The sequence below is a fragment of the Paraburkholderia sp. BGA-UO-ETr-F12 genome (assembly GCF_059567945.1).
This window is the reverse complement of sequence record NZ_JCAQOZ010000027.1, coordinates 224,711-281,893: the sequence shown is the minus strand read 5'-3', so window position 1 is coordinate 281,893 and position 57,183 is coordinate 224,711. Positions and strand designations below refer to the sequence as shown.

50 protein-coding genes, 1 pseudogene and 2 riboswitches (1 of these 53 running past the window's edge) are annotated in these 57,183 nt (G+C 61.1%); of the genes and pseudogenes, 19 read left to right on the top strand and 32 right to left on the bottom strand.

All coding sequences use genetic code 11. The annotated features are described in order from the left end of the window. Positions 1 to 479, top strand: a 479-nt coding sequence (locus AC57B6_RS12300) for an electron transfer flavoprotein subunit alpha/FixB family protein (protein ID WP_496421430.1), incomplete at its 5' end; no start/stop codon positions are given. Between the two features lie 103 nt (positions 480 to 582). Then, positions 583 to 2,010, top strand: coding sequence for a purine-cytosine permease family protein (locus AC57B6_RS12295; protein WP_030099512.1), 1,428 nt, complete (start codon positions 583 to 585; stop codon positions 2,008 to 2,010). A gap of 60 nt (positions 2,011 to 2,070) precedes the next feature. Here the strand turns inward: AC57B6_RS12295 and AC57B6_RS12290 are convergent, their stop codons facing one another. From AC57B6_RS12290 to AC57B6_RS12265, 6 genes are all read right to left on the bottom strand, one after another. Beyond that, positions 2,071 to 2,505, bottom strand: a complete 435-nt coding sequence (locus tag AC57B6_RS12290; protein ID WP_046572261.1) for a RidA family protein — start codon at positions 2,503 to 2,505, stop codon at positions 2,071 to 2,073. Beyond that, positions 2,492 to 3,226 (bottom strand): DUF3726 domain-containing protein, encoded by a 735-nt coding sequence (locus AC57B6_RS12285; RefSeq protein WP_406869774.1) that lies wholly within the window; start codon positions 3,224 to 3,226, stop codon positions 2,492 to 2,494. Before AC57B6_RS12285 ends, AC57B6_RS12290 begins: the two co-directional genes overlap by 14 nt. Positions 3,227 to 3,233: 7 nt before the next feature. After that, on the bottom strand, positions 3,234 to 5,006 hold the full coding sequence (locus AC57B6_RS12280) for a hypothetical protein (RefSeq protein WP_496421429.1): 1,773 nt from the start codon (positions 5,004 to 5,006) through the stop codon (positions 3,234 to 3,236). Beyond that, positions 5,003 to 6,559 (bottom strand): BCCT family transporter, encoded by a 1,557-nt coding sequence (locus AC57B6_RS12275; RefSeq protein ID WP_028195729.1) that lies wholly within the window; start codon positions 6,557 to 6,559, stop codon positions 5,003 to 5,005. The genes AC57B6_RS12280 and AC57B6_RS12275 overlap by 4 nt, the downstream gene beginning before the upstream one ends. A 92-nt stretch (positions 6,560 to 6,651) precedes the next feature. After that, positions 6,652 to 7,698, bottom strand: coding sequence for a dipeptidase (locus AC57B6_RS12270; protein WP_496421428.1), 1,047 nt, complete (start codon positions 7,696 to 7,698; stop codon positions 6,652 to 6,654). Between the two features lie 17 nt (positions 7,699 to 7,715). After that, positions 7,716 to 9,158 (bottom strand): aldehyde dehydrogenase family protein, encoded by a 1,443-nt coding sequence (locus tag AC57B6_RS12265; RefSeq protein ID WP_496421427.1) that lies wholly within the window; start codon positions 9,156 to 9,158, stop codon positions 7,716 to 7,718. 103 nt (positions 9,159 to 9,261) lie between these two features. Between AC57B6_RS12265 and AC57B6_RS12260 the strand changes: the two genes are divergently transcribed. After that, the gene (locus tag AC57B6_RS12260) at positions 9,262 to 10,182 is read left to right on the top strand and encodes a LysR family transcriptional regulator (RefSeq protein WP_046572257.1); all 921 of its coding nucleotides are present in this window, start codon (positions 9,262 to 9,264) and stop codon (positions 10,180 to 10,182) included. Between the two features lie 26 nt (positions 10,183 to 10,208). Here the strand turns inward: AC57B6_RS12260 and arsH are convergent, their stop codons facing one another. From arsH to AC57B6_RS12240, 4 genes are read right to left on the bottom strand one after another with little or no spacing between them, the layout of a single operon-like run. Continuing rightward, the gene (gene arsH / locus AC57B6_RS12255; protein WP_496421426.1) at positions 10,209 to 10,958 is read right to left on the bottom strand and encodes an arsenical resistance protein ArsH; all 750 of its coding nucleotides are present in this window, start codon (positions 10,956 to 10,958) and stop codon (positions 10,209 to 10,211) included. Next, positions 10,955 to 11,380 (bottom strand): arsenate reductase (glutaredoxin), encoded by a 426-nt coding sequence (gene arsC, locus AC57B6_RS12250; RefSeq protein ID WP_252890783.1) that lies wholly within the window; start codon positions 11,378 to 11,380, stop codon positions 10,955 to 10,957. The genes arsH and arsC overlap by 4 nt, the downstream gene beginning before the upstream one ends. Then, positions 11,380 to 12,462 carry an ACR3 family arsenite efflux transporter gene (gene arsB / locus AC57B6_RS12245; RefSeq protein WP_106355860.1) on the bottom strand — a complete coding sequence of 361 codons (1,083 nt, stop codon included), beginning with the start codon at positions 12,460 to 12,462 and terminating at the stop codon, positions 11,380 to 11,382. Before arsB ends, arsC begins: the two co-directional genes overlap by 1 nt. Further along, positions 12,459 to 12,815 carry an ArsR/SmtB family transcription factor gene (locus tag AC57B6_RS12240; RefSeq protein WP_030099502.1) on the bottom strand — a complete coding sequence of 119 codons (357 nt, stop codon included), beginning with the start codon at positions 12,813 to 12,815 and terminating at the stop codon, positions 12,459 to 12,461. The genes arsB and AC57B6_RS12240 overlap by 4 nt, the downstream gene beginning before the upstream one ends. Before the next feature lie 209 nt (positions 12,816 to 13,024). Between AC57B6_RS12240 and AC57B6_RS12235 the strand changes: the two genes are divergently transcribed. Beyond that, complete coding sequence (locus tag AC57B6_RS12235) at positions 13,025 to 13,936, top strand: LysR family transcriptional regulator (protein ID WP_178370693.1); 912 nt, start codon at positions 13,025 to 13,027, stop codon at positions 13,934 to 13,936. A 219-nt stretch (positions 13,937 to 14,155) separates the two neighbouring features. After that, positions 14,156 to 14,923, top strand: a complete 768-nt coding sequence (locus tag AC57B6_RS12230; RefSeq protein ID WP_028195736.1) for an SDR family NAD(P)-dependent oxidoreductase — start codon at positions 14,156 to 14,158, stop codon at positions 14,921 to 14,923. A 325-nt stretch (positions 14,924 to 15,248) separates the two neighbouring features. Here the strand turns inward: AC57B6_RS12230 and AC57B6_RS12225 are convergent. Beyond that, positions 15,249 to 16,553, bottom strand: a pseudogene (locus AC57B6_RS12225) (collagen-like triple helix repeat-containing protein); the annotation flags it as partial. Positions 16,554 to 18,011: 1,458 nt separating this feature from the next. On the opposite strand from AC57B6_RS12225, the gene AC57B6_RS12220 reads away from it, so the two are divergent. Then, the gene (locus tag AC57B6_RS12220) at positions 18,012 to 18,287 is read left to right on the top strand and encodes a metal/formaldehyde-sensitive transcriptional repressor (RefSeq protein WP_046572250.1); all 276 of its coding nucleotides are present in this window, start codon (positions 18,012 to 18,014) and stop codon (positions 18,285 to 18,287) included. A gap of 8 nt (positions 18,288 to 18,295) precedes the next feature. After that, a complete protein-coding gene (gene dmeF / locus AC57B6_RS12215; protein ID WP_496421425.1) occupies positions 18,296 to 19,591 on the top strand; it encodes a CDF family Co(II)/Ni(II) efflux transporter DmeF in 1,296 nt (431 codons plus the stop codon). Between the two features lie 172 nt (positions 19,592 to 19,763). On the opposite strand, the gene AC57B6_RS12210 is transcribed toward dmeF, so the two are convergent. Then, on the bottom strand, positions 19,764 to 20,234 hold the full coding sequence (locus AC57B6_RS12210; protein WP_183797239.1) for a hypothetical protein: 471 nt from the start codon (positions 20,232 to 20,234) through the stop codon (positions 19,764 to 19,766). A 375-nt stretch (positions 20,235 to 20,609) separates the two neighbouring features. Further along, positions 20,610 to 21,365 (bottom strand): SDR family oxidoreductase, encoded by a 756-nt coding sequence (locus AC57B6_RS12205; RefSeq protein WP_046572248.1) that lies wholly within the window; start codon positions 21,363 to 21,365, stop codon positions 20,610 to 20,612. A gap of 302 nt (positions 21,366 to 21,667) precedes the next feature. On the opposite strand from AC57B6_RS12205, the gene AC57B6_RS12200 reads away from it, so the two are divergent. Next, positions 21,668 to 22,333, top strand: coding sequence for a TetR/AcrR family transcriptional regulator (locus AC57B6_RS12200; protein WP_496421436.1), 666 nt, complete (start codon positions 21,668 to 21,670; stop codon positions 22,331 to 22,333). Between the two features lie 6 nt (positions 22,334 to 22,339). Here AC57B6_RS12200 and AC57B6_RS12195 read toward each other — a convergent pair whose 3' ends face one another. Continuing rightward, the gene (locus tag AC57B6_RS12195; protein WP_106355850.1) at positions 22,340 to 22,930 is read right to left on the bottom strand and encodes a TMEM165/GDT1 family protein; all 591 of its coding nucleotides are present in this window, start codon (positions 22,928 to 22,930) and stop codon (positions 22,340 to 22,342) included. 14 nt (positions 22,931 to 22,944) lie between these two features. Beyond that, positions 22,945 to 23,127, bottom strand: a riboswitch (yybP-ykoY riboswitch). Between the two features lie 92 nt (positions 23,128 to 23,219). Further along, positions 23,220 to 23,388, top strand: a riboswitch (yybP-ykoY riboswitch). Positions 23,389 to 23,396: 8 nt separating this feature from the next. Between AC57B6_RS12195 and mntP the strand changes: the two genes are divergently transcribed. Continuing rightward, positions 23,397 to 23,963 carry a manganese efflux pump MntP gene (gene mntP, locus AC57B6_RS12190; protein WP_496421424.1) on the top strand — a complete coding sequence of 189 codons (567 nt, stop codon included), beginning with the start codon at positions 23,397 to 23,399 and terminating at the stop codon, positions 23,961 to 23,963. Between the two features lie 235 nt (positions 23,964 to 24,198). On the opposite strand, the gene ilvD is transcribed toward mntP, so the two are convergent. Both ilvD and AC57B6_RS12180 read right to left on the bottom strand, forming a co-directional pair. Further along, positions 24,199 to 26,061 carry a dihydroxy-acid dehydratase gene (gene ilvD, locus AC57B6_RS12185; RefSeq protein WP_178370686.1) on the bottom strand — a complete coding sequence of 621 codons (1,863 nt, stop codon included), beginning with the start codon at positions 26,059 to 26,061 and terminating at the stop codon, positions 24,199 to 24,201. Positions 26,062 to 26,464: 403 nt separating this feature from the next. Beyond that, positions 26,465 to 27,823 (bottom strand): DUF1214 domain-containing protein, encoded by a 1,359-nt coding sequence (locus tag AC57B6_RS12180; RefSeq protein ID WP_082094564.1) that lies wholly within the window; start codon positions 27,821 to 27,823, stop codon positions 26,465 to 26,467. 403 nt (positions 27,824 to 28,226) lie between these two features. On the opposite strand from AC57B6_RS12180, the gene AC57B6_RS12175 reads away from it, so the two are divergent. Next, the gene (locus AC57B6_RS12175) at positions 28,227 to 29,684 is read left to right on the top strand and encodes a DUF1254 domain-containing protein (protein WP_235430022.1); all 1,458 of its coding nucleotides are present in this window, start codon (positions 28,227 to 28,229) and stop codon (positions 29,682 to 29,684) included. Positions 29,685 to 30,121: 437 nt separating this feature from the next. On the opposite strand, the gene AC57B6_RS12170 is transcribed toward AC57B6_RS12175, so the two are convergent. Then, the gene (locus tag AC57B6_RS12170; RefSeq protein WP_496421423.1) at positions 30,122 to 31,687 is read right to left on the bottom strand and encodes an MFS transporter; all 1,566 of its coding nucleotides are present in this window, start codon (positions 31,685 to 31,687) and stop codon (positions 30,122 to 30,124) included. Between the two features lie 166 nt (positions 31,688 to 31,853). Between AC57B6_RS12170 and AC57B6_RS12165 the strand changes: the two genes are divergently transcribed. Continuing rightward, positions 31,854 to 32,750, top strand: coding sequence for a LysR family transcriptional regulator (locus AC57B6_RS12165; protein WP_030099489.1), 897 nt, complete (start codon positions 31,854 to 31,856; stop codon positions 32,748 to 32,750). 54 nt (positions 32,751 to 32,804) lie between these two features. Here the strand turns inward: AC57B6_RS12165 and AC57B6_RS12160 are convergent, their stop codons facing one another. After that, a complete protein-coding gene (locus AC57B6_RS12160; RefSeq protein WP_496421422.1) occupies positions 32,805 to 34,106 on the bottom strand; it encodes an aspartate aminotransferase family protein in 1,302 nt (433 codons plus the stop codon). Between the two features lie 79 nt (positions 34,107 to 34,185). On the opposite strand from AC57B6_RS12160, the gene AC57B6_RS12155 reads away from it, so the two are divergent. Both AC57B6_RS12155 and AC57B6_RS12150 read left to right on the top strand, forming a co-directional pair. Continuing rightward, a complete protein-coding gene (locus tag AC57B6_RS12155; protein WP_496421421.1) occupies positions 34,186 to 35,070 on the top strand; it encodes a LysR substrate-binding domain-containing protein in 885 nt (294 codons plus the stop codon). Between the two features lie 87 nt (positions 35,071 to 35,157). After that, complete coding sequence (locus AC57B6_RS12150) at positions 35,158 to 36,357, top strand: cache domain-containing protein (RefSeq protein WP_496421420.1); 1,200 nt, start codon at positions 35,158 to 35,160, stop codon at positions 36,355 to 36,357. 190 nt (positions 36,358 to 36,547) lie between these two features. Here the strand turns inward: AC57B6_RS12150 and AC57B6_RS12145 are convergent, their stop codons facing one another. Next, entirely contained in the window at positions 36,548 to 36,991 is a 444-nt protein-coding gene (locus AC57B6_RS12145; RefSeq protein WP_496421419.1) for a GNAT family N-acetyltransferase, read from the bottom strand. 278 nt (positions 36,992 to 37,269) lie between these two features. On the opposite strand from AC57B6_RS12145, the gene cqsA reads away from it, so the two are divergent. Then, a complete protein-coding gene (gene cqsA / locus AC57B6_RS12140) occupies positions 37,270 to 38,559 on the top strand; it encodes an alpha-hydroxyketone-type quorum-sensing autoinducer synthase (protein WP_028195751.1) in 1,290 nt (429 codons plus the stop codon). A gap of 19 nt (positions 38,560 to 38,578) precedes the next feature. On the opposite strand, the gene AC57B6_RS12135 is transcribed toward cqsA, so the two are convergent. The 3 genes from AC57B6_RS12135 to AC57B6_RS12125 form a co-directional block, all read right to left on the bottom strand. Beyond that, on the bottom strand, positions 38,579 to 39,607 hold the full coding sequence (locus AC57B6_RS12135; RefSeq protein WP_244143990.1) for a response regulator: 1,029 nt from the start codon (positions 39,605 to 39,607) through the stop codon (positions 38,579 to 38,581). Then, positions 39,604 to 40,848 carry a sensor histidine kinase gene (locus AC57B6_RS12130; protein WP_235430020.1) on the bottom strand — a complete coding sequence of 415 codons (1,245 nt, stop codon included), beginning with the start codon at positions 40,846 to 40,848 and terminating at the stop codon, positions 39,604 to 39,606. Before AC57B6_RS12130 ends, AC57B6_RS12135 begins: the two co-directional genes overlap by 4 nt. A 550-nt stretch (positions 40,849 to 41,398) precedes the next feature. After that, positions 41,399 to 42,319 carry a LysR family transcriptional regulator gene (locus AC57B6_RS12125; protein ID WP_496421418.1) on the bottom strand — a complete coding sequence of 307 codons (921 nt, stop codon included), beginning with the start codon at positions 42,317 to 42,319 and terminating at the stop codon, positions 41,399 to 41,401. Between the two features lie 132 nt (positions 42,320 to 42,451). On the opposite strand from AC57B6_RS12125, the gene AC57B6_RS12120 reads away from it, so the two are divergent. Next, on the top strand, positions 42,452 to 43,225 hold the full coding sequence (locus AC57B6_RS12120; RefSeq protein ID WP_106355831.1) for an SDR family oxidoreductase: 774 nt from the start codon (positions 42,452 to 42,454) through the stop codon (positions 43,223 to 43,225). A gap of 223 nt (positions 43,226 to 43,448) precedes the next feature. Here the strand turns inward: AC57B6_RS12120 and AC57B6_RS12115 are convergent, their stop codons facing one another. The 3 genes from AC57B6_RS12115 to AC57B6_RS12105 form a co-directional block, all read right to left on the bottom strand. After that, positions 43,449 to 44,453 (bottom strand): helix-turn-helix domain-containing protein, encoded by a 1,005-nt coding sequence (locus AC57B6_RS12115; protein ID WP_496421417.1) that lies wholly within the window; start codon positions 44,451 to 44,453, stop codon positions 43,449 to 43,451. A 91-nt stretch (positions 44,454 to 44,544) separates the two neighbouring features. Then, a complete protein-coding gene (locus AC57B6_RS12110) occupies positions 44,545 to 45,315 on the bottom strand; it encodes an aldolase (RefSeq protein WP_183797228.1) in 771 nt (256 codons plus the stop codon). 28 nt (positions 45,316 to 45,343) lie between these two features. Then, complete coding sequence (locus AC57B6_RS12105) at positions 45,344 to 46,663, bottom strand: MFS transporter (RefSeq protein ID WP_496421416.1); 1,320 nt, start codon at positions 46,661 to 46,663, stop codon at positions 45,344 to 45,346. 238 nt (positions 46,664 to 46,901) lie between these two features. Between AC57B6_RS12105 and AC57B6_RS12100 the strand changes: the two genes are divergently transcribed. Then, complete coding sequence (locus tag AC57B6_RS12100) at positions 46,902 to 47,303, top strand: hypothetical protein (protein ID WP_028195759.1); 402 nt, start codon at positions 46,902 to 46,904, stop codon at positions 47,301 to 47,303. Positions 47,304 to 47,381: 78 nt separating this feature from the next. Here the strand turns inward: AC57B6_RS12100 and AC57B6_RS12095 are convergent, their stop codons facing one another. The 5 genes from AC57B6_RS12095 to AC57B6_RS12075 all read right to left on the bottom strand — a co-directional run bounded on the left by AC57B6_RS12095 (position 47,382) and on the right by AC57B6_RS12075 (position 53,291). After that, complete coding sequence (locus AC57B6_RS12095) at positions 47,382 to 48,629, bottom strand: MFS transporter (protein WP_178370677.1); 1,248 nt, start codon at positions 48,627 to 48,629, stop codon at positions 47,382 to 47,384. Between the two features lie 223 nt (positions 48,630 to 48,852). Next, on the bottom strand, positions 48,853 to 50,157 hold the full coding sequence (locus AC57B6_RS12090) for a dicarboxylate/amino acid:cation symporter (RefSeq protein WP_496421415.1): 1,305 nt from the start codon (positions 50,155 to 50,157) through the stop codon (positions 48,853 to 48,855). A gap of 174 nt (positions 50,158 to 50,331) precedes the next feature. Beyond that, positions 50,332 to 50,946, bottom strand: coding sequence for a 3-isopropylmalate dehydratase small subunit (gene leuD / locus AC57B6_RS12085; RefSeq protein ID WP_216752487.1), 615 nt, complete (start codon positions 50,944 to 50,946; stop codon positions 50,332 to 50,334). Continuing rightward, positions 50,943 to 52,361, bottom strand: coding sequence for a 3-isopropylmalate dehydratase large subunit (gene leuC, locus AC57B6_RS12080; RefSeq protein ID WP_496421414.1), 1,419 nt, complete (start codon positions 52,359 to 52,361; stop codon positions 50,943 to 50,945). Before leuC ends, leuD begins: the two co-directional genes overlap by 4 nt. 36 nt (positions 52,362 to 52,397) lie before the next feature. Then, positions 52,398 to 53,291 (bottom strand): alpha/beta fold hydrolase, encoded by an 894-nt coding sequence (locus tag AC57B6_RS12075; protein WP_178370673.1) that lies wholly within the window; start codon positions 53,289 to 53,291, stop codon positions 52,398 to 52,400. 116 nt (positions 53,292 to 53,407) lie between these two features. Here AC57B6_RS12075 and AC57B6_RS12070 point away from each other — a divergent pair, with 116 nt between their 5' ends. From AC57B6_RS12070 to AC57B6_RS12060, 3 genes are all read left to right on the top strand, one after another. Further along, positions 53,408 to 54,298, top strand: a complete 891-nt coding sequence (locus tag AC57B6_RS12070) for a LysR family transcriptional regulator (protein WP_496421413.1) — start codon at positions 53,408 to 53,410, stop codon at positions 54,296 to 54,298. A 141-nt stretch (positions 54,299 to 54,439) separates the two neighbouring features. Then, positions 54,440 to 55,399: an MBL fold metallo-hydrolase gene (locus AC57B6_RS12065; protein WP_144193092.1), complete on the top strand. Its 960-nt coding sequence runs from the start codon at positions 54,440 to 54,442 to the stop codon at positions 55,397 to 55,399. An 18-nt stretch (positions 55,400 to 55,417) separates the two neighbouring features. Next, entirely contained in the window at positions 55,418 to 56,515 is a 1,098-nt protein-coding gene (locus tag AC57B6_RS12060; RefSeq protein WP_496421412.1) for a CobW family GTP-binding protein, read from the top strand. Here AC57B6_RS12060 and AC57B6_RS12055 read toward each other — a convergent pair. Both AC57B6_RS12055 and AC57B6_RS12050 read right to left on the bottom strand, forming a co-directional pair. Next, a complete protein-coding gene (locus AC57B6_RS12055) occupies positions 56,500 to 56,961 on the bottom strand; it encodes a cupin domain-containing protein (RefSeq protein WP_046572231.1) in 462 nt (153 codons plus the stop codon). The genes AC57B6_RS12060 and AC57B6_RS12055 overlap by 16 nt on opposite strands. 103 nt (positions 56,962 to 57,064) lie before the next feature. Next, positions 57,065 to 57,183 carry the 3' portion of a DUF6434 domain-containing protein gene (locus AC57B6_RS12050; RefSeq protein ID WP_082094474.1) on the bottom strand. It continues 85 nt past the right edge of the window, so only the last 119 of its 204 coding nucleotides appear in the window; its start codon lies beyond the right edge, outside the window; its stop codon occupies positions 57,065 to 57,067.

Genomic DNA, 57,183 nt, shown 5'->3' with positions numbered 1-57,183 from the left:
TCGATGCGGTTGCAGCCGAAGGCGGCAGCGCAACGGTCGAGAAGATCGAAGCAGCCGCCGATAGCGGCCTGTCGCAATTCGTGAGCCGTGAAGTCACGAAGCTGGACCGTCCTGAGCTGACCTCGGCGAAGATCATCGTCTCGGGTGGCCGCGGTCTGGGTAACGGCGAGAACTACACCAAGGTTCTGGAACCGCTGGCCGACAAGCTGAACGCAGCGCTGGGCGCCTCGCGCGCGGCAGTGGACGCGGGTTTCGTGCCGAACGACTATCAGGTCGGCCAGACTGGCAAGATCGTCGCGCCGCAACTGTACCTGGCCGTCGGCATCTCGGGTGCGATCCAGCATCTGGCCGGGATGAAGGACTCGAAGGTGATCGTGGCGATCAACAAGGACCCGGAAGCGCCGATTTTCAGCGTCGCCGATTATGGTCTGGTGGGCGATCTTCACGACATCGTGCCGTCACTTGCGGCACAGATCTGAACGGCGCAAGCCAGTTTGTTCAACGCCTCGTGCGCCGCACCGCGATTCGCGGCGAGCACGGGCACGATACCTCAGCAGTTCCCTTTCCGAGAGGAGCGCAACAATGGCCCGTACCGCATCACATAGTGGAAGAACCGCTCTGGTAGAGCGGCGTTCAATCGACTACATTCCCGACGCCGAGCGTCACGGCAATTTGTTCAGCCAGTTCACGCTCTGGTTCGGGGCGAACCTGCAGATCACAGCAGTGGTGGTCGGCGCGCTCGCCGTCGTGCTGGGCGGCGACGTATTCTGGTCACTGATCGGACTTCTGATCGGGCAGATTCTTGGTGGCTCGGTCATGGCCTTGCACGGCGCGCAGGGCCCGCAACTCGGCTTGCCACAAATGATTTCGAGCCGCGTGCAGTTTGGCGTCTATGGCGCAATCATCCCACTCGTGCTCGTCTGCGTGATGTATGTGGGTTTCTCCGCGGGCGGCACGGTGCTCGCCGGCCAGGCCATTGGTGAACTACTGGCAGTGAACAATACGGTCGCGATCCTGATCTTTGCCGCCGTGGTAATCCTGCTGACCGGGCTAGGCTACCGAATCATTCACGCAATGGGTCGCGTATCGAGCATCATCGGCACACTGGCCTTCCTGTATCTCTTCGCCACTCTCCTGAGCGGCCACACATGGAGCACGCTCCTCGCTCACCGGCATTTCACCGTCGCCTCTTTCCTGCTCGCAGTTTCGCTTTCGGCGTCCTGGCAGATCGCATACGGTCCCTACGTTGCCGACTATTCGCGCTATCTGCCGAAATCCACCTCGGCGCTCCATACCTTCCTGGCTGTATTCAGCGGAACAGTCATCGGTGCGCAGGTTTCGATGACGTTTGGCGTGCTCGCCGCCTCGCTCGCGGGCGACCGCTTCGCCGGGCACGAAGTCGCGTTTATCGTCGGTCTCGGCGCAACAGGTATGATCGCCTCGATCCTTTACTTCGCGATTGCGCTCGGCAAGCTCACCATCACAACGCTTAATGCCTATGGCAGTGTGATGTCAGTGGCGACGATCGTCACCGGCCTCGGTCAGCGCCGCGAAGTTTCGCAACGGACCCGCCTCGTTTTCGTGATTCTCTCCGTGGGCGTGTCGAGCGCTCTTGCGCTCGCCGGGCAGCATTCATTTCTGAAGGCGTTCTCGTCATTCCTGCTGTTCCTGCTGGTGTTCTTCACACCGTGGAGTGCGATCAACCTCGTCGATTACTACTGGGTGACGCGCGAGCGCTACGACGTGCCCGCGCTCTTCGACGCCAATGGCCGCTACGGGCGCTGGAATCCGGTGGGCATAGCCGTCTACATGGTGGGCGTGTTGGTGCAGATGCCGTTCGTCGCCACGGGTTTTTATACCGGGCAGTGGGTCGGATATCTTGGCGGCGTGGACATATCGTGGATCGTCGGCATTATCGTGCCCGGCACGCTGTACTACGTCGCGACCCGCTTCACGCCTTCACGCCTGCCTGACCAGCTCATCCTGCCGGATACGGTCGGCGACGCCTGAGAACGCGAGCGCCTCAACACACGGGGCGGTGTGCTCAACCGTCAACAGTGAGGCGCGCCGCTAGCGCGCCTGCGGCCTCGCGCAGGCGTACGCCACGATTTCCACCAGCATTTCCTCACGAGCAAGGCCGGCCACGACGAACGATGCGCGGTTTGGAAACGGCGCCGAGAAATGCTCCCGATACACCGCGTTGACGGCCGGCAACCACGCCCGATCCGTCACATAGATGAGAATCTGCGCGACGTCGCGATATGACGCGCCGGCCGCGGCCAGCGTCTGCATCAAATTTTCGAAGACCTGCTGCGCCTGCTTCTCGATACCTCCCGCAACGACAGCACCATCGGCACCCACCGGTATCTGCGCCGTATATAGCGTGCCGTTGCTGAGGACCGCCCATTCGAAAAGCTGCGTGGCGCTTTGCGGCAGACCGGTCCTGATTACGCTGACATCATTGACAATACGATCACGTTCCGCGTGCACCTTAGAATCCGTCATCCGCGCCTCCTGCACCGTGTTCTCGCGACGCCTGCGTGGCTGGAACAAGCACCTTGTCCTTCCACGCAACCAACCGGTCGAGATGCGAAGCATGGACCTCGATACCGCGCCACAAGGCATCGCGATAGCGCGCCTCCAGTTCCGCCTGATCGATTGCTCCGGCGAGCGGCACATCCCCGGCACGCGATGCTTTCGATGCCGCCTCGTCCACCCTGCAACAAACCGTGAGTTCCGGCGCCGTGGTCGCTGCCTCGGCGCTGAAACCCAGGTAGTCTGGATACTCGTCGTGTCCAGATGCGGTGGCAAAATGCCGGCCGGCAGCGTCTGTCCACGAAAGATCGAACCGGCGGCCGCGCCTGCACATGACCTTCAGCCCATACAGAGCCAAACGCGGCGACAACGCATTGGACACCCGCACGGTACCCACGCCAGCCTGCGTCGCCCGCGCCCACGCCAGCTCAAATGCGAGCAGGCAGCCAGCGAGCCCCGCACAGGAGGTAGTTCCCTGTGCGCCTGTGCGCCGCGTGGCCGCAAACGCCGGCTCGACGCAATATGCCTCCTGCCGCGCGGCGCCTAGCAGCGCACCAATTGCATCCATGCCGTCGAAGTCCATCGCCTGCAGCCATACCGCAGCTTGCGCAGCGTCCTCATAGTCGCCTTGCGCCCAGCCGCTGCCTTCCAGCGCGCTACGGCACAGTGAGCTCAATTCGTTGATTGCCATTTTCACGTTAAAGCCCCCCTACGTCGTTGCCGCCCGGCACGCACGGAAACGCCCAATCGTCGACCATCTCCGGCGACAGATCATCGAGCGTCGGGGCGCCCTGAAAGAGCGTGACCCGAACCCAGAGATTCGACTTCGGATCGAACTTGCTCGCACCGAACATGGACAGCTTGGCTCGCATCAGATCGATCGGCAGCATGTCTCGCGCCAGCAGGTTGTGACGGATTTCACCGTAAGCATGCGATGTGAGCGCCTGAATTCGCCGCACTATGGCGCGATGCTCAGGCGCCTCGCCGACAAACTCCGCGACAGTGCGTAAGCCATCCGCTTCCGCTTTCAGCTTCGTGTGCAGCCGCAGCACCTGACGCGCAATGTCCAATGGGACCTCCCGCTCCGCCCCTTTCTCCTCGGCACGCACGCCAAGCCGCGGCTCTTCCTTTTCCGCCGATCTGTACCAGAAGAAATGATCGTCGTCACGTTGCGCTTCGGGCTGCTCGAATACCCATCGGTAGTCCTGTTCGACAATCTTGAGCAATTCTCCAACAGACATGTCTGGATCGAGCGCTTGCGCATCATCCACCGGCGCCGCACATTCAATCGAATCCACCAAGGCCGGATAAAGTTCGAGCAACACAGTGACGAAGACTTCCTGCGTCGCACAGGAAAGCGCCTGAGCCGTCCATGCAAACAACTCGCTCCAGCGGAACGTGTCTTTTCGTTCGTAACGTATCTGCAGCTCACGCTCCAGCCGTGGCAACTCTGCAAGAATCAACGCATTGCGAGCCGCTTCCTGCGGATGATCGGTGTGAACCTGAGAAACGTGGCGTGCCGCACGCGCGATCAATCCCATACAGCGTCCGAATGCAGCGGGTTCGACTGATTCAACGCCGAGCACGCGAGCAAGCGCGGTCTCGCGTGCCCGTATCCACTGATCGACCTGAATCGGATGACGCACGAGAAACGGCGCCATGCCAAGCCCGGTTGCATTGCCCACCCCAAGATAGCGCCGGAAGCTGTGCGCCAGTTTGACCGCTGCGCGCGGATTGCGCCGCGCCGCAACGTGCTCGACAAGCCGCACGCTAAAGTCACGCAGCACGAAGACGGCGCACATCTGCGCAGAGAAGCCGCGATTGAATGCCTGGCTGTCGACGAGCCGTGGATAGTCCGCAATGCCGAATTTTCCGTTGCCGTACACCGCGGTCGTCCGGATCAGATAGCCGACCCGTTCGAACATGGCGGGATCGGGTTGCCTCCCCGCGGCAAGGCATTCCGCCACGTAGCTAAAGTTGCGCACGCTCTTGTTCGCGCGGCACAGGACGAGGTCGTTTGCACGCAGACGCCCCGCTTCCTGCAACGGGACATTCCCGCGCAAGTACTCAATGTCGGCGGCGCTGGGAACTCCGCAGAGCAGCGCTGACGTAACGTCCCACTTCTGGGCGATGACCCGGTCGGTCCGCTCGGCGTCGTCGAGATGCTGCGAGAAAATCACCTGACTGTAGCGCTCGCCATAGGCTTCGATGGTATAGATGCAAACACCATAGCCGTTGTCATCGAGATCCATGTGGGTGACGCGGACCCGCCAGTTGTCGTGCGCCATCCGCCGTACGAGCGAACGCACGAAGCTCAGACGGGTACCGTGCATCGCGCCGAGACGTTCGGTGCGGTTCGTGATGTCGGGACTGCGCAGCGGTGCGCTGGGATACGCTGCGGAGTCCGCAGGTTCGCCGACTCCCGCAAGGCGCTCGCGTTGTTCTTCCATGATCGCGTCGTGCGCCATCATTTCACTCCTTGTTCTGCGGCCATCGTGCGGGCGATACGAACCGCGTCCCACAACGAAGGCAGAATGATGATCGACACAGGCACGGCCGTAATCACAATGAACGACTGCAATGCGCTCACGCCGCCGGCGCCCATCGTAATCAACACGGCGCCCACCAGACCCATGCCGACCGCCCAGAAAATCTTCAACCAGTTGCCAGGCTCGCCGCGATCGCCGGTCACCGCCATCGCGATGGTGTAGGCCATCGAACCGCCGTTCGTCACCACCGAGAAGAAGCTGAGAAACAGGAACAACGCGGAAATCAGGTTACGCAACGGCATCGCCTGAGCAACGCCTAACAGCAGCGCCTCGGGTTGCGTGCCATGGCCGATTACCACGCCGGGCGACTTCAGTTCGAGACCGATTCCGGTGCCACCGACCAGCGTGAACCACAGCATCGTGATCAGCGGCGCCGCGACCGACAACAGCACCACCACTTCGCGGATCGTGCGGCCGCGCGATACTTTCGCGACGTAGATCGCCATGATCGGCGCGTAGCCAATAAACCAGCCCCAGTAGAAGAGCGTCCATGAATTGAGCCACTTGCCATCGCCGCGATACATGGCGGTTTGCGCGAAATCGACAATGTGTGTGGCGAACGCCTTGAAAAAGACCGTAGTCAGAAATTCGGTCGGCCCGAATGCATAAAGGAATGCAGCGAGTCCGAGCATCAGCCACACGTGGATCTTGCAGACGAAGCGCAGCCCTTCGAGGCCGGCAATGCAGGCCGCCGTGAAGATCGCCGTGACCGCAAGAATGACGAGCGCCTGCGTGGTGATCGTGTCGGGTACGTTCCAGACGGAATGGAGCACGTAGGCAATCTGCAGACCGAGAAAGCCGATCGGTCCAATTGTCCCCGCGGCAACCGCAATGATCGACGTTGCATCGGCTATCGCTGCAATCGGCCCTTTGAGAGCCCGTGCGCCGAACAACGGATACAACAAGGTACGCGGCGCAAGCGGCAAGCCCTTGTCATAGTGCAAATGCATCAACACGATACTCAGCAGACTGCCCAGCACGGCCCACGCGAGAAAGCCCCAGTGCAGGAAGGATTGCGCAAGCGCCGCGACACCGCCCGCATAGGTTTTGCCCGGCACGCCGTAAAAGGGCGGCGGATTGACGAAATGCATCAAGGGCTCGGCGGCTGCCCAGAAAGCACCGCCGCCGGCCAGCAGCGCGCACATGATGATCACCACCCAGTTGAACGTCGAATTGGACGGTTTTTGCGCGATGCCACCGAGTTTCACGCGCCCGAGCTTCGAAAACGCGATGCCGAGACTGACCGCGAAGGTGGCGAGCATCAGCACTTGCCAGTAGAGCCCGAACCCTCTTGTGGCCCAGGTGAAAGCCGTGTCCACCGCCGTGGTTAGCCAGGGCAGATTGACCAGCGCTGCGATCAGGAACAGCAGGAAGAAGCCGCCACTGATCCAGAAAATGGGCCAGTCGATGCTTCCTTTGCGATGAGCCACTGCATGACCTTTGGCTGCAATGCTTGCCGTAGTTGGAATTTCCATGTCTCCTCCAGGAGGATAAATCGTTATGGCGCCGGTACGTTGTTGTATGAAGGCGGCACCGTTTGAATTGATGTGACGAGGCAGCGGTGCGGCTAGGACATCGCCACTGCGCAGCCTTGCGCTTCATCTGTCTCGGGCACGCTCGCGTAACGGCTGTTTTCCGCGTCACGCAGAATCCGCATCCAGTTGCCGCCCATGATCCTCGCGATGTCGGCGTCGGCAAAACCTGCGTGCTCCAGCGCGGCCGTCAGGTTTGGAAAGTCCGCGCTCGACCGGAACCAGCTGACCGGCTCGGGCCATGCGGCATTGTTCGCGCTGCCTTCGCCAAAATCCGTCTCCTTGCTCCAGCGGCCATTGCGCATCCACTCGAGCACGCTGTACGGCTGCCCCTGACACAGATCGCTACCGATGCCGACGTGGTCGATACCGATCAGATCGACAGTACGCGCCACCATGTCGGTGAATTCGCCGGCGGTGCAACGGCTACCGTTCTTCAGATGAAAGGGATAAAGGCTGAATCCGACCAGGCCGCCGCGCGACGCGAGCGCACGCAATACGTGGTCCGATTTGTTGCGTTTGGCTTCGTGGAAAAAGCTCGGATTCGCGTGACTGATCACAATCGGCTGCGCGGAAATCTCGATCGCCTCCAGGGTGGAGCGCTCGGCACTGTGCGACATATCGACGATCATGCCGACGCGGTTCATTTCCTCGATCACCACACGGCCAAACCGCGTGACACCGCTATCGGACGACTCATAGCAGCCTGTCGCAAGCAGACTCTGGTTGTTGTACGTCAATTGCATGGTGCGCACGCCGAGGTCGCGGAACACCTCGACGAGACCGATATCGTCCTCGATCGGCGAACAGTTTTGCAATCCGTAGAGAATCGCGATCTTGCCGTCGCGCTTTGCGCGTACCACGTCGTCCATCGTGCGCGCCGGCATCACGAGATCGCCGTGGCGCTCATAAAGTGAATTCCATTCGGCGATACGCGACAGCGTTTCGCGTGCATTCTCCCAGTAGACGATCGTCGCATTGACCGCGGCTACTCCGCCGGCACGCATCTCTTCAAAGATCTGCCGGTTCCAGTTCGAGTACTGCGTGCCGTCGATGACAAGCAAAGCGTTATGGAGGCTCATGGCGTTTCCCCGTCCGTTCAGGCGCGCGTGTAAGAAGTCTTCAGCGTCGTATAGAACTCAGCTGCATTGGGACCCTGCTCGCGCGGGCCGTAGCTCGAAGACTTGCGACCGCCGAATGGCACGTGATAGTCGGTTCCCGCAGTCGGCAGATTCACCATCACACAGCCGGCCTGGGCATTGCGACGAAAATGCGTGGCGTGCTTCAGCGATTGCGTGACGATGCCCGCCGTCAGGCCGAAGGGCGTATCGTTCGAAACCGCCAGCGCCTCGTCGTAGTCGCGCACAGGGATCACGCAGGCAATCGGGCCGAACACTTCGTCGCGATTGAGTTGCATGTCGTTGCGGCCATCGTCGAACAAGGCCGGCGACATGCAATATGCGCGTTCGGGCTGCGCGAGATGTTCACCGCCATGCACGAGCCGCGCGCCTTCGCGCTTGCCGATCTCGATGTACCGAAGATTCTGTTCGAGTTGGCGGGCATCGACCACCGGACCCATCTGCACGCCGTCGTCGAGCGAGCGTCCCACCTTCACGCTGCGCAGTTTTGCGGTGAGCCGCTCGACGAACGGCCGGTGCACCGCGTGTGTCACCACCAGCCGCGACGAGGCTGTGCATTTCTGCCCCGTGCCCGAATAGGCGCCCTGAAACGCGCATTCGACGGCGAGGTCGAGGTCCGCATCGTCGAGCACCACGAGCGCGTTCTTGCTGCCCATCTCCATCTGCAGCTTGATGAGATTCGGCGCGGCGACGCCCGCGAGGCGCCGGCCGGTGTCCACCGAGCCGGTAAAGGAAATACCGTTGACCGATTGGGAAGCAGCAAGCTCGTTGCCAACCGATGCGCCCGCGCCCATCAGCAGGTTGAAGGTGCCGGCAGGCAATGCCTGGCGGCTGATGATTTCCGTGAGCGCCCAGGCACTAGCGGGCGTCAGATTGGCTGGCTTGAACAGCACCGCGTTACCGAATGCGAGCGCGGGTGCGATTTTCCAGCTTGCGGTCGCCATGGGGAAATTCCAGGGCGTGATCACGCCGACGACACCAAGCGCCTCGCGCTGGATATCGATCTCGATGCCCGCGCGGACCGAATCGGCCTTGCCGCCCAACTGACGGAGCACCTCGGCGGCGAAGTAATGGAAGAACTGTCCTGAACGGGTGACTTCGCCGACGCCTTCCGCGAGCGTCTTGCCCTCTTCGCGCGCCAGCAGCCGCCCCAGTTCCTGACTGCGCGCGATCAGCTCGTCGCCGATAGCTCGCAGCACGTCGTGCCGCTTTTCGAGTCCAGTTGCTGCCCAGAGAGGTTGCGCGACGGCCGCCGCTGCAATGGCCGCGTGCACCTGGCCGCTGGTTGCCTGCGTGTAGCAGCCGATCAGGTCGTCCGTGTCGGACGGACTGCGGTTCTCGACAACCGTTTCGCCGGCCACCCAATGGCCGTCGATCCAGTTCAAAAAAGTCTGAGGATTCATTGTCGATCTCTATGCGTTTGACATGAGACCGATTCTAGAAATAGCTGTAAAATAATCAAAACCAATTGTTTTGATAAATTTATTTGCAAAACTTATCTAGGCTATGGACCGGTTCCCGGATGTAAAGATCGCGCAGTTGCGGCACTTCGTTTCCGTCGTCGAGCATGGCGGCTTCAAGGCCGCAGCGAAGGCCGTGTTCCGCAGCCAGCCGGCGCTGTCGCTATCCATCAAGGAACTGGAAACCGCGCTTGGCGCACCGCTCTTTGAAAAGGGCAGCCATGCGACGCCGACACCGTTCGGCGCCATGCTCTATGGCGAAGCGCGGAAACTCGTCGAGCACTACGAACGCACGATCGCCGCCGCCATCGACGTCGCGCGAGTGCGGGGCGGCAGCGTGCGGGTCGCCGCCGTGCCATCGGTCGCTCACGAAATGCTGCCGCGCGCGATCAGCCGGTTCACCGCACGCTATCCGGGCATCCAACTCCATGTCGAAGACGGCACGGCCGCTTACATCCACGACCGCGTGCGCTCCGGTGCGATCGATTTCGGCATCGCCAGTGCCTCGGAGTCCGAATCGGCGTTGAGCTTTACGCCGCTGATCGCGGACGTCATGTGCGTGGTCGTGAATTCCGGGCACGCGCTTTTCAGGCAACGGCGGGTCGAATGGAGCGATCTGTCGGGGTATCTGCTGATCGGCAACGGCACGATGCGCGCGTTGCCTTCCGCCGTGCGTGAAGCAGCGGCCCAGCAGGACGACATTTTCATTGCCAATACGACTACGCTGCTGGCCGCAGTGGAAAGCGGCGTCGGGCTCACCGTGCTGCCTTATCTTGCGAAGCAACGGTATCGGGACACGCTGCGCTTCATCCCGCTCGACGCGCCGCGCATCGAACGGACCGTGGGATTTGTCGAACTTGCGGGACGATCGCTTAGTCCGGCAGCGGATGCGCTGCGGGCGAGTTTTGTTGAGGATATCGACGCGTCCCGGTTTCCGGAGCTTGTGCGGCGCTTGCTTTCTGGTTGAGGGTTCGTTGGGTGGGAATCGAGAACTCAGCCGGTGTCGGTATTGGCAGCGGTGGCTTCATGCTCCATGGCAGCGGCGGCCAGTTGCTCCGCAAGTTCAGGGTGTGCTTCTTTGCGCTCACTGTACCGATCCGTCAGATAGTCCGAGCGGTCACGGACCATCAATGTGAACTTGTACAGCTCTTCCATCACATCGACCACCCGTTCATAGTACGCGGACGGTTTCATCCGACCATCCGGAGTGAATTCCTGCCATGCCTGCGCCACTGAGGACTGGTTCGGAATAGTCACCATGCGCATCCAGCGGCCGAGCACGCGCAGTGCATTCACAGCGTTAAAAGACTGTGACCCGCCACATACCTGCATGACGGCAAGGGTGCGCCCTTGAGTGGGACGAACGCCGCCGCTTTCGAGTGGAAGCCAGTCAATCTGGTTCTTGAACACAGCAGTCAGCGTGCCGTGACGCTCCGGACTGCACCAGACTTGCCCCTCCGACCACTCGGACAATTGGCGCAACTCCACGACCTTGTGATGATCTGCCGGGACACTATCGACGATGGGAAGCCCATGTGGGTCGAACACTCGCGTTTCAGCGCCGAAGTGACGCAGGATACGTTCAGCTTCGAGCGTTAGTTGACGGCTAAAAGACGTAGCGCGCAGCGACCCATAGAGCAACAAGATACGCGGCGGATGCTGTGATACGACGCGAGGCGTGAGCTTTTGCAGATCAGGCGTATCGAGATGCGCGGCACTGATGTTGGGCAGATCTTCAATCACTTGCTGAGTCTCCGGCCTTCACTGTCGACGACTACCTCGCCGTCTTCCTTTGTGAAGGGCTTGTTTCCCGCCTCAGGCAGGATGTCGAGAACGAGTTCGGAGGGCCGGCAGAGGCGCACGCCGTGCAGCGTCACGACGAACGGACGATTGATAAGGATCGGATGAGACAGCATTGCGTCTAGCAATTGCTCATCGCTCAGCGACATGTCGCCCAGTCCGAGCTCTTCATACGGTGTACCTTTCTCGCGCAGCGCGGCGCGGACAGTGAGGCCCGCTTGCGCTATCAGTGCCTTCAATGTCTCGCGGTCTGGCGGTGTTTTCAGATACTCGACGATCCGAGGTTCAATGCCCGCGTTGCGAATCATCGCCAGTGTATTGCGTGACGTGCCGCAATCCGGGTTGTGATAGATCGAGACGCTCATTACATTTGTCCTTTGATGCGATTGCCTGCTTCGTACCAACGCTGCGACCGGTTTACCACGCCGACCACCAGTAGCATGACCGGCACTTCGATCAGCACGCCAACAACCGTCGAGAGTGCAGCACCTGACTGAAAACCGAACAGACTGATTGCAGTCGCTACGGCGAGCTCGAAAAAGTTGCTCGCGCCGATCAGGCTGGATGGTCCCGCAACGCAATGCGCCACCCCCAACCGACGATTGAGCAGGTAAGCGAGGCCGGAATTGAAAAACACCTGAATCAGGATGGGAACTGCCAGCATGCCGATAATCAGCGGCTCCCTAACAATGGCTTGCCCCTGAAACGCGAACAGCAAGACTAGCGTCGCGAGAAGTGCACAGATCGAATACGGGCCGAGATGTGCGACCATCCGCTGGAAATGTGCGTCGCCCCTGGCAAGCAGGCGCTTACGCAACACTTGCGCAAGGATGACGGGAATGACGATGTACAGCCCGACAGAGATGACGAGCGTGTCCCACGGCACCGTGATAGCGGATAGGCCCAACAACAGCGCGACGAGCGGCGCAAACGCAACGATCATGATCGAATCGTTAAGCGCGACCTGTGACAACGTGAAGTACGGATCGCCCTTGCACAGTTGAGACCAGACAAACACCATCGCCGTACACGGAGCAGCGGCGAGCAGAATCAAGCCTGCAATGTAGCTGTCGATCTGGTCGGCAGGCAGCCACGCCGCAAACGCATGCCGGATAAAAATCCAACCGAGCAGGGCCATCGAAAATGGTTTGACGAACCAGTTCACAAAAAGCGTCACGCCGATACCGCGCCATTGGCTTTTCACCTGCTTCATGGCGGCAAAATCGATCTTAACGAGCATCGGAATGATCATCACCCAGATCAGTACGCCGACCGGCAAATTGACCTGCGCGACTTCCATGTGGCCGACCGCGAAGAAGAGTCCGGGAAGTAATTGGCCAAGCATGACGCCGCCAATGATGCACAGCGCGACCCAGACCGTCAGGTAACGCTCGAAAAACCCGATGGCCGGGCGGCTCGCGCGGATTGCTGTGTCAGTGCTGCTCATTTCGTGTTCGCGTTATTGGCGCACGCCGGGTCAATGCAAAAGTTGGGGAGATCGCTTGCTGCGCAGGTTGCACCCGCGCAGCAGTTCTCCGTCAGAAAGCCGATCAGGCCCGTCATCGCGTCGAAATTCGCCGTGTAGATGACGAAACGCCCTTCCTGTCGAGACTTCACCAGGTCTGCGTGGGAAAGGTCTTTCAGGTGAAACGAGAGACTGGACGGGGATAGGCCAAGCTGCTGCGCGATTCCGCCCGCAGCCTGCCCATCGGGGCCGGCAACGACTAGCAGGCGGAAGATTGCGAGACGCGATTCGTGAGCCAACGCGCTCAGGGCGCGTACAACGAGATTTGAGTCCATGGCGCAAACGATAAGCCATTCACTTCTATATTTCAAGTATTGTTGAAATGATGTGGCGTAAGCCCAGGGGGCGACGAATTTCAACACGCGTTCCGCCCGATCTGGCCGCGTCAGGCGATGTCGTTGCCCGACAATGCCCGCGTGTCTGAAAACGTTCGTCGTTTCGCTACACTGCGCACTTTCGCTGACAACCCTGCAGGAGACCGCACATGGACCGCATGGTGGCAATGGAGACTTTCGTAACTGTTGTCGATGCGGGTTCATTTTCCGCCGCGGCACGCCGATTGAAGCTAGGCCAACCGGCCGTTTCGAAGGCAGTTGCACAGTTGGAGGAACGTCTTGGCGCCCGTTTGCTGTTGAGATCGACACGTGGCCTGGCACCGACCGATGCCGGTCAACGGTTTTACGATCATGCACTCAGGGCGATCGATGAGGCAGAGCGGGCCGAACAGGCGGTACGCGAATCGGCGGATGGCTTGTCCGGACGACTGCGCATAGGCGCAGCCGTCACCTTCGCCCGCCTGCATGTCTTGCCGGCACTGAAGTCTTTCCTTGATCGACATCCCAATCTCAGCATCGATATCGTGCTCGACGATCGGTCCGTCGATCTGCTCGAAGAGGGTGTCGATGTCGCGTTGCGTATGGGCGCCCTGGACGATTCGAATATGACTGCGCGTCGCATCGCCACCGGGCGGCGGGTCGTCGTCGGCACACCCTCGTATTTCGCGCAAGCGGGGCTTCCGCAAACGCCTCGCGACCTTCTCCGGCATCAGGCGGTCGTTCACACGGTTCGAGGCGGCGGTGAGTCGTGGTTGTTCAGCCGCAGTGACGGTTCCGACTCGAACGTCACCTTGTCCGGCCGAATCAGCGTGAACGCAGCCGAAGGCATGCGCACGGCGGTATTCGCGCATATGGGCCTGGCTGTCGCGTCGGAATGGATGTTCGCCCCTGAACTTGCGGACGGCACGGTTCAGGCCGTCCTGACTGACTGGATGTTGCCGCCGATCGACCTGTGGGCAGTGTTTCCGTCCGGTCGCATGGCGACCACGAAGGCGCGTGCCTTCGTCAAGTTTGTCGAGCATCTTCTCAATCAGCGCTCCAGCGATAACCTCACCGCATAGCCGCCTAACCGTCCAGCCGCCTCGCACCAGGGTGCCACTGCTCCGGCCTGCCTCTTCGCAGCGGGAATAGGAGCTATTCCTCACCCGCGACTACCGGGCGATGCCGCCCGAGCGGAGGATACGCATCAACCAATGCACGAAACATTGGCTCCGATGCAGCAGTCCCTTCCGGCTGTTCAGCGCGGAGGACCGCTTTCAAACCTATCCGTTGAGGAAAACATGACCCAAGCTCTGAAAGGCAAACTTGCTCTCGTTACGGGCGCTTCGCGTGGAATCGGTGCAGCTATTGCAGCGCGTCTTGCGCAGGACGGCGCATCGGTGATCGTTCACTATGCGTCGAGTGCGGCGCGGGCCGAAGCAGTCGTCAAGGCGATCCGCGATGCCGGCGGCGAGGCTGAAGCCGTCGGCGCCAACCTGTCGCAACCAGAAGGCATCAAGAATCTCATCGATGCGCTGAACGGCGCGTTCGGCGGCCGCTTCGAGGGGCGGCTCGACATTCTCGTCAACAACGCCGGTACGGTGGAGTACGGACCCTTCCTCGATTCTTCGGACACGTCTTACGACACACATTTCAACCTGAATGTTCGTGCACCGATCGAACTGGCAAAAGACGCGGCGGCGCGAATGGTGGCGGCCGGCTGGGGACGCATTATCAACATAGGTTCGGCCTTTGGCGAAGCCGCGCCGCTGCCCGGTGTAACGCTCTACATCGCATCGAAGTTCGCCATCAGAGGCTTCACTCGCGGGCTATCGCGCGAGCTCGGCAAATATGGCGTAACCGTGAACGCCGTGCAACCCGGCCCGATCGATACAGAACTGGCTCCGCAGCCCGGCACGGAAGACCACGCCACGATGACGAAGCTCGCGAGCGTGGGCCGTTTCGGCAAACCGGCGGAAATCGCTGCAGCTGTAGCGTATCTCGCGAGCCCCGAAGCAGGCTACACGACCGGCGAGAGCCTGACGGTCGACGGCGGATGGATCGCCTGACACGCGTTGCCCGGCCAGGTGCTATCCGCTAGCGACACGTGAATTTCGGATAGCACCAATGCGCCGCCTATGCGACCGCTTTCGCCCGACGGCGAACAGTTATTGGTTAATCGCGCGCTCACGTCGCCGAAATGCCACCATTGATCGGCAGATGCCAACGACAACCGATGTTCGCCTCATAGCGATATGTGCCGAAGCTGAAACGCGGTCACTTGCTCGGCGTTACTTAAGTTCGATGGCAAGCAAAGTCATGATGGCCCAGTGCCACACGGACCGGCGGACCGGTTGCCCGGTCCGCCGTTTTCCGCAATGCGTGCTTCCTTCGTTACTTCCTTGATGTCAGCCCACCGGGCACGGCGCCGGACGACCCGGACGTTCCTCCGCTGGCGCCCCCAAGCGCGCTCGTCAGGGCGGTGACGAGGCCCGTCACGGGCGCGAGCAGGTTGGTCGTGCCGGCCGCACCTGAACCGCCTGAGGCGTGTAGCGCGCCCGTCGACGATGATGCTACTGACGTCGCTGGTGCTAGCGGGTTGTTGGCGCTGCCTGTTGCACCGTTCAGCGCGACACCTGCCGAGACGGTCAGGCCGGTGAGCGGCGCCAAAGGACTACCGGGTCCTCCGACCACGCTGGTCAATGAAGAGGTCAGCGAAGTCAGCGTGCCGACCAGAGGTGCGAGTGGATTGGTCGAGCCGCCAATACCGCCGAGTCCGCCCGTCAGCGTGCCGGGCAGCGAAGTGAGGATGCTGGTAAGCGGTGCCAGCGGATTGCCGGACGAACCGCCGCCCGGATTGAGGATGCCGGTCAGGCCGCCGAGCGGATTACCGCTGCCCGAGCCGCCTGCGGTCAGCAGGCCGCCGACCGAGGTAACCGTATTGCCCAACTGTGTCACGACGTTGCCCAGGTTCTTGCCGATCGGATTACCCGTGGTGCTGCCGATCTGGCCGCCCGCAGTGTCGAGGCCGTGACCGATGGTCGACAGCAGTCCATTGAGCGGCTTACCCAAACCGGTCGTGTCGCCGACGGTCTGGGTGGTCTGCGCAAGCGTCGCGGTGATTGGCGTGATGGCAGTGCTTAGGGTCTGCGTGAGCTGCTGCACCGGACCATTGGTGAGCGTCGAGCCGAGTTGCGTGCCCAGGCTGCTGACGGCTGTGCCCACGGTGGAGATCGTGCTACCGAGCGGGTTTGTCAGCGGGCTGAGCGGAGCGGTCGGGCCGCTGCCGAGGCTGGTCACGAGTTGTCCGGCGCTATTGACCGCCTGGCCAGCGTCATAGACCAGGTTGCCGCTGCTGGCGAGGGTGGTACCGAGAGGGTCGGTCGAATTCCCTAGCTGGCCGAGACCGTTGAAAGCGCCCGTGCCGAGTGCTGACACTCCGGCGCCGAGATTCGAAACCACACCGCCGAGCGCTGTGGTGGTCGCAGTGTTGCCGCCGGGGATCGGCGTGAGACCGATCTGGCTGCCGATGGCCGAGACAGTCTGGCCGGTCGCGGTGACGACATTGCCGGTGTTCTGCACCACGACGCCGAGTGGGTTGGCGCTCGTGGGCGTAGGTGTCGGTGTCGGTGTCGGCGTTGGCGTTGGCGTTGGCGTTGGCGTTGGCGTTGGCGTTGGCGTTGGCGTTGGCGTTGGCGTCGGCGTTGGCGTCGGCGTCGGAGTAGGCGTCGGTGTCGGCGTTGGCGTCGGGGTAGGCGTCGGCGTCGGTGTCGGCGTCGGCGTCGGTGTCGGCGTCGGCGTCGGCGTCGGCGTCGGCGTCGGCGTTGGCGTTGGCGTTGGCGTTGGCGTTGGCGTCGGCGTTGGCGTTGGCGTTGGCGTTGGCGTCGGCGTTGGCGTTGGCGTCGGTGTTGGCGTCGGTGTTGGCGTCGGTGTTGGCGTCGGAGTAGGCGTCGGCGTCGGCGTCGGCGTCGGTGTAGGCGTCGGCGTCGGTGTAGGCGTCGGTGTAGGCGTCGGCGTCGGTGTAGGCGTCGGTGTAGGCGTCGGAGTAGGCGTCGGCGTCGGTGTAGGCGTCGGTGTAGGCGTCGGCGTCGGTGTAGGCGTCGGCGTCGGCGTAGGTGTCGGTGTCGGTGTCGGTGTCGGTGTCGGTGTAGGCGTCGGTGTAGGCGTCGGCGTAGGCGTGCCGTTACCTGAGCCGGACCCCGATCCGGAACCTGCACCGGACCCCGACCCTCCTCCCGACCCGCCGCCTCCACCTGTGATGGCGCCGCTTCCCGAACCAGTGCCAAGCGTCGGCGACTTCGTGGTCAATGTCGATCCACAACCTTGAAGAACCATCAGTGACGACACGCACATGGCGATCGTCGTCATTTTGAAATTGCGATTCATACTTGCACCCCCCGGTGATTAAAATCCTGGGGTTGTGACTGCAAGGGTCATACCATGTGGGGCGCGCACCGCGTGGTGCATAGGAAAGGCTTGCAAATCAAGGGCGCGCGGGCGATCGATTCCCGCGCGACGCGATCTTGAAATGCCAGTGTGGCGCGGAACACTGTCTGCCGAACCTCGAACGTAACGTAACGCGCGGAGCGGTTTTCACACACATGCGTTTCCACCGCGGCAGTTGTTCTTCATTAACGAACAGTCGTTTAAGAGCCGATTGCGATCGACGGTTGATAATCGAAGACTTTGCCTGACGACGACCGGCCCAGTTCGTTCTAAATTATTCGACGCCTGCGCGCATGCGTCATGCATACGTTCACGCAGCAACAGACAAAGGCAGGTGTCGAACAAACCCGAACGGGTGCGGACATCCGCCGCCGTAGCGCCCAAGCACCCGATACGGTTGCTTTCGGTCTACTTATCGGTTGGAGCATCGTCTGTAGTCTTATCGTCAAGCGGTTGCGGTCGCTTCGTAGCCGCCATTGCCGACAGCCGACGATAAAGCACTCTCACTCTTCTATCCGACACGCGAAATACCAGCATGACAGACGGGCGTACCGTACGGGCGCATGGCCGTCGTCGATGAATCAGACATCGCTTAAGTGTCGGCTGACGGCCTTTACATGAAAAGTCGCATCTGCAGCCGCACTGGATACCCCCTCCCCCTATGGTAGACTTCGTGCAATTACATACCCCCTAGGGGTATCTGGAGAGCGCATGAGTCACACGATTCAGGAAAAACAGAAGCTACTCAATCGGGTCCGCCGCATCAAGGGACAGGTCGAAGCCATCGAGCGGGCGCTCGAGGAAGAGCATGGCTGCTCGGACGTGCTGCAACGGATCACAAGTTGTCGCGGGGCTATGAACGGTCTTCTCGCGGTCGTGCTGGAAGACCACATCAGGAATCACCTCGTCGACGCGGAAAGCGGCGAGGAGGATGGCGCCAGCGCGACGGAACAACTCATCGAAGTCGTTCACAGCTATTTCAAATAGAGTCAGAAATGAGTGATTTCAAACATGCCGCGTTCGGCGCAGGACATGACCACATCTTTCTGGGCGTCGGTCATGAAAAAAACGAGCGCAAAACGTGGGCCGTGATCGCACTGTGCAGCGCGATGATGCTGATTGAAATTGTTGGCGGCAGTATGTTCGGTTCACTGGCGCTCGTGGCCGACGGTCTGCATATGTCGACGCACGCGGGCGCAATGCTCATTGCAGCCCTTGCGTACACCTACGCGCGCAAACACGCCACCGACTCCCGCTTCGTGTTCGGTACGGGCAAGCTTGGCGATCTCGCGGGCTTTACGAGTGCCATCGTGCTCGCGATGATTGCGCTTCTGATTGGCTACGAGGCGGTATCCCGTTTCCTGTCGCCGGTACCCATCCATTTCGGTGAAGCGATTCCCATCGCGGTGGTCGGGCTTCTTGTCAACCTGGCGAGCGCGTGGCTATTGAGCGGCGACGATCACGGCCATGGGCATGGGCATGGGCATGGGCATAGGCATGGGCATGGGCATGGGCATGGGCATGATGACCACGCTCAAGAAGAGGAAGTGCGGAAGATTTTCGCGCCGTCCGGCGTGCTTGCGGTTTCCATCTTCGAAGACGGCGTGCCACCTGTTTTCCGCATTGCGCCCGAGACGGAAGGTTCACGACTGGACGCTTCTACTGTGTCCGTTACGACGATCCGGCCGGATGGGACTCGACAGGTCTTCGCGCTGGCGGATCGTGGCGGCTATCTGGAATCGAAGGAAGAAATTCCTGAGCCGCACGCCTTCAAGGCCGTCGTGCGGATTGCGGACGGCCAGCACGAAGTGGAATTCGAAGAACATGAACACCACGACCACGCGCATGAAACAGCGACCCGTGACCACAACATCAGGTCGGCGTACATCCACGTGATGGCGGATGCGGCGGTTTCCGTGCTGGCGATCATAGGCCTCGTGTTGGCCCGCGCATTTGGCTGGCTCTGGATGGACCCGCTCGCCGGTGTCATCGGCGCGCTGGTGATTGCAAACTGGTCGTACAGCTTGATGCGCGACACGGCTGCGATCCTGCTCGACATGAACTCCGACCGGCGCATGGCGGAAAGCGTACGTCACGCGATCGAGGATCGCGGAGACAAGGTGGTCGACCTGCATGTATGGCGGGTGGGTCCCGGCCATATGAGCGCCGTGGTGTCAGTGGCAACAGGTGAAACCCTGCGAGACTCGCGCTTCTACCATGCGGTGCTGGGGCGCTTCAGGGGACTGTCTCATGTCACCGTTGAGGTGCAGCCATTACAGGCAGACGCCTAATCCCTGGCAGCTAGATCACTGCGCACCGACGCGCACGCCTTCGATGACAAGATAGGCTCCGGGCACGGCGGCAGGCCGGTGAGTGCATCGAGACTGACGAAACTATCTCCGTACACTCATCCTCGAAGGGTCAGGACGTGCCACCCGCCACTCACCGATTTTTTCGATTTATCTAGCTAACCGCGACAACGGCTTGCTCTGCCGCGCCCTCAGCGCTCAACGCCGCGGCATCTTCTGCCGACCCGTTTTCCCCCAATGGTGCATTTTCAGCCGCAAGCGATTCCCCACCTCGCTGCATTACCTCTTCCGCAAGCAGGGTCGCCGCATGACGTGCGGTGATGCGGCTTTGCGGAACGCCCTTTGCATCGAGCGCAATCACCTGGTATAACTCACGGTCGCACTGGAGTTCCTGTTGATACCGCTCCGACGTATCCACCAGCAATTCAAGGAGTGTCTGACGGCGTCGTCTTTCCTCAAGTGTAATGGGAGGATTCCTACATATTGATGACGCAAGTGTGATCAACGTATTCAGTTGATCCAGGTGCCGGTTACATAAATCGAATGCCGACAGCGCAAGCTTTTCGTACTGGAGTGCGTCGACAGGTGGACGTGAAGCGGGTTGTTTTTTAGTGGACTTGCTCATGGCGCGATCTCCCTGTTACTTCTCGGATCGCCCGGCACTCGCTGGAAACGTGGGTGAGCGGGCACGAAGTAGGGTTGACAGACCGGGTCAGAAACATGCCGGCGAGCCTTGCGGCTCCCCTACCAAGGCCCGCCCATTGGAATATAGACGTGCAGAGGTAGACGCACGCCCCGCCTGAGCGGGTGTGCGGTTTCTGACTACAGGCTGTCAAACCTGATCGCCGGGTGTATCCCGACGACTTGGTAATTATAAGTCACACCAAGTGGATTGCCTTCAACCTTGCAAGCCAAATGTTTGATTTGGCCTAAAGGATAAGGAGCAGTAAGAAGCGAAACCGCAGTCACGCCCCGTCCCCCCTATCCGGCAAGCAGCCCTTCACCCACCGAACACTTCCACCAGCTGCGCATTCAGGCCATTCACGAATGCATGTTCGCCGGGCCCCGGATTCCCACGGAACTGCTTCGCACCTTCAACCAGAACCTCATCCACATCCGTTCCGAGCACAGCGATCGTTTCGTCGATGAAGGGTTCGAGCGGCATCGCCTGTTCGGCTTCGCGGCTGTTCATCAGGTCTGTGCGCACCCATGGCGGGGCGATTTCAAGCACCTTAACTTTCGTATTCCTCAGCATGAAGCGTTGCGAAAGAATGTACGAATGCAGTGCCGCCTTGGTCGACGAATACACTGCAGTCATCGCCAGCGGCACGAATGCCAGAACCGAACTGGTATAGGCAACGACAGCATCGTTTCTGGTCTTCAGATGGTCGATCAGCGCCGACGTCATGCGGATCGGTCCCATGAGGTTCGTCGTGATGGTGGACACCAGCAACGCGTCGTCGATGTGACCGGCCGCCTGGTCCGGCAGCATGATCCCGGCGTTGTTGATCAGCACGTTGAGGTCGGGATAGTCCGCGATCAGTTGCGCCGCTACCTTCTCGATGCTGGCCGGGTCGGTAATGTCGAGTTCGATTGCCGCCATGCCGGGATTCGCCGCCACCACCTCGTCGAGATGGCCGCGCCGCCGACCGCTGATGATGACCTTGTTGCCGCGCTTATGAAGCGCCTCGGCCAATCCGCGGCCAATGCCCGAACCGCCGCCCGTGATGAAGATCGTATTTCCAGTGAGTTTCATGATCGTTTCCTGTGATGTTGCATTCGCAGTTGAAGTTGATGTCGCGGCAGGTAAGGCTGATGCGTTCAGGCAAGGAACCGTTCGCCAAACATCGGCAGGTCGCTCGCGGATCCGGCCTGGGTCGCTTCCCTTGCACCTCACCGGCCTGGACGTTCCGGCAAAGAAGGCTATACTTAAGACAATGGTGAATGACATTGTCATTGCGATGGATTGTGGTCGTCCGCTTCGGCGATGTCAATGGTGATCGACATTGTATTTTTCGATGGATGCGATTAGGCCGAGGTCGGCCGAAGGGAGTGAGAGTGGGTGTTTCCAGACAACAGGCGGCTGAAAACCGGCACGCGATCGTGGCCGCCGCCGAGAAGCTGTTTCGTGAGCGCGGCGTCGATGCGGTCGGGCTCGCCGAGTTGATGAAGGCGGCGGGCTTCACGCAGGGCGGTTTCTACAACCACTTCAAATCAAAAGACGCCCTGGTCGCCGCCGTGATGGAAAAGGCGATTGAGGAAGGGGAAGAGGCTTTTGCCGCCCAGTTTGCAAGCTCCAGATCGGCTGACGCCGACCCGGTAAAGCAAAACATCGAGTGGTATTTGTCCCCCGAGCATCGCGAAAATATCGAAGCCGGGTGCCCGTTATCGGGTTTTGTAGGCGACGCCCGCCGGTTCGGCGACGGAGCACGCGGCTCTTACGCGCAAGGGCTCGCGACGAACCTCGAACTGTTCGCCAAGGTCATCGAAGAGAGAGAGGGCGTGAGCGAAGGCAGTCGCAGAAGGGCAATCGCTGTGTTCAGCCAGATGGTCGGTACGCTGTTGCTTTCGCGTGCTGTCGCGGACACTGACCCGGCACTCGCGGATGAGATTCTCGACGAGGGACGTCAGCACCTGCTTGCCACGCTGGACACGCAACCCGGCACTCAAGCGCAGTCGCAATCGCACGGACGCTCGCGCCGATCGAAGCCGGGTCGCACGTAAGGCGAATCAGAACAGCGGATGTGCCGTCGGATAGAGCGCCGTTCGCAAAGCAAGCCCACCGAGCACGACAAAGATAATGGCGGCAAGAATGTGAACGGCCTTCGTCGGCAAGCGGTCGGCGAACTTGTGTCCGAGATAGATGACCGGCACATTCGCCAGCATCATGCCCAACGTCGTCCCCGCGACAACCCCGAAGAACTCGTGAAAGCGCGCAGCGAGCGCGATGGTCACGATTTGAGTCTTGTCGCCCATTTCGGCAAGAAAGAATGTCACGGCCGTTGTGCCGAAGACGCCCATCGAATTCTTCGTCAATACCGCGTCGGCGTCGTCCAGCTTGTCCGGAACGAGAATCCACACCGCCATGACAGCGAACGACGCGACCACCGCCCAGTTCAGAACCCCCGGACTGAGAACGCTCGCGAGCCATGCCCCGAGCGCGCCCGATGCCGCATGGTTGATGAGCGTTGCAGCAAGTACACCGAGGACGATGGGGATCGGCTTGCGATAGCGCGCAGCCAGTACCAAGGACAGCAGTTGAGTCTTGTCGCCGATTTCAGCGAGACCGACCACACTGGTCGAGACGAGGAAGGATTGCATGGGGTTGTTGTACCCGGGCCGCGCTGAAAGCACGCGATGACGCGCATTCCGGCGACCCGGTTAGGTCGGAATGCGTGTCATCGGTCTTGCCAGGCATTTAGCTGCGCACGCCATAGCGGGTCTTGCGACTCGCCAAGTATGTTGACATGCGCCCTCGAACATCGCGTTCGAGGCGGCTACTCCCCAATGAGCAGGCGCGATTCTATCGTGCCGTGTAGTACATGAGCAAGTCGCCATGCCGAAAAGCTTGCGGCGATTATTACTAAAGCCTTTCTGTCGTGATATGCTCGCCTCTGTCTTTGGGGAGTAGCCGGCTTCTACCCAGAAGCGCCTGCGTCAACATTCTCGGTCGCACAGACCGTGGTGCAGGTAGCCATTTGGTTGGCAAGACCATCGACACACCACGCGACCGGTCGGGCGCGGCGGTGTGTCGCGGTTTTCCGCCCGACCTTGAGCTTCTCCTTCCATGAATCCTGTCGCAACGTTGTTCCTCGCTTTCGCCATGTCTACCGACGCCTTTGCAGCCGCAATCGGCAAAGGCGCCACGCTCAATCGTCCACACTGGCGCGAAGCGCTGAGGACGGGACTTATCTTCGGCGTCATCGAGGCGCTAACCCCGTTGGTCGGATGGTTTCTGGGCAAAGCAGCCGCTCAGTATGTTTCCGCGTGGGATCACTGGATCGCGTTTACGCTGCTGTTCGTGCTCGGCGCGCGCATGATCATGAACGGCTTTGCCGCTCAAGACATCGAGAAGAAACCAGTGGCCCATTCGTTCTGGCTGCTGGCATTGACGGGCTTCGCCACCAGCATCGATGCGATGGCGGTCGGCGCGGGCCTCGCCTTTGTCGACGTCAACATTTATTCGACAGCCGCCGCGATCGGCCTCGCCACCATGGCAATGGTCACGATCGGCGTCATGCTCGGCCGTGTCATTGGCCAAGTCGCGGGCAGGCGCGCGGAGATGGCAGGCGGTGTCGTGCTGATCGGAATCGGCAGCATCATACTGGCCGAACATCTGAAGCTCTTCGCCTGAGCGTCGATCGAGCATCATCCGCCGGCGGCTAGCCTGCGGCCTTGATTGTTCGCAGGAAGCCGCGCAGTCGGTTCGCAAAGGGATCCCGTGCGCCCGCAAGAAACATCGACGGTTGTGCGATGCGCGCGCCGGCAAACGCACCGCCCCCAATCCGTCAACGACACGAGGACATAGAACGGCCCTGACGCCTCGCGGCGGCAGGGCCGTTTCACTTCACTTGCGTCTCACTTGCCCTTTACTTGCGCTTGAGTTGCGAGATGTCCCGCACCGCGCCACGGTCAGCCGAGGTCGCCAGCGCGGCATACGCCTGCAACGCTTGCGACACCACGCGCTCACGATTCGCCGGCAGCCATGCCTTGTCGCCGCGTGCCTCCATGGCTTCGCGACGGCGCGCCAGTTCCGCGTCCGATACCACCAGGTGCATCTTGCGGTTCGGAATGTCGATCTCGATCACATCGCCCTCCTCCACCAGACCGATCGTGCCGCCTTCGGCTGCTTCCGGCGACGCATGCCCGATCACGAGCCCGGACGAACCACCTGAGAAACGGCCATCGGTAAACAACGCGCAGGTCTTGCCCAGGCCCTTGGATTTCAGATACGACGTGGGGTACAGCATTTCCTGCATGCCGGGGCCGCCCTTGGGGCCTTCGTAACGGATCACGACCACGTCGCCCGCCACGACCTTGTCGCCCAGAATGGCTTCGACGGCGTCGTCCTGGCTTTCGAAAACGCGCGCGCGCCCGGAGAAAACCCATTGCGATTCGTCGACACCCGCGGTCTTGACGATACAGCCCTTCTCCGCGAGATTGCCGTACAGCACGGCGAGGCCGCCGTCCTTCGAGTACGCGTTTTCCTTGCTGCGGATACAGCCCGTCTTGCGGTCAGTATCGAGCGATGCAAACGTGGCTTCCTGGCTGAACGCGACCGTGGTCGGAATTCCGCCCGGGGCCGCGCGGAACAGTTTCTGCGCGGCTTCACCCGCGCCGCCGGCGATGTCCCATTTGGCGATCGCGTCGCCCAGCGTGCCGCTATGCACGTTGCTGCACGAGAGGTCGAGCAGATTCGCGCGCGCCAGTTCGCCAAGAATGCCGGGGATGCCGCCCGCACGATGCACGTCTTCGATATGGTACTTGTCGGTGGCAGGCGCCACTTTGCACAGGCACGGTACTTTGCGCGAGATGCGATCGATGTCGGACATCGTGAAATCGACACCGCCTTCCTGCGCGGCTGCCAGCAGGTGCAACACCGTGTTGGTCGAACCGCCCATGGCCACGTCGAGCGCCATGGCGTTCTCGAATGCCTGTTTGTTGGCGATGCTGCGCGGCAGGACCGACGTGTCTTCTTCCTGATAGTAGCGGCGGCACAGATCCACGACCAGACGGCCCGCCTGTTCGAACAGGCTCTTGCGGTAGGCGTGCGTGGCGACGATCGTGCCGTTGCCGGGCAGCGCGAGGCCGATTGCCTCGGTCAGGCAGTTCATCGAGTTCGCCGTGAACATGCCCGAGCAGGAGCCGCACGTCGGGCAGGCGTTGCGCTCGATTTCCGCCACTTCCGCGTCGCTGACCCTGGAGTCACCTGCCTTGATCATCGCGTCGATCAGGTCGATCTTGGCGATCACCTGGCCATCGGTCGGCGACTTGACCTTGCCCGCTTCCATCGGACCGCCGGAAACAAAAACGACCGGGATGTTCAGGCGCATCGCGGCCATCAGCATGCCGGGGGTGATCTTGTCGCAGTTGGAGATGCAGACCATGGCGTCGGCGCAGTGCGCGTTGACCATGTATTCCACCGAGTCGGCGATCAGTTCGCGCGAGGGCAGCGAATACAGCATGCCGCCGTGACCCATGGCGATGCCGTCGTCCACCGCGATGGTGTTGAACTCTTTCGCCACGCCGCCGGCCGCTTCGATTTCGCTCGCCACCAGCGCGCCCAGGTCGCGCAGATGCACATGGCCCGGCACGAACTGCGTGAACGAGTTCACCACCGCAATAATGGGTTTGCCGAAGTCACCGTCCTTCATGCCAGTGGCGCGCCACAAGGCACGGGCGCCGGCCATATTGCGGCCATGGGTCGAGGTTCGTGAACGATAGTCAGGCATCTGTATCCTCAGATATGGGGGGTCGTCAAAATTAGAATTGTGCCCAGCCCGGCCAACGCACCGTCGAAGACGGCGACGGCATGCCGATAGCCCGCAAGCGGTGGCTCGCGATAGCGCGCACGGTGGGAGCTGGGGATAGACGAATAGTGCGAGAAGGCCGGTAAGACGTCCAATATATTTTTGCGGCGCAATTAGGTCGCAAAAGATATTAGTCGACGATCAGCCAAACAGGAAGAGAGCCGGGGACACCGGCTGTGAGACCAGAACTACTGCGATTGGAGCCGAAGCGGCCGGCACACACGGGCCTTACGGGAACCAGGACGCGTTGAACAGTAGCCAGCTCAGTCTGCCCGAAGCAAGCCCGGACAGACTGAACCTTCGATGCCGCTATCTTCGATAACGGTTAATTCACGGCCTTGATCGGCGCCGGGAACCAGTTACCCTGCTGAACCTCGTCCTTCGGAACATAAGTACGGAAGTTCAGCGAGAAGCCCTTGCCTTCCGGCGTAGGCAACCAGTTGCTTTGAGGCGCGTTTTTCGGCTTTACCGGTGCAAGCCAGATGCTCGTGCTGCCATCGGCATTCGCCTTTAGATGGGACACGTTGTTCAGGTTGTAACGATGCAACGCGTTAGGCACAACGCGGTAGTCCGGCACGCTGTACAACGTCACCGACCAGAAGCCCTTGACATGACTGTCCGGCTTTTCACCCTTCGGGAAGCGGATCTCGTAGGTCTTGCTGCCATCAAGCGGTTGCTTGTCGCTGTCGCTCAGCCCCACAAAATAGATGGCCTCGCTGATCACGTTGGCCCACAGACCACCGTAGTTGACGATATCGCGCGCCACATAGTCATTGCCGAAGTTGCCGGCCACATAAGTCACCGACCAGCCGTCCTTCTGCGTGCCGAAACCCTTGGCATTCGCGAGGAAAGCAGGAATTGCCTTGGCCTTCACGACGTCGTTGACGCGCTTGCGGGCAGCGTCGCTGCTCTTCGCGTACCTGGCGACATTGAGTGCCGCCGCCTGATATTCGGCCGCCTTCGGCATGACATCCGGATAGGTGGCCAGCGCTTCGCTCACGTGGTCGAAGATCTCGCCGCCAATGGGCGCGGCCGGCGTGAAGGAAGGCACCGGAAAGGGCGGATCGATCTGGGTATCGGGCGACGCGTCGACAGTGAAGCGATGCTGCAAGTTCACGGCAACCTTCGGTGAGCCTTTGAGCTCGACACGCGCCAGCAATTTCGCTTTGGCCGACGGCAATTCGATCTTGACCGCGTCGTCCGGCACCGGCGGATTGGTGCCCTTGATCACCAGGGCAAATTTGCCATACGGGTGATCCGGATAGGTGCGCTCATTGATGTTGGTAATGACCTCGCCCCAGCCGTCGAGCAGCTGGGCCGTGTAGTAGCGCCCCGTCACTTTCGGAACGTTCAGGATAACTGCGTGATCCTTGTCAGCTGCAAGCCAGGCTTCCAGATAGGCCACGTCGAGGTTCGGATTCACGAACTGCGCAGAGCCCAGCGGGTTGTACTTGATCTTGTTGTAGCCGACCTTCTCGACATTGATGTCGTAGTTTTCCTGTTGCAGCACCAGATAGCGCCCATACAGGTAATGCCAGGACGAAACGATCTGCTCGTCGGAAGGAACGGTCGCGGTCGCACTCGCGTTAGTTGACGGATTTGTACCGGACGAGCTGCAGGCGCTAAGGCCTAATCCGATTAAACCCGCCGCGATCCAGGGAAAAGTCCACTTCGGCGCTTTCATGGTGTTCATCATTTAATTAGCCCTGTCTGAATGGGTGCGGCAAAGCTTACATGGAACCTGCAAATGTTGATAGAGTGTCAGCGCAGCTAAGGCGGATATCCTGGAAATTACATGCAACTCGGATATTTGACAAATAACAAAGACTGGTCATCTTTTTGTCAACCAGCCGTGCGCAATAGCTTCCGGCAAGCTGCAGGCTTTTTCTGGTTTGAATAATTCATTGACTTGTGATAAGCGGGCTGGGCACTGGCATTCGCGATTTTAATCGATCGCTATTGCTTCGCCTGTTGCGAATTTGCTCACTTCAATAAGTACGTTGCCACAAAGTAAGTTGCCACAAGCATTTCCCAATGCTCTGCTGGCGTATTCAGGCATAACCCATCATTCTTGACGAGGAGTAGGCGTGAATCTCAAGCACGTTATTCTGGGTGTCGCGGTCTCAACCACGTTCATCATGGCAGCGCAGGCTCAGCCGGCCGTGCCGGCGCAATCCGCATCGGAAATCATGGGCACGCCACCGGGCACGGTGATGACAAAAGAGTACGTCGCCACAGTGGGACGCTTCGCCTATCTGTGGGGCTGGACGCTGGTGAACAACTACAACCGCTCGCTGGCTGTCAAGAACTTGCCGGAACCAGGCCGGATTGGCGGCGTGATTCCCGGTTCGCCGCATAACCAGGTTTCCATGCTGACCGACTATATCGACTCGGCCGAAAACTTCGTGACGTGTCCCAACCAGGACACGGTGTACGGCGCGGGTTTCATGGAGCTTGATAAAACGCCCGTCGTCATTCAGGTGCCGAATTTCGGCAAGCGTTTTTACACCTATCAGCTTTCGGACGCACGCACGGATTCATTCGGTCAAATTGGCACGCAATACGGCACCAAACCCGGATTGCATCTTCTGGTGGGCCCGGACTGGAAAGGCAAGGTTCCGGCTGGAATTGTAGCGGTACACCGCTCGCCGACTAACCTGGTCGCCATATTCCCGCGCATTTTCCAGGACGATACGCCAGAGGACAAGGTCGCAATTCAGCCTTTACTCAGCCAGGTCATGGTTTATCCGCTGAGCGAATTTACGGGGAAGATGAAAACCAAAGACTGGAAGGCGACCCCGTCTTTCCCGCCCCCCGCTACAGACGGGAAAGGAGAAGTTAAATGGGTTATACCGGAGAAGTACTTCGACGAACTCCCGCTGGTCATGAAAATGGTGCCTCCGCTGCCCGGTGAGGAAGCCATCTATCGCACGATTGAGTCCGTCCTGGATGCCGCGGCCAAAGACCCGAAGATCAAGGCCACATTGACGGAAACCGCGGTAGCCGCCGAGGCCGATCTGATCAGCCCGCTGTTCGAATTCCGGAACAATGGCCGGCCGGTGGGAAATGGCTGGACGTCTCCGCCCAACGGCGCGCGCTGGGGTACCGACTACCTGTCCCGCACCGCAACGGCGAAGTCGAATATGTACGACAACGCGCCGCAAGAAACCCGTTATATCTATACCGACTTCGACTCGACGGGCCAACGCCTCGACGGCACGAATCGGTACACGGTGACCTTCGCGAAAGGGCAAACGCCACCGGTCAACGGCTTCTGGTCATTGACGGTCTACAACAAGGAACACCTTTTTGAAGCGAACAAGCTGAACCGCTTCTCGCTCGGCACCAAGAGCAAATCACTCAAGTACAACGCGGACGGTTCACTCACGCTGTATTTCCAGAGCGACTCGCCGGGTGAGGACAAGGAATCGAACTGGGTTCCCGCGCCCAAGGACGTGTTCTCGCTGTACATTCGCGCCTACTGGCCGAAGGCTGCAATAACAGACGGATCGTGGACGCCGCCGCCCGTGGTACGCGCAAACTGAAGTCCGATTCGCGAGGCGCGCAAGCGCCCGCCGAGCGCTTGCGCGGCCACACGCGGTCTATGTGGTTTTTTCGCGACTCCCGCTCGGCGCAATCACGACCACAGGCCTGTCCAGCAAGGCGCTCTAAAGCTTCATACAAAATACCCGATTTGCAGTTGCAGCGCGCTTCGATAGCATCAGGAAACACGTCAGCGTTCCCCAACGTTCGGCGTGTGTGTTTGTTGGCCGCAGCGTCGTCTGCGGCTTTTTTTATGCCGCGTTCTCTTTGCTGGAGTACGGGCATCGACCGGTTCGCTGCTCAGACAGCTACTCTCGCCCCTTTCGCGTCACCTGAGCGACTATGAAGTTCGCCTCCGAATGAAGTGAACGAAGTGTCGGCATACTTCACACTCAGGCCGGCCATGCCAATTGAATAAATAAACGACACGTCAAGCAGATTACCGATCACTCGCCATCACGCGTGCATGGCGCTCACGATCCGTTGATGAATCGTCGTCGGTGCGAGTCCGGCCAAGAATCACGAACACCGCAATCGCGCACAGCAGCGTAACGACAGTCAGCCCCGCGAGCAAAAGGCCGAACGCATCGATGTAGATGTGCTGCAATGCCGCCCGGCCGACATGCGGAAGAAGCGCCGATGCGCGCGCGAGATCGCCCGCTGCGAGACGCGCCGCCGCTTCGGACACGTCGGCGGATCGAGTATCGGGTCTCACGATCGACTGCACGCGAGCCTGCGTGAGCGCTGCCAGAATCGCGCTGACCGTTGCGAGTGCAATGCACTCTCCTGCCACACGCGTGGTACTGAAAATTCCCGTCGCCATGCCGGCGCGCTCCTTCGGCACGACGCTCACCGACAAGCCGTCCATCAATCCCCACGGCATTCCCGCACCGACACCGATTGTGAGCAAGGGCGCGATCGCTGCATGGCTCGCACCGTCGCGCAACACCGTGGTCAGCCAGTACAGGCCGGCCGCGGCGATCAACAAGCCGATGCCCGAGATGACGCCGGCCGACGTCCAGCGCGTCAGCGTTGCGGCACCGAGCGGCACGACCAGCATCGGGGCCGACAGCGCGAGCATCAGCCAGCCGGCCTCGATTTCGCTGTAACCGTCGGCACCGACAAAACGCAGCGGCAGCACGACGAGCAGCACGATGTAGCAGTAGCAGGTCGCGATCGGCAGCACCTGCACGCCGACAAAACGCGGATAGCGGAACAACGACAGATCAAGCATGGGCCGCGCGACGTGCGTTTCGATGACCCAGAACGCGGTGCCCAGCAATGCCGCGCCGATCAGAAATGCGACGACCAGCGGGTTCGACCAGCCGCTCTCCGAGGACTGAATCACGCCGAACGTGAAGCACGACAACGCCCCGGTGAACGTAGTGATTCCCGCCCAGTCGATACGCCGCGCATCCGGGTCGCGCGATTCGCGCATCTGCGGCACGCCGAACAGCAGCGAGAGGACGCCCACCACAGCACCCGTCGCGAAGATCGCTCGCCAACCGAAGCGCTCGATCATGAAACCCGCCAGCACGGGCCCGAATGCCAGCCCAAGCCCGAAGGTCGTGCCGAGCAGACTGAACGCGCGGGTGCGCGCGCGGCCGTCGAACTCCTGGGCAAGAGCCGCGGTGCCGCCCGCCAGCGCGGCCGCGGCGGCAACACCCTGCACCGCGCGCAGCAGATCGACGGCCAGGATCGACGGCGCAAAGCCGAGCAGCAGCGAGACCAGCGCGAATCCGCTGACACCGATCGCAAACAGGCGCTTGCGTCCAAACCGGTCCGCGAGTGCGCCCGCCGCCATCAACAGGCTGCCAAAGCTCAGCATGAACGCGTTCGTGATCCAGTTCATCTCGACCGGGCCGCCCGCGAGCTCCCGGCCAATCGCGGGCGTTGCCAGCGCACCCGCCGAAAAACTGAGCGGCAGCGCGAGCGCTGCGAGACAAACGGCCGTCAGAATGGCGACTGGCCGTTCCAGTGAAACGGACGAAAAAGTGTTGCTCATCGACGCTCCCCAAAGGAAGCCGGTCCGCGCGACGCCATCGGCGCAAGCATTCCCGGCAGAGCGATCAACGATAATTCGGATTCAATCAAACAAAAACACCGTGGAATTCCGGTGATAAAGGAGTTAAATTCCTTAATTCAATCGGCTTTACGGATGTCAGAGCGGGATGGACAACCTCAACGGAATCGTCGCGTTTGTGCGCACGGCAGAGGCGCTTAGCTTCGTCGCCGCCGGGCACAAGCTCGGCATCTCGGCGTCGGCGGTCGGCAAGGCGATTGCAAAGCTGGAACACTCGCTCGGCGTGCGGCTCTTCCACCGCACCACACGCAAGGTCACGCTCACCGACGAAGGCCGTCATTTCTACGATCGCTGTCACCGGATACTGGAAGATCTGCGCGATGCCGAGGCCATGCTGTCGGAGGCCGCGCAAACACCACGCGGCAAGCTGCGTGTCAGCCTGCCCGCGATCGGCTATCGATTCCTGTTGCCGGTGCTGCCGGAATTCACGCGTCGCTATCCCGACGTCGAGCTCGATCTGGATTTCAACGACCGGCTCGTGGACGTCGTCGAAGGCGGCTTCGACGCCGTCATCCGCAGCGGCACGCTGAGCGATTCGAGTTTGATGTCGCGCCGTCTCGGCGCATTCTGCTTCATGCTGTGCGCGTCGCCGGGCTATCTCGCGCAGGCGGGTGTGCCGGCCACGCTGCGCGACCTGGAAGCGCACGCCTGCGTGCGTTACCGGTTTCCCACAACCGGCAAGCTGCAGCCGTGGGAATTGCTGGCGGACGGAAGTGAGCCTGCGAATCTGCGCACGGCGCTGACCTGCAACAACATGGAAGCGTTACGCGAGACGGTTATCGCGGGATTTGGCATTGGCTACATGCCGGACTTCCTGGTTCGCGATGCAATTGCGGCGGGCATGCTGACGACGGTGCTCGGCGCGCATCCGATCGCCCCAGGACAGTTCTCGATCCTTTGGCCGTCGAGCCGGCAGTTGTCGTCGAAACTCAGAGTGTTCGTCGATTTTATGTGCGCGAAACTGTTCAAGGTTTCAGACGGCTGACCCATCGGCGTGAATGTCCGGCCGCTCGCCGCTCATCGACAAATAGCGGGGCGGTTATAGCGAACGCTCAATCGCCTGCCCTAGTAGCTCCAGCCCCAGGTCGATCTCTTCCTCGCGGACAGTCAACGGCGGGGCGATGCGAAACACGCCGCCCATGCCGGGCAACTGCACGATGTTCATGCTGAGCCCCAGGTTCATGCACTCGCGGGTGATCTTCGCGCCAAGCCCGTCCGCCGGCTCCTTCGTGCGGCGGTCCTTGACGATCTCCAGACCGAGCAGCAACCCGCGCCCGCGAATGTCGCCGACACACTCGAAGCGCTCCATCAAATCCAGCAAGCCACGCTTGAGCCGCTCGCCCATCAGGTTGGCACGCGCAACGAGTCCCTCCCGCTCGACCACATCCAGCACCCGCAGACCGACAGCGGCAGGCAGCGGATCGGACACATGGGTCGTATAGAACAGGTAACCCAATTCATGGGCCCGCTCTTCGATCTGCGCGGAGGTCACGACCGCCGCGAGCGGCAGACCGGCGCCCAGCGTTTTCGACAGCGTAAGAATGTCGGGCGTGACGCCGTCGCGCTGGCAGGCGAACATGGTGCCCGTGCGGCCCACGCCGGTTTGCGCTTCATCGAGAATCAGCAGCATGCCGCGCTCCTCGCATTTACGCTTGAGCGCGGCCATATAGCCCGGCGGCAGTTCGATGATGCCGCCGGAACTGAGGATTGGCTCCGCAATGAACGCGGCGAGATTGCCGCTGGACTGACGATCGATCAGATCGAACGCATAGTCCAGTTCTGCCAGGTAATCGTATTCGCCGTTGCGCTCGAAGCGCGGACGGTACAGGAACGGCGCCGGAATCGCGAAGGAGCCGACGGCTGCCGGACCGACGCCCTTGCGGCCGGCGCTGTAGGTCGCGGATGCCGCGTTCCCCGTCATACCGTGCCACGACTGCGCAAAGCCGACGATTTCATATTTGCCGGTGACCAGTTTCGCCATGCGAATAGCGGCCTCATTCGACTCCGCGCCGGTGCTGAGCAACAGCGCCCGGTCGAGTCCTTCAGGCGTGATGTCGGCCAGCCGGGTTGCCAGATCGACCACCGGTCGCGAAAGCATGCCACTGAAGAGATGGTCGAGCTTGCCGGCGTATTCGTTGATCACCGACACGATCTCCGGATGGCTGTGCCCAAGCACCGCGCTCATCTGCCCGGAGGTGAAATCAAGAATCGCGCGGCCGTCGGCGTCATACACGAAGCTGCCCTGGGCCCGCTCGATGATCATCGGCTCGAAGGCGCCGCCGTAGCGGATGAGGTGCTGCCTGGCGTTGCGCCAGAAAACTGCGTCGTTGTTCCCGGACACGTTGCTTCTCCCCTGGTGGGTGGCTGGAATAACTTGCAGTCTAGAGGGCACTCTGCTTTCATAGAATCGAATACTTCTTATGGAAGCTAGAAGCGAGCCTAATATCTTGAGCCTTTCACTCGAAATCGACTTACTGCGTTCGTTTATCGTCATAGCCGAAGTCCGGGCGCTGAGTCGCGCGGCTAACCGGATTGGCCGGACCCAGTCCGCACTGAGTCAGCAGATGAAGCGCCTCGAAGAAATCGTCGACCAGCCGCTATTCCAGCGCACAGGTCGTGGGGTAGTGCTGACGAATCCCGGCGAACGGCTGTTGACCCACGCCCAACGGATTCTGCGCGTGCACGACGAAGCGATGGCCGATCTGTCCGGCAAAGGCTTGTCGGGAACGATCCGTTTCGGCTGTCCGGAAGACTATGCGGCCGTTTTTCTGCCGCATTTGCTGCGTCAGTTCTCAAGCCAGCATCCGCATGCGCTGGTGGAGGTCATGTGCGCCCCTACCCCGCGACTGCTCGAACAACTGGAGATGCATGCGCTGGACCTTGCCATGATCTCGTTGCCGGAAGACGCGCCGAATGCCGATATCATTCGCCGCGAGCCGCTGGTCTGGGTAGGCTATCCGGGACTGGACTCCGCCCATTTCGATCCATTGCCACTGGCGCTTTCCGATCCGGACACGCTCGACCACGTGGCGGCCTGCGATGCGCTGCAACGCGCAGGCAGGGCCTATCGCATCGCCTATGCGAGCAGCAGTCTTGCCGGGCTCACGGCGCTGGTCCGCTCGGGGCAGGCCTTTGCCGTCATCACGCAGACTGCGGTCGCTCCGGATCTCACGATACTCAATGGTGATCCCACGCTGCCGTCGTTGCCCGCGGTGGGCATTACCCTGAAGTTCGAGCGGGAGCGTCCTTCACATCTGACCACGGCATTTGCGGAGCACATCAGCCTGACGCTGCCGTTGCTGTGATTGAACGGCGTGGTTTTTCTTCGCATGCCGATGCGATCGGGTCGACGATGAAGCGCCCCGTGGCGCCTCCCTCCCGGCGATGCACGTATGCGGTGCGTCGCCCGCCATCACCGATTGTGTCCGCACCATGACACGCATCGCCAAACGTTTGCGGAGTGCATGTCCACGGCCGTAACGCCCGTGGAACCTACCCGGCCCGATGCTTGCTTTTATGTAGGCACAACAATCTTCAGCCACGGGGGCCATGCCATGTCGAATCCGCTCGAAATCGTCGAACTGACGCATCACGTCAGGAAAATCGCGACGGGAAAAATCTCCGATATCAACGACATCAATCGCGAGACCACCTTTCTCGCCCTCAACGCCTTGATCGAAGCAGCGCGCGCCGGCAATGCGGGCCGCGGCTTCGCGGTCGTGGCGAATCAGGTCAAGCATGTGTCGGCGCGAATCGGCGAAATCACCACGGTGCTCAATCGCGAACTCGCCGGCTCGCTGACCAGGCTGACCGATCTCGGCGACAGCATGATCGAACGGCTACGTTCGCACGAAGGTCAGCGTTGCGCCGACCTCGCGCTGAATATGATCGACGTGATCGACCGCAATCTGTACGAGCGCTCATGCGACGTGCGCTGGTGGGCCACCGATTCCGCGGTGGTCGATTGCCTCGCCAATACGAGTGCCGACACGCGGGCGTACGCATCGCGCCGTTTGTCAGTGATTCTCGACAGTTATACCGTGTACCGTGATCTATGGATCATCGACGCGGCAGGCAACGTCGTCGCGAATGGACGGCCGGATACGTACGCGGTGCACGGCCGCAACGTGGCTGAAGCCGGCTGGTTCCGCGACGCAATGAAAACGCCTTCGGGCGCGGACTTTGTTGCGGGCGATATCGAAGAACTGGCGCTTCTGAAGCACGCACACGTCGCGACGTACGCGACGGCAATCCGCGAAAACGGTGCAGTCGATGGCACGCCGCTCGGTGCGCTGGTGATCTTTTTCGATTGGGCGCCTCAGGCGTCGGCCGTCGTCAAAGGCGTGCGGCTCACGGATGAGGAATGGCGGCGCACGCGCTGCATGATCGTCAACGCACAGCATCGCGTGATCGCAAGTTCGGACGACAAGGGCGTGCTCGACGAACAGTTCCGTCTGAATACCGGCGGCCGTGCCGCAGGCTTTTATCAGCTCACCGATGGGCGTACCGTATCGTTCGCCGCCACACCAGGCTACGAGAGCTACCGTGGCCTGGGATGGTATGGCGTGATCGTGCAGTCGCCGACGGCTTGAGCCGTTGTCACGCACGCACAACCGATGAACTGCCATGGGCATCGTCTCGACAATCAGCGCGGGTAGCTGATCGGTGTACCGCCACACGGGTGCGGGACGATGCCCAACGGAATGCCCTGAATGTGCTCAAGCGTATCCGGGCGCATCTGTCGGCGGAAACCGCCAGATGCCCGGTTGTCAGAAATCCCGGCTATCGCGCTTCGGGATTTCTAAGGTAGTAAATATCCCACTCCGTTTCTTCAATCTTCAGAAAACCATGCCGCTGATAAAAGCGGTTTGAGTCGCTATTGCGAAGCGCCCCGACCTTGACCGGAATCGAGCGGGTATCGGCGTCGGCAAAGATGGAATCGAGTACTGCCGAGCCGATTCCCCTGCCCTGATGTTGCGGGCGGATATAGAGGTGCTCGAGTGTCAGACAATGATCGGCGGGTTTCGCTACGACAAAGCCCACGGACACGCCATCGACAATAACGAACCTGCAGAACACGGGATCGAACGACGACAGGAATCGATCTCTCGCCCGCTGCGGATCGAAACGGCCGATACGCTCCAGACTCTCCCGCATAGCCTCGATGCGTATCTGTACCAGCGCCTCGGCATCGGTGTGCGTTGTATCCGCGAATGTCACATTCACTTTCCTGTCCTTACCAGCGGTATGTTGGCTTATGCCGTCTCAATCTAAAAACGCCCGTGATTACGAGCGATTCCGGCATAAGCATCGCATGACCGATTCTGGGCGGGCACGGCCTTATGCTAAATGAATAAAAGATCCACCACAGGTTTCTTCGATTCACCTGGCAGTTGCTGAATTACTCGCAGATGCAGCAGTGACATGACACACGCCGAAAAACGAGTGGCTCACTATGGGTCTGCTGTCCGCCACGGGCAGTAGTTAACCTTTAAGGAGCCAAAATGAAAACCGTTTTTGACCGCTTGGGAAAGAACCAACCCTCACCATCGCTCCCGGCCTTTGTGGCATCGCGCGTCGAGCAATATTACAGCGAGCGGGTAATGGATACGTGGGGAGGCGGCCACATCATGCGCGGCCGCATTCCCGGACCGGATGCGTTGCATCTGTCGAGTAACGACTATCTCGCGATCGCGCGCCACCCCGACATCATCCGCAGTATGAGCCGGACATTGCGTTCCGACGGCAACGGACTATTGATGTCGGGCATCTTCCTGCACGGCGATTGCCCGCAACTGAAGTTCGAGAACCGGCTGGCGGCGTTCATGCATGCAGAGGCGGGCGTACTGTGTCAGTCCGGTTATGCGGCGAACATCGGGCTGATCCAGTCGATCGCTTCGGCACGAACACCGGTCTACGTAGACATGATGGCGCACATGTCGCTGTGGGAAGGCATCCGCTGTGCGGGCGCGGTTCCGGTCCCGTTCAGACACAACGACGCGGCGCATCTCGAGCAGCAGATCGTGCGTTACGGGCAGGGCGTCGTGCTGGTCGATTCGATTTACAGCACGAACGGTAGCGTATGCCCGCTTGTCGCGTTCGCGGAGGTGTGTGACAGGCATGAGTGCGTGTTCGTGGTCGACGAGTCGCATTCGCTGGGCACGCATGGTCCGCGTGGAGCCGGGCTAGTTGTCGAACTTGGACTCGAGTCCCGCGTCGCTTTCCGCACCGCAAGTCTTGCCAAGGCGTTTGCCGGCCGGGCCGGGTTCATCAGTTGTCCGGCCCGTTTCCAGGAGTACTTCAAGTTCGAATCGAATCCTGCGATCTTCAGCTCCACGCTGTTGCCTCACGAGATCAGCGGACTTGACGCGACGTTGTCGGTGATTGAGGGCGCCGATCGGCGGCGCAGGCGACTCGCCTCGAATGCCGCGTGGCTGCGGGAACGGTTGACATCGCTTGGATATAACCTGAATGGCAGCGAGAGCCAGATCATCGCGCTCGAAGCAGGCACCGAACAACGCACGATCCTGTTACGCGACGCATTGGAGTCGCGGGGCATTTTCGGTTCTGTGTTTTGCGCACCGGCAACGGCGCGCAATCGCGCGCTGATTCGCCTGTCGATCCACGCTGCGCTGACCGACGCGCAGATCGAAAGGCTGGTGAGCGTTTGTCGCGACATTCGCAGCGAGGTTGAGCTCGACAGTTGGCCCTCCAGCCGTCGTCTCGGCGAGCGGCTGTCGTCCCGCAAACATAGCCACGAGCAAAGCACCGCGGATAGTGCATTAGCGGTCTGATCGCGGCATGACATGGAGTTTACGTGAGTGAACTCCATGTCTTCTGTATGTCGCGGTCCAGCCACTCGAGGTAACGGTCGTAACTCAGTACGTGGCCCAGATCAAACCCGGGCGGGTTGGGAATCACCGCATAAACGTAAGGCCGTTGCCCCGTAAACTGTGTTGCCGGGTGCATATAGCTTTCCCACGCAATACCGCCCGTGGGGAAGTACCCGCTGGTTTGCCAGAAGTACGGCAAGCTCCGGCCGCTGTCCAGGGCTTCGAAAAAAGCCGCTGGCGCGCCTTGTACTTCGGCTATTTCTCGCACACCGCGCAGCGTTTCGTTCGTGTGGACAATCAGCAGATAGGACTTGCCGGCGCTGTCGAACATGAGCAGCCCGTTTGGCGAGTAGGAAAGGTAATGCTCGACAATACCGAGCGATTCAAAGAGTTCTCTTACCCGCGCACCCATCGCTTCGTCACGCAAGAACGTATATTCCGACGTCACCAGCGTGTCGAGAATGGACTGGCACCGGTTGTCGAAGTACGCATGCTGCATATCCCGCACCGCGCGATTTAAGGCGCTGACGGCCGATGTGTCCTGCTTGCGGATAAACCGATGAATGATGCCTTCGTTGAAGCTCTCCACCGCGATACGCTCGTCCGCCTTTCCGGTCAGCATGATCTTGCGTACAGCAGGGTCCGTTATGCGGCGGCAGAATTCGAGACCATTCAGCCCCGGCATGTCGTAATCCACGACGACAACCGACGCCGCCTGAAAACGGTCGTTGTCGAACACCTGATTACGGACCGCGTCGACGCTCATCGCGATGACCTGGTGAGCCTCGTCCTCATCGGTTCTATCGCGGTACGGAGCGAAGATCTGTTCCTCGGGCGCACCGTGACGAGGGCGTTGATTCACGAAGTGCAGCGCTTCTCTGGACGAACTGAAGAGCCGGAACGCAAGGTTCGGTTCGAGTTGCAGACACAGATTCGACAGGAATGCCGAACTGTCGTCGACGAACGTGACCGTCGTCGGAAAGTAGAAGGGTTTGATCGTATCCATCATGATGGCTTGGGAAAGGTCAACACAAATTCGGTATACACAGACTCGACCGAGGTACATTCGATGGAGCCGCCCATTGCACGCATGACGTCGCGGCAGAATGCGAGGCCAATGCCGGTGCCGACGGAAGCGTCATCCGCTTCGGCCGACGACGTATAGAAGCGCGTGAAGATGTGAGGAAGGACTTGGGGCGCGATGCCTACGCCGGTATCGCGAAAGAGGAGACGGTTCGCGCGCGCGCCAGGTGCAAGCCGGATCGAGATCAGGGCGCTTTCGACATCCGCCATGCCGCGGAACGCGTTTTTCAGCAGGTTGAAAAGCACATGGACTACCAGCATGCTCGAACCTTCGAACGTGAAGTCGTTGATAAGATCCGTAAGTACCTGCTGCCGCTCTCCCTCGCGAAACGGATAGCGGGTGAGCGCGGTCTCCACGCATTGCCTGATCGAGCAGTCCGTGATCTGTTGGGAGTGCCCGTCGGTAAACCGCGCGTTCGCGAGCAGCATGTCAATAATGGTGTTGGAATGAACCGCCTCCTGCTCAATACGGGAGAGTACGCCGTCCATGGAATGAAGGTGAACGGAGCGGATCCTGGGCACGCGTAGTCCGCTGTCCTGAGCGATCCCGTATGTTTCGAGCAGCAAAGGCAGGTAGCTTCCGAGGCCGGCGGCGCCGGCGCGAATGGCGAGTAGCGGCGTACGCAGTTCGTGAGCAATGCTGCCGGCGGTCGCCAGCATGGCGCGTTCCTGTTCGACCCGGATGCGCTCCGTGTCGTAGTTCGCGATGGCGCCGATCGCGATCGCAAACGAGAAAATCGCCAGATGAACAAGGTACGACGAGTTCATACTGACGACGTCGGTTGTTGCCCAATAGGCGAGGTACGCAAGCGCAATACCGAGCAGGAAGTTGAGCACCAGCATGAGCCAGTCGAGCAGCAACACCATCACGAATGCAGCGATCAGCGCACTTTCGACCCACACGTTCGAGCCGTTGTTTTTCAACAGCATGAACGTGAAAAAGAATGGCAGTGAGTAAAAGATTGTCGCGTACCAGTAGTACGGCATGAGCTTTTTCGCCCACGACGGCCAGCGGTTGGAAAATACAATCGGGATAAACAGCGCGGAGCCGATCAGCCGCAGCGGCAGGTTTTCGTACGGCTGCGGAAAGAGGTCGTGCCAGATGTAGTAATAAAGCGGGAAGCCGACGATCGCAATGATCGAGAACGGGCGCATCCGGCGGCTCACGTATTGCAGGTTCCGCAGGGCAGGAGCGAACACCTGGGCAACGAATAGACGGATCGGCACCAACGTGCGGGCGCCCCGCGGTGGGTTTCTCGTTGCGTGCATTATTTCCAGAATAAAATATTTACCGCGTCTCTCAGGCAAGGTTCCGGCGTTGAAACTTTTGATGCTTCACGCCGCATCATCTGGATTATGCAGCGCGCGCATTTGTCTGCCTCAATTTACCAACCTGTCGAAGTCAATCGCCACGGCCGAAGCACAAATCTTGACCTAAGGCGGCGCCGATGTCACGGCAAATAATTGCCTCGCAAGCGCTTTGCGAATTGTCGTCCACGTGATCGTCTTGTGACCGTAGTCCGAATGACCTTGCGTCTATGCGCATTGAATCGACTGATGGTTCGTTCGTTATGGAGGCCGGCTTCCCCCGATAGTTTCGTCGCCCTATGAGGCGATCCATTCACCCCGGAACGGTTGATTGTGCAGATGGCCGAACTCGATTCGCATCTGTTCAACCCGCATCCTTGGACAACAGGGGCAGACCTGAGCGGCGGCTTCATTTTCTTCCGCCCGAATCGCCAACGAGCTGCGCTTTCAATAGCGCGTCGAGCCAGTCGGCGAACACCTGAACCCGGCGCGACAAATGTTGCCGATGCGGATAGAGCAGGTTCATGGGCATGGGCGCGGCCCGGTATTCAGGCATCACCTCGATCAGTTCGCCCGCACGCAGATGCTGCTGCACGTCGTAGGCGGGAATCTGGATCAAGCCGAGTCCTGCAAGACAGCAGGCGATATACGCCTCCGCGCTGTTGACGCTCACGCGGCCTCGCGTGGTCACCGTCCTCGCGGTCTCGCCGTCGAGCCATTCCCATTGCGCAATACGTCCGCTCGAAGGCGACGCGTACTGAACGACCTGGTGAGCCGCCATATCGCCGGGCGTGGAAGGCGTACCGTGATGGGACAGGTAGAGGGGGCTCGCCACATTGATCAGCGGCAGATTGCCAATGGGGCGGGCGATCAGGCCGGAATCGTGCGGCTTACCTACGCGCAGAGCGCAGTCGACGCCTTCTTCAACGAGGTCTATCGTGCGATCGGTCAGGCTGAGTGTGATGTCGATCTTCGGGTAGGCAACGAGGAATTCCGGCAGCGCCGGTGCGATGATCAGCCGGCCGATACGGCCCGGCACATCGACGCGCAGCATGCCGCCTGGCCCTACCGAGGTCTGCCGGAACAGGTTCTCGGTCTCCTCGACATCGGCGATCAGGCGCAGGCAGCGCTCATAGAGCGCGGCGCCGTCCTGTGTCGGCGACACCTTGCGCGTGGTCCGGTGCAGCAGGCGTGCGCCGATCCGTCCCTCCAGCTCCAGGATCGCAGCCGATACCGACGAGCGAGGCAAACCTAATGTGTCCGCCGCGCGCGTGAAATTCGCACATTCAACAACGCGCGCGAAGACGCGAAACAGGTCAATACGATCCACGTTCGCTCCCGCCACTGTTCGACTTTTCTGACCAGTGATGTCAGAAACAGTAGGTTTAAATGATTTTTCTGGAATATATCATCCAACAGGATGAGAGGCTGCATCGGGCGGCTTCGGCACTGGGGATGAACCATGGCAGACCACAGCATCAAAGGCAAAACCGTCGTCATTGCGGGCGGGGCGAAGAATCTTGGTGGCTTGATTGCGCGGGATCTTGCTGCCCAGGGCGCCAAGGCGGTCGCGATCCACTACAACAGCGCGAGCTCGAAAGCGGCAGCGGACGAGACACTTGCCGCGATCAAATCGGCAGGCGCCACGGCCGTCGCTTTCCAGGCCGATCTGACCTCGGCCGGCGCGGTCGAGAAGCTGTTTGCGGATGTTGTCGCCGCGGTCGGCCGCCCTGATATCGCAATCAATACGGTAGGCAAGGTGTTGAAGAAGCCGTTCGTCGACATTACCGAGGCCGAGTACGATGAAATGACGGCGGTGAATTCCAAGTCCGCGTTTTTCTTTCTCAAGGAAGCCGGCAAGCACGTCAACGACAATGGCAAGATCGTCACGCTCGTCACGTCGCTGCTTGGCGCATTCACGCCGTTTTACGCGGCCTACGCGGGCACCAAGGCGCCGGTTGAGCATTTCACGCGCGCGGCAGCCAAGGAGTTCGGCGCGCGCGGCATCTCCGTGACGGCTATCGGTCCGGGGCCTATGGACACGCCGTTCTTCTATCCCGCCGAAGGCGCGGATGCGGTGGCGTACCACAAGACCGCCGCCGCGCTCTCGCCGTTCTCCACGACAGGGTTGACCGACATCGAGGACGTGGTGCCCTTTATCCGCCACCTGGTCAGCGACGGATGGTGGATTACGGGGCAGACCATTCTGATCAACGGCGGTTATACGACCAAGTAAGCGAGCGAGCCGACACGCGCTTGCGATAGAGGAGCCGCGCTGGTTCTGCAGCAAGCGCTAGCGCTTCACGTATGGTCTCTTCGTGCATGGCATGCCTCCGATATCGGTCACGTCAAGCTATTGCGGACGTCGCGGAATAAACCCGGGGCTGCCGGGGGCGCTGAAACGTCGAAATTCTCGCGCACAAGATCAAATCACCCGAATGGGTGCCAGGCAGGTATCTTCATCGCGCCCCGCTTCTGTCTTCCTGGACTGCGCTGCGGCCTAGCTTCCTGTATGCGCCTGGCGTGGCACCGAACCGCGCACGAAAGCTTCGGCTGAAATGCGCCGGGTCGTTAAAGCCATTTCTGTACGCAATGCGTTCGATCGACAAATCGGCGCAGAGCGGATTCGTCATATCGTCACGGCTTCGGCTCAGGCGACATTCCAGCACGAACCTTCCATAATGCGTGCCATTAGCTTCGAACACCTTATGAATATAGCGTTTCGACACGCTTAGTGCCCGCGCGCATGCTTCGACGTCCAGTTCCGGATCGTGGAGATTCGACGCAATAAACGCGCAGAGTTGCGACCATCGCAGAGGATTTGCACCGCCCGGGGCGGATTCGGCGCTTGCATCGCCCGCCGACTCCAGATAGGCCGCCGCCACCAGCGATACAAGCGACTGCTCCGCCGCGGCCGCCGTGTTTGCGCTCTGCTGCCCGAGCGAGGGCAAAACCGATTCGATGAATCGGTGCACTGTGAGAACAATTCCCGATTCGCCGCTGGCGCAGGCAGGTGTAAAAGAGGAAAAACGCGACGTCCCATGACCGAAAAGACGTGTGATCGGCAGACGCAGCATGACAAACTTTGCCGGCTTGTCGACGCGCGCCGTCGACGGTACGCGTGCACGCCGGAAAGTGATGTCGCCGGCCTTGAAAGGCAGCGTGCGCTGTTGCTGCGTGACCGTGCCGCAGCCGTCGAGCACGATCAGAACGATGACGTCATCGCCCACGAGATTTTGCAGATGTGCCCTTTCGTGGCGCACTTCCGACAACCCCAGTTGCACAGTCGCCAGCACCCCGCCGCCCATCAGCCGGCCTGCGCGGATTTCCCCCTCGGATCTGCCGCCGGCAAGCAGAATGTCGCCTGGTGTAACAATGTCGTCGAGTGAGAGCTTCCATTCGTCGACACAGCGCGCGGGCATTTCGCAGAGCGTCGGAGCGTACGGCAAGTCGACAGTGTGCATGACAAACTCCCGAAAGCGGCATTGTGGGTGGCGCCGGTGTAAGTCGTTCGATTATCGCGCAGCCTGCTGCCCGGCAAAAGCGACGGAAACCCTAGAAAAGAACCTCCGGTTCGCGCCGGATCACGCGCCGCCCGAACAACGCGAAACTCGCCTTGACGATGCTGGGCAGCAGCAGAAAATCGTGCGATTCCTGCGCCAACGCCGGATCGATACTCACGATCTGGCCCATCGATCTGGCTAGAATCTGGCTGCGCGCGGCGCGTTCGATCAGCACGGACAGATAAGCCGATTCCTCGATCGAGGAGGTGGCCGCAAGAAATCCGTGATTTGCCAGCAGGATCGTCCGCTTATTGCCGAGCGCGCCGGAGATGATTTCCCCCTCATTATCCGCGATAGGCAGTCCCGGCCATTCCTTCAAAAAAGCGCAGTCGTTGAAGAACGGCGTCGCATCCATGTGGGCGACTTCGAGCGGCACACCCGTCATTGAGAGGGCGTTTACATACGGCGGATGCGTATGGACAATGCAGTTGACATCCGGCCGGCGCCGGTAGATCCACAAATGAAAACGGATCGCGGGGTTAGCCATACCACTGCCTTCGATCACACGCATTTCATCGTCGATACGAATGACGCTACTGCGCGTGACTTCATCGAAACCAACCGCCATCGCGGTCGTCAGGAACGTACCGTCGCCAACGCGCAGCGTAATCTGCCCCGCGAGGGTCTCGGAGTGCCCTTCGTGCGCGAGCATCCGGCACGTCAGCGCAAGCTTTTGCCGGGCGTCCCATGCGCCCTGCTCGAGCTTATGGTCCATTTCCGCGGCGATGCCGCGGCTCAGATTCGATTTGTCATGTTCGCTCATGGGAATCTCCTTGTGTTCGGATAATGACTCAGGACTGACCAGCCTGCGATTGCGCAACCGGCTCGCGAATCGTGTTCGAGACAGTGCCGCTGCGCGGCGCAAGCAGCACGAAGCTGGCGGCAATCAACGAACTCACAGCGACGTAGCACGCGACCCACAGGGGATCGCCATTGCGCGCGGCGAGCAACGCGGAGCAGATCACCGGGCTGATGCCGCCGCCAATGATTGCGCCGATCGCCCCTATGGATACGCCGGAAAAACGCACCTTGACGTCGAACATATCGGCAAAGAAACCGCCTTGCGGGCCGTACATCAACGGATGGATCAGACCGAGTGCAATGACGATGGCGAGTTTGACCAGAGCCGGATCGCGCGTGTTCAGCAGGGTGAAATACGGCCAGACGTAAAGCGCGCACGCGAGCAGGCCAGCCAGGTAGATCGGCTTGCGGCCAATGCGATCGGACAGGGCGGCGAACAGCGGCACCATGAAGACGGCCAGCATAGCGCCAGCCATGATCGCGGCGAGCACCACCTGGCGCGGCAGCGCCAGATGGACGGTGACGTAGGCGACGGAAAACAGCAGCACAAAGATCGACCACGTGATTTCGCCGAGTCGTGCCATAAAGACAATCGCGATTTCCCGGCGATTGTTACGAAACAGGTCGGCGAGCGGAAAACGTGCGACGGCCCGGGTCGCCTTCATCTGCTCGAATTCATGCGCTTCAGGCAGCCGTACGCGTCCGAGCAGCCCGATTACCAACAGCACCGCACTGAACAGGAACGGAATCCGCCAACCCCAGGTGAGAAAATCGGCTTCCGGCAGTCTCGACGTGAGAAGCAAAGCACCCGTCGACAACAGCGCACCGCCGTAGCTCCCCGAGTTGCTCCAGCTTCCGTACAGGCCACGGCGTCCCGCCGGCGCACTTTCCACGCTGAGCACGGTGGCGCCGCTCTGCTCGCCACCGATCGCAAGGCCCTGGAATATCCGCAGCAGCGTCAGCAGGATCGGCGCCCAGATACCGATCTGGGCGTACGTCGGCAGGCAACCGACGAGCGTCGACGCCGTGCCCATCACCAGCAGCGTGGCAAGCAGCAGCGTCTTGCGGCCGATGCGATCGCCGAAATGCCCGCAGATCAGCGCCCCCGCGCCACGCGCAAAATAGCCGGCCGCGTAGGTGCCGAGCGAAGCGATCGTGCCGGCGAGCGGATCAAGCGTCGGAAAGAAAATCTTGCTGAACACGAGCGCCGAGGCCGTCCCATACAGCAGGAAATCGTATTGCTCGATCGCCGTGCCGAGAAACGCCGAGATGAAAACATACAGCCTGTGCTTGCGTGGGGCTGGGGACATGTGCGCCTCCTGGCATTTGTCTTTGTGTTCCCAGCTTAATTTTTGGCCGCACGGGCGGCTTGTCTCCGGCGGAATCCAGAACTTGATCCAGAGTGAACCTGCACTCTACGAGTCGGCGGGCCACGCTGCATGCCGACAATCGCCCCGCTGCCGCACTCGCGGGCGCACCCGCTTTTGCACCCGCTGGGCAAGATGCCATTACAATCCAGCACTTCTAGCCGAAACGGTAATTTGCGCCATGAGACTCCTTCGTGCATCGACATTCGCAGTGGTTATCGCGGCCGCCAGTCCGGCCGCGATAGCCCAGACATCCGGAAGCACCGCTACCCCAAAATTGCAGTGCGCCATTGGGTATGTCACCGGTGTCGGGGGCGCGGAACAGAGCTTCCGCGAATACATTGCGACGCCGGATCGAGACAAATATCGTTACCTCGCCGACAACCCGATTCAATGCAAGGTCTCGGATGAAGGTCGCGCATCGGGCTGTACCGGTGTCACCAATCTTCGGAATGAAAAGGTCAGCGTGTACGACGATATCGACAACGAGACGACGGCCGTGGTGGCGCGCGTGGAACTCGACCACGGGACATACCCGGTGATTATCGATGTGCGAACGAAGGATGTGCGCTGCGAGGAATGATTTTCTGCTCAGCGCACGTTGCGCCTCTTTTGAACTCTGCGCGGGCACAGACTCCAGGCTTTGAGCTTCGCGTGCCGTTCAGTCCACCGACCTGCCAGCCCACCTGAGTGCGGGCCAGAATCCCCACAAACCCAATAGCGGACCGGGCAGCAGCAGCCATGCGGAATCGAGGCCGAGGCGTTCGAACAGCGCAGTGGCGAGCGCAATCGACACCACAGTGAGCGAGAAACCGATCGAATTCTGAATGGCGAGCGCACTGCCCACCCACTCTCGCGGACACGCTTTCGCCGAGAGCGCCGAAAACTGCGGCGAGTCGGCAATGACCGTCGCGCCCCAGACAAGCAGCACGGTGAGTAGCACGCCCGCGGGCAGCGCGCGCCAGCCGCACACGAACACCACACTGCACAAGCCTGACAATGCCAGTGCGGCCGCCGCGACGCGAGCGCTGCCGATACGGCGCGAGAGCGCGCCGCCGACAACACACCCCAGTGCACCGCAACCGATGATCAGAAACGACAATCCCGACACGCCGCCGAGATGGAAGTGCTGCGCGAGCGCGGCTTTCGCGACATAGAGCGGCACCACGGTCCAGAACGCATACAACTCCCACATGTGACCGAAATAGCCGAAAGCCGCCGCACGGAACTGTGGCAGGCGAAACGCGGACAACACGCCGCGGCCACCGTCGCGCGTTTTCTCACGCGTGGCCGCAAGCGTCTTCAGATGTGGACCGTCGCCAAGCAGATGGATCAGCGCGGCGCCGCCCAGCGCGAGAATCGACGAAGCAAGAATGACCTCCCGCCACGGCAGGTTCGTGCCGATGAACCGCAGGCCATGCGGCAATGCCGTGCCGAGCGTCAGCATGCCGACCAGTTGAGCGAGCGCTGCGCCCGCACGCTCGGGTGCCCAGCTTAGGATCAGTTTCATTCCCAACGGGTAGATGCCGGCGAGCGACACGCCAACCAGAAAGCGGAATATGGCCGCCGAAACCAACCCTGAGGAAAGCCATGCGAACCCCGCGTTGAACGCAGCGCCCGCGAACGCACTGCACACGAAAATCGCGCTTGCGCGAAAACGGTCCGCGCAACCGGTCAACGACAGGGTCAACGTGCCGAGGATGAAACCCAATTGCACCGCACTCGTCAGCAAACCGATGTCCGACGCGCCGATATGCCATGCACGCATCAGGTCGGCGGCAGCGCTGTTAGCGCTGAACCACAGCGACGTGCCAAACAGTTGGGCGAGCGAGATCGTCGCCACGGGTCCAGGCCAGCGGGTCAGCACATGATGAAGCGATCGCCCTCTGACTGGTTTTGACAGATTCATTATTGACGTAGGCACCCGCTAAAGCGAAAGATAGCGATCCGCACACGCGTGCGCCGGAGCCGATTCGACAGACGCCGGTTTGCATGGCGCGTGCTCGCTGGTCTCCCAGAAGCGGCCTTGTGTATGTGGTCGCGGTGCGCCCGACGCGCCCAGTGATCGTATCGCCAACCTACCCCGCTGTCGAGAATTTCAACTCCACGCCAGGAAATCGACGCTACGCCCTTCATTCCCGAATGGATTCCGTCTCGACGATGCCGGCATCTGCCTGGCTGGCGTTCAACTCGATTGCGAGCTTCTTGCGATCCAGGCTGCCTTCCCAGGCCGACACCACAATCGACGCCACGCCGTTGCCGACGATGTTGGTCAGTGCCCGGCACTCGGACATGAAACGATCGATGCCAAGGATCAACACCATCGCGGTAACCGGCACGGTCGGAACCGCGGAAAGGCTCGCGGCCAGCGTGATGAAACCCGCGCCTGTCACGCCGGTCGACCCTTTCGACGTCAGCATCGTGACGAGCAGCAACGTGATTTCCTGCGCGAGCGTGAGATGCGTATTGGTGGCTTGCGCGAGGAACAACACGGCTAGCGTCATGTAGATATTGGTGCCGTCGAGGTTGAACGAGTAGCCCGTCGGCACAACAAGCCCCACGATGCCGCGCGGACAGCCCAGCCGTTCGAGCTTGTCCATCAGTTGCGGCAACGCCGCCTCCGACGTCGAGGTGCCGAGCACGATCAGCAGTTCATCGCGGATGCATGCGAGGAAACGCCAGAGGCTGAAGCCGCATAGTCGCGCGACAGAGCCCAGCACGATCGCGACGAACAGGAACGAGGTCAGATAGAACGTGCCGATCAGCTTGAGCATCGGCAATAGCGACTCAATGCCGTAGCGGCCGATCGTAAACGCCATCGCACCGAATGCACCGATCGGCGCGAGACTCGTGATCATTCGCACGATGCGGAAGAACGCCTTCGACAACGACTCGATCAGACCAGTCACGGAGGCCGCGCTCTCGCCCATCAGCGCGAGCGCGGTGCCGAACAGCATCGCGATGAGCAGCACGGGCAGGATGTCGCCTTGCACGAGCGCGCCGAGGAAGGTCTCGGGCACCATATGCATGATGAAACCGGCAATGCCGTCGCCATGCGTCGCCTGCTGGGCGTAGCTCGCCACGGCGCTGGTGTCGAGCGTCGCCGGATTGACGTTGAAGCCTTTGCCGGGCGCGAGCACGTGCGCGGCGAGCAAGCCGATTGCCAGCGCGAACGTCGACGCAAGCTCGAAGTACAGGAGCGCCTTGCCGCCGACGCGCCCGACCTTCTTCATGTCCTGCATACCCGCTATGCCAGTGACGACCGTGCAGAAAATCACCGGGCCGATGATCATGCGCACGAGCTTGATGAACAGATCGCCGAGCGGTTTGAACGCAATAGCCGCGTGCGGCGCAAAGTGGCCGAGCAGCACGCCCGCAGCGATGGCGAACAGCACCTGCACGTACAGAATCGTGTAGAAAGGTTTGCGGGTGTTCATGATGCCTCCGTTAGGGGGCAGCGAACGAAAGTGAGTGTGGGGGTTGTTCATTCGTCTCCTCCGTTTTTTGGGCAAAGCAGGTCCGTTCCCTTCTCTGCCTGGAAGGTAATCGGCGATTCGGATAGTGTCAGGGGCTGCCGCCGCGCTTCATATGACAGCGCGACGGCCAGGCGGTCACATCACCTGTGCCCAGGGATGCCGGACAAAATGCTCGCGTTCGAATGCCTCGATCTCGGCGACGCAAGCCAAGGTGAGATCGACGGTATCCATGCCTTCGATCACCATGCGTTTGTGGCGTGTGCCGATGGGATACGGGTACACATGCCCCGAGGCAGACGTCACCGTCTGTCGTTCGAGATCGATTGAGAGCGATGTGGCGGGAGCGTCGCTCGCGTCGCGCAACAAGGCATCGACAACGCCGCGCTCCAGTTGCACGAGCAGCAGCCTGTTGTTCATCGCGTTCGAATAGAAAATCTCCGCGAAGCTCGGCGCGATCACCGCCTGAACGCCGTACTGCTGCAAGCCCCATACCGCATGTTCGCGGCTCGATCCGCAACCGAAATTGGAGCCGGCAATCAGGACACGCGCATTCGCGTAGCGGGGCTGGTTGAGCACGCAATCGGCGCGCGGCGCGCCATGTTCGTCGAAACGCAGGTCGTATAACAGGCCGTCCGCGAGACCCGCCTTGTCGATAATGCGCAGAAACTGCTTGGGCATGATCTGGTCGGTGTCGAGGTTGTCGATCGGCAGCGGCACAGCGCTGCCTTCGATGGTGGTGAGTCGCGTCATGGTGCTTGTGTCTCCAGAGTGCGGACATCGGTGATGCAGCCGGTCAATGCCGCCGCGGCCGCCATTGCCGGGCTCATCAGGTGCGTGCGGCCACCACGTCCCTGACGGCCCTCGAAATTGCGGTTGGTTGTCGAAGCGCAGCGTTCGCCGGCTTCTAGCACGTCGTCGTTCATCGCGAGACACATCGAGCAGCCCGGCTCACGCCATTCGAAGCCCGCATCGATCAGCGTCTGCGCAATGCCTTCCTGTTCGGCAATGCGGCGCACGCTCCCCGACCCCGGCACAACCATCGCGCGCACGCCGTAGGCAACGTGCTTGCCTCGCACGAGCGCGGCGACCGTGCGCAAATCCTCAATACGCCCGTTGGTGCACGAACCGATGAACACGCGGTCGATGTGCGTACCCGTCAGCGCTTGCCGCGCGGACAGCCCCATGTAGTCGAGCGCGCGGCGCAGCGATGCGGCGGCCTCGGGTGTCGCTTGCATCGATTCGTCGGGAATGGGCTGGTCGATCGCAACGGCCTGATCGGGGCTCGTGCCCCAGGTGACAAACGGCGCGATGTCGTGCGCGTCGAAGCGGTACTCGGCGTCGAAGCTGGCATCGGCGTCGGAATACAGGTTGCGCCAGTCGTCGAGCGCGTTTTGCCAGGCCGTGTGATCGAGCGAAGGCGTGTGGGCACGCACGTAATCGAAGGTGGTCTGATCAGGCGCGATCAGCGCGGCGCGTGCGCCCGCTTCAACGGTCATGTTGCACAACGTCATGCGCGCCTCGGCGGAGAGCGACGCGATGGTCGACCCGCTGAACTCGACGGCATAGCCGCGCGCACCCTGGGCGCCGATCTGGCTGATCAGCCAGATGACCACATCCTTCGACGAAGTGCCGTACGGCAACGCGCCGTCGATCGTGATACGCATGGTCTGCGCCACCCGGTAGACGAGCGTTTGCGTCGCCAGCACATGCTCGACTTCCGAGGTGCCGATGCCGAACCCGAGCGCGCCAAGCGCGCCATACGTGGTGGTGTGGCTATCGCCGCACAGCACGACCATGCCCGGGCGGATCAGTCCGAGTTCGGGCGCGACGATATGCTCGATGCCCTGCAGTGGGTCGTCGGCCGCGAACAGCCGGATGCCGGCGCGCTCGCAGTTGCGTGCGAGGTTTTGCGCTTGCAGCAGCGACGCGGCGTCGCGAATCACCCGCGGCGATTCGGCGTGCGTGGGAATGATATGGCTCACGACAGCCATCTGCTGACGCGGCCGGCGCACGCTCCGCCCGCGCGCGTCGAGCGCGCTGAACGCTTGCGGACTGGTGTACTCGTTCATCAGATGGAGATCGACGTACAGCAGCACGTTCTGTTCATCGATTCGCGACACGAGGTGCGAATCGACAAGCTTCTGATAGAGGGTTCGTTTCGACATGGTGTTCATCCTGAGGCCGGTGGCGAGTCAGCGCGCTCAGGCCGTGATTGCCAGGGTGGTGAGGAAAGGCAGTATGTGCTCCAGCAGGAGCTGCGGGGCCTCTTCCGCGATGTAGTGGCCGCAAGACAGCGCCTGGCCTTGCACGTGGGGCGCATATGGCCGCCATTCCGCGAGCGGGTCGAAGCATTTCTCGATCACGCCGTCCGCGCCCCATAGCGCCATAAACGGGCAGGCGATCTGCTGTTGCGCAGCCAGCGTTGCGCGGTCGTGCTCGAGATCGATCGTCACGCTCGCGCGGTAGTCCTCGCAGATACCGTGCGCAGTGTCGGGATCGGACACGCAGCGCAGATATTCCGCGTAAGCCGCCGCGGTGAACGGCGCAAGACCCGCGCTGCGCGCGCCCATCGTCTGCTTGAGGTATAGGTCCGGATCCGCGCGAATCAGTGTTTCCGGGAACGGCGCGGGGCGTATCAGCATGAACCAGTGCCAGTAGGCGCGCGCGAACTCGAACGAGGTCTTCTCATACATCGCCAGCGTCGGCGCGACGTCGAGCGTGACGAGGCACGTCACGACATCCGGGTGATCGAGCGCCATGCGCGCGGCGACACGTCCGCCCCGGTCGTGGCCGATCACCGCGAACGAGGCGAAGCCAAGGCTGCGCATGAGTTCGACCTGGTCGAGCGCCATGCGGCGCTTCGAGTAGTTGGCATGATCGGCGGTGCCTTGCGGCTTGCCGCTGTCGCCGTAGCCGCGTAAATCCGCCGCAATCACAGTGAAATGCCCGGCGAGCGCGGGCGCAACCTTGTGCCAGATTGCGTGCGTTTGCGGATGGCCGTGCAACAGCAAAAGCGCGGGGCCGCTGCCGCCCTTGATTGCGTGAATCCTGATGCCGTCGACATATGCCGACGCGTCCGTAAAACCTTCGAACATGCTTGCCTCCCGATGTTGCTTGAAGTCTAATTGATGAAATAGACGATTGGGTTTCCGCGAAAGCAATTCGATCGTAACTTTCAGGAACGAATCAAGCAGCATGAAGGAGTGGGGCAATGGACGGCTTCTCAGATCTGAATCTGTTCGCGCTCGTGGCGCGGCATCGCAATCTTGCCGCTGCGGCACGCGAGTTGGGTGTGACGCCGCCCGCCGTCAGCAAGCGGCTCGCGCAACTGGAGCGGCGCCTTGGCGTGCGGCTGATGAATCGCACCACGCGACGCCTCTCCCTCACGCCGGAGGGCGAGCTTTACCTCTCGAACGGCTCGCGCATCCTCGACGAACTGTCGGAGCTGGAGCAACTGGTGATGCGCAGCCGGGCCGAGCCAACCGGGCTGCTGCGCGTGAACGCATCGTTCGGGTTTGGGCGGGCACGCATTGCGCCGGCGGTGTCGGAATTCGTCGCGCGCTTTCCCGCGATGAAAATCCAGTTGCATCTGACCGACCGGCCGATGAGCCTGCAAGACGAAGGTTTCGACGTCGCCATCCGCTTCGGCGAGGTACCCGACGCGCGTATCAATGCGCGTTTGCTGCTGAAGAACCGGCGTATCGTGTGCGCTTCGCCGGCTTATCTTGAGCAGTATGGCAAGCCTTCAGTACCGCACGATCTGACTCGCCATGCTTGCATCGTGCTGCGCGAGAACGACTCGGCCTACGGCACATGGCATCTCTCGCGCGGCAAGCGAACGGAAACGATCAAGGTCGACGGGGCACTGTCGAGCAACGACGGGGGTGCGGTGCTCCACTGGGCACTCGAAGGACGCGGCATTGTCGTGCGCTCCGAGTGGGAGATCGATGGCTATCTCGCACGCGGAGAGCTCGTGCCCTTGCTCGACGATTGGGCGTTGCCGGACGCCAATATCCATGCGATCTATCCGGAACGCAACCAGCTCTCGGTGAAGCTCAGGACGTTCGTCGACTTCCTGGGCGAGTATCTTCAAACGTCCTGAAAGGCGGGATGATGATTTAAGCTTCGTTAAAGCGCTCAAGCAGATGCAGCGCCCGGCGCTAGAATCGGGCACCCCATTAAAAATCTCAGGAGACACAGCCCCATGAGTGATCAGCCGTTCGGCCGCTCCCGTCGTGATTTCATGCGTATCGCCGTTACGGCAGGCACCACCGCCGCGCTGCCGTGGATGCAGGACGCCCATGCGCAGTCACCGGCCAACGCCGCAGGCTCAGCGCCCGTCGCGGGCCATTCGGCAAAAGGCACGCAGTTGATCCTGCTCGGCACCAAGGGCGGCCCGACACCGTCCGACCTGCGCGCCGCGCCGGCGAATGTGCTGGTGGTCGACGGCCAGCCCTACGTGGTCGATTGCGGCAACGGCGTCGCGCTGCAACTGACCAAGGCGGGCATCAAGCTGCCGGGCATCCGCGACATCTTCCTGACTCACCATCATTCGGATCACAACGCCGACCTCGGCAACCTCGTATTTCTCGCCTGGGCCACCGGTCTGCGCACGCCGGTCAATCTGTACGGGCCGCCGCGCATGACAAAGATGATCGACGACTTTGTCGATATGAACGCGATCGATCTCGACGTACGTATGCGCGAAGAAGGCCGCCCGCCGTTCCGGCCACTGATCAACATCCATGAATTCGACGGCCCGCGCCTCGTGATGGAAGACGAGCGTGTACGTGTCACCTCGACACTGGTCGATCACTACACGATCAAGCCGGCCTTCGCCTACCGCTTCGAGACCAAGGATCGCACCGTCGTCTTTTCCGGCGACACGACCTACTACCCGGCGCTGGCCGAGTTCGCGAAAGGCGCTGACGTACTGGTGCACGAAGTGATGTACCTGCCCGCGCTCGAAAAACTGATGAAGACCGTCGACAACGCGCCGACGCTGCTCGATCACCTCATGAAGAGCCACACCACCACGGAACAGGTCGGCAGGATCGCCGCGGCGGCGGGCGTCAAGACGCTGGTGCTGAGCCATTTCGTGCCGGGTGGCGATCCCGCGATCACAGACGAGATGTGGGCGGCCGATGCGCGCAAGCATTTCGACGGACAGATCATCGTCGGAAAAGATCTGCAGGTTATCTGAGTGCCGGAACAAGCCACCATGCAATCCGCCGCGATTCCCCTGACATTGCTGACCGGCTTTCTCGGTTCGGGTAAGACCACGTTGCTCAATCGCCTGCTGCCGCAACCGGCGCTGGGCCGTTGTGCCGTGGTGATCAACGAACTGGGCGCGATCGGTCTCGATCATCTGTTTGTCAGCACCTCGCGCGACGAGACCATCGCGCTGCTGGAAAACGGCTGTCTGTGTTGTGGCGTGCGCGACGAACTGGCTGCGACCGTGGCCGATCTGCTGGAGCGCCGCGCGCGCGGCGAGATTCCCGCCTTCGAGCGGATTCTGATCGAGACCACGGGGCTTGCGCGGCCCGGCCCGGTGATCTCGCTGCTGCTCGGCGACCCGGCGCTTGAAGGTCGTTTGCAGCTCGACGGCATCGTGACGACCGTGGATGCGAAACACGGCGCCGCGCAACTTGCCCGGCATGAGGAGTCGCGTCAGCAGGTGGCGGTCGCGGACCGGCTGTTGCTGACAAAGGCCGAACTGGTCGATGCGCCCGCGCTTGCCGAACTCGAAGCGGCGCTTGAAGCGCTGAATCCGGGTGCGACGCGCATCCCGGTGCGCAACGGCGAGATTGAAGCACAGCAACTGCTCGATATTCTCACGCCGCGTGCGTTGCGGCCCTGGTTGCGCGCCGAGCCTTCGCCACGCAAGTTGCTGATGCGTGGCGCAGCGGCGTCACGTGCGGCTCATCCGGACATCGACAGTTTCTGCCTGACCTACTCGCAGGCATTGCCTATGCAGCCGTTCGAAACCGCGCTGACGGTATTGCTCGGCTATCACGGCGAACGCATCCTGCGGGTCAAGGGGATCGGCAATTTCATCGGCGAATCGCGGCCTGTTGTGTTCCATGGCGTGCAGCAGTTGCTGCATGAACCGATACGGCTCGAAGCATGGCCTGACGACGATCACACAACACGGCTCGTGTTCATCGTGCAAGGGCTCGCCAGTTCGGTGATCGAAGAAACGATCACGCATTTTCTGCGCGAAGCGGGAGTGAACGAACTAGCGGAAGATGATGCGGCGCTTTCCGATGGACCGCCTCTCGCCGCCATGGATCGCGCATCAGGTTATCGCTTGGGATAAGGCGTGCCGTCTTTGTGCACAAACCGGCCGTCGGCGTTGGAACTCATCATGTCGACATCGGAACAGGTGGTGAGATCATTCGGGTTGCGCGACCCCACCTCCAGATAAACGGCCATTGCAGAGGAGTGGTTGATCAGGTGATGGCCATTGCCGGTGCCTTGTGGAAACGCCGCGCAATCGCCCGCGCGCAATAGTGTTTCGCCGCCGTCCTCCACAAGTGTCACCTCGCCCTCGAGCACATAGACGAACTCGTCCTCATGACTGTGCCAGTGGCGCTGGCTGGACCAGTTGCCCGGCGGCAAGGTCATCAGATTAAGGCCGAAATCGCGAAGTCCACCCGCCTCTCCGAGGCGCCGCCGTGTTCGCGCGGCACAGGGCGCGTCGAATGGAGATGGATAGCCCGAACCGTTACGCACGGGCACAGCGGTGATGTCGATCTTGGGCATGCACGGCTCCCTGGTGAGATGGGCCTCCGGCGATACGCTGGATGCGTATTCACATTACGCGGCAGTCGGAGGCCCGATGATACCCGAGCCTATCCTCGCGCTTTCAGCGCCGGCGGGACCATTCATCGGCGACGTCCCCCATGGTCTTGTGCGTCCCATTGCGAATCCATGCCATGAAATCACGGTCGAATCTGAATTCCGGCCCACACTCAAGCGTCAGAA

What these genes read in the sequence shown, in the direction of transcription:
- AC57B6_RS12235 (WP_178370693.1), top strand. Translation starts at nt 13,025, where the DNA reads ATGGACCGCATGGTGGCAATGGAGACTTTCGTAACTGTTGTCGATGCG.
- leuC (WP_496421414.1), bottom strand. Translation starts at nt 52,361, where the DNA reads ATGTCGAAACGAACCCTCTATCAGAAGCTTGTCGATTCGCACCTCGTG.
- AC57B6_RS12170 (WP_496421423.1), bottom strand. Translation starts at nt 31,687, where the DNA reads ATGAGCAACACTTTTTCGTCCGTTTCACTGGAACGGCCAGTCGCCATT.
- AC57B6_RS12270 (WP_496421428.1), bottom strand. Translation starts at nt 7,698, where the DNA reads ATGAGCCTCCATAACGCTTTGCTTGTCATCGACGGCACGCAGTACTCG.
- arsC (WP_252890783.1), bottom strand. Translation starts at nt 11,380, where the DNA reads ATGAGCGTCTCGATCTATCACAACCCGGATTGCGGCACGTCACGCAAT.
- AC57B6_RS12290 (WP_046572261.1), bottom strand. Translation starts at nt 2,505, where the DNA reads ATGACGGATTCTAAGGTGCACGCGGAACGTGATCGTATTGTCAATGAT.
- AC57B6_RS12205 (WP_046572248.1), bottom strand. Translation starts at nt 21,365, where the DNA reads ATGAAACTCACTGGAAATACGATCTTCATCACGGGCGGCGGTTCGGGC.
- dmeF (WP_496421425.1), top strand. Translation starts at nt 18,296, where the DNA reads ATGAGTGATTTCAAACATGCCGCGTTCGGCGCAGGACATGACCACATC.
- AC57B6_RS12150 (WP_496421420.1), top strand. Translation starts at nt 35,158, where the DNA reads ATGCGGTGCGTCGCCCGCCATCACCGATTGTGTCCGCACCATGACACG.
- AC57B6_RS12115 (WP_496421417.1), bottom strand. Translation starts at nt 44,453, where the DNA reads ATGCACACTGTCGACTTGCCGTACGCTCCGACGCTCTGCGAAATGCCC.
- AC57B6_RS12285 (WP_406869774.1), bottom strand. Translation starts at nt 3,226, where the DNA reads ATGGCAATCAACGAATTGAGCTCACTGTGCCGTAGCGCGCTGGAAGGC.
- mntP (WP_496421424.1), top strand. Translation starts at nt 23,397, where the DNA reads ATGAATCCTGTCGCAACGTTGTTCCTCGCTTTCGCCATGTCTACCGAC.
- AC57B6_RS12075 (WP_178370673.1), bottom strand. Translation starts at nt 53,291, where the DNA reads ATGTTCGAAGGTTTTACGGACGCGTCGGCATATGTCGACGGCATCAGG.
- AC57B6_RS12135 (WP_244143990.1), bottom strand. Translation starts at nt 39,607, where the DNA reads ATGATGGATACGATCAAACCCTTCTACTTTCCGACGACGGTCACGTTC.
- AC57B6_RS12240 (WP_030099502.1), bottom strand. Translation starts at nt 12,815, where the DNA reads ATGGACTCAAATCTCGTTGTACGCGCCCTGAGCGCGTTGGCTCACGAA.
- ilvD (WP_178370686.1), bottom strand. Translation starts at nt 26,061, where the DNA reads ATGCCTGACTATCGTTCACGAACCTCGACCCATGGCCGCAATATGGCC.
- AC57B6_RS12120 (WP_106355831.1), top strand. Translation starts at nt 42,452, where the DNA reads ATGGCAGACCACAGCATCAAAGGCAAAACCGTCGTCATTGCGGGCGGG.
- AC57B6_RS12065 (WP_144193092.1), top strand. Translation starts at nt 54,440, where the DNA reads ATGCGTATCGCCGTTACGGCAGGCACCACCGCCGCGCTGCCGTGGATG.
- AC57B6_RS12230 (WP_028195736.1), top strand. Translation starts at nt 14,156, where the DNA reads ATGACCCAAGCTCTGAAAGGCAAACTTGCTCTCGTTACGGGCGCTTCG.
- AC57B6_RS12295 (WP_030099512.1), top strand. Translation starts at nt 583, where the DNA reads ATGGCCCGTACCGCATCACATAGTGGAAGAACCGCTCTGGTAGAGCGG.
- AC57B6_RS12195 (WP_106355850.1), bottom strand. Translation starts at nt 22,930, where the DNA reads ATGCAATCCTTCCTCGTCTCGACCAGTGTGGTCGGTCTCGCTGAAATC.
- AC57B6_RS12095 (WP_178370677.1), bottom strand. Translation starts at nt 48,629, where the DNA reads ATGAATCTGTCAAAACCAGTCAGAGGGCGATCGCTTCATCATGTGCTG.
- AC57B6_RS12180 (WP_082094564.1), bottom strand. Translation starts at nt 27,823, where the DNA reads ATGAAAGCGCCGAAGTGGACTTTTCCCTGGATCGCGGCGGGTTTAATC.
- leuD (WP_216752487.1), bottom strand. Translation starts at nt 50,946, where the DNA reads ATGACGCGACTCACCACCATCGAAGGCAGCGCTGTGCCGCTGCCGATC.
- AC57B6_RS12110 (WP_183797228.1), bottom strand. Translation starts at nt 45,315, where the DNA reads ATGAGCGAACATGACAAATCGAATCTGAGCCGCGGCATCGCCGCGGAA.
- AC57B6_RS12260 (WP_046572257.1), top strand. Translation starts at nt 9,262, where the DNA reads ATGGACCGGTTCCCGGATGTAAAGATCGCGCAGTTGCGGCACTTCGTT.
- AC57B6_RS12055 (WP_046572231.1), bottom strand. Translation starts at nt 56,961, where the DNA reads ATGCCCAAGATCGACATCACCGCTGTGCCCGTGCGTAACGGTTCGGGC.
- AC57B6_RS12265 (WP_496421427.1), bottom strand. Translation starts at nt 9,158, where the DNA reads ATGAATCCTCAGACTTTTTTGAACTGGATCGACGGCCATTGGGTGGCC.
- AC57B6_RS12275 (WP_028195729.1), bottom strand. Translation starts at nt 6,559, where the DNA reads ATGGAAATTCCAACTACGGCAAGCATTGCAGCCAAAGGTCATGCAGTG.
- arsB (WP_106355860.1), bottom strand. Translation starts at nt 12,462, where the DNA reads ATGAGCAGCACTGACACAGCAATCCGCGCGAGCCGCCCGGCCATCGGG.
- AC57B6_RS12165 (WP_030099489.1), top strand. Translation starts at nt 31,854, where the DNA reads ATGGACAACCTCAACGGAATCGTCGCGTTTGTGCGCACGGCAGAGGCG.
- AC57B6_RS12220 (WP_046572250.1), top strand. Translation starts at nt 18,012, where the DNA reads ATGAGTCACACGATTCAGGAAAAACAGAAGCTACTCAATCGGGTCCGC.
- AC57B6_RS12105 (WP_496421416.1), bottom strand. Translation starts at nt 46,663, where the DNA reads ATGTCCCCAGCCCCACGCAAGCACAGGCTGTATGTTTTCATCTCGGCG.
- AC57B6_RS12155 (WP_496421421.1), top strand. Translation starts at nt 34,186, where the DNA reads ATGGAAGCTAGAAGCGAGCCTAATATCTTGAGCCTTTCACTCGAAATC.
- AC57B6_RS12090 (WP_496421415.1), bottom strand. Translation starts at nt 50,157, where the DNA reads ATGAACACCCGCAAACCTTTCTACACGATTCTGTACGTGCAGGTGCTG.
- cqsA (WP_028195751.1), top strand. Translation starts at nt 37,270, where the DNA reads ATGAAAACCGTTTTTGACCGCTTGGGAAAGAACCAACCCTCACCATCG.
- AC57B6_RS12070 (WP_496421413.1), top strand. Translation starts at nt 53,408, where the DNA reads ATGGACGGCTTCTCAGATCTGAATCTGTTCGCGCTCGTGGCGCGGCAT.
- AC57B6_RS12060 (WP_496421412.1), top strand. Translation starts at nt 55,418, where the DNA reads ATGCAATCCGCCGCGATTCCCCTGACATTGCTGACCGGCTTTCTCGGT.
- AC57B6_RS12210 (WP_183797239.1), bottom strand. Translation starts at nt 20,234, where the DNA reads ATGAGCAAGTCCACTAAAAAACAACCCGCTTCACGTCCACCTGTCGAC.
- AC57B6_RS12280 (WP_496421429.1), bottom strand. Translation starts at nt 5,006, where the DNA reads ATGATGGCGCACGACGCGATCATGGAAGAACAACGCGAGCGCCTTGCG.
- AC57B6_RS12100 (WP_028195759.1), top strand. Translation starts at nt 46,902, where the DNA reads ATGAGACTCCTTCGTGCATCGACATTCGCAGTGGTTATCGCGGCCGCC.